We start from the raw sequence: 57,671 nt of genomic DNA, 5'->3' as shown, positions 1-57,671 counted from the left end.
GAACGGAAGCAGCGCTCGGCCCCCTTCGACGTGGGCGCCTACGAGTTCTGACACGTTGCCTTGAGGGCTGATCCCGGTCGCGCACGAGTCGCGCGATTCACTTGCCATTCATGTGGAGTTCATAAAGAATTCCTCGCAAAATTATGGCCATTCTGGTTGGCCAGAAACGTGCTTTCTGCATCTACCTCGCCTGTTTACGCTCGCATGGTTCGCATTCGTGTTCTGTGCAATCGACGAGAGGGTGTAGTCAAATGCTTTCGAAGATTTCCGCGGTTGTCGCGGCCGGAATCTCTGTCGCCGTCATCGGTATAGCGGGAACCACGAGCGCAACCGCGGCGGAGACAAAGAAGCCCACGCCGCTTCCGGGTGCGCTGTCAGCCGGTTCTACCGCGGCCATCACGACGTGGCTCGTGAACGGCAACGGAAAATGTCTCTCCGTGGCGAACGGTGGAAGCACGGCCGACGGAACAGCCATCATTCAGTGGAGCTGCAACAACGGCCCGGAGCAGCGGTGGGCCCCGTACACGGACGGGACCATCAGAAACGACAACGGAAAGTGCCTCTCGGTCGCGGCCGGCGGCAGCACCCAGGAAGGAACCGCGCTGATCCAGTACCGGTGCCTGGCGAACGCGCCCGAGCAGGTGTGGTTCGCCGGCGCCGGTAGCTCCATCTTCAACGGGAAGACCGGCTATTCGATTTCCGTGGCGAACGGTGGAAGCACCGCCAACGGAACGCCGATCATCCAGTGGAGCTACAACGGTGGCCCCGAGCAGCAGTGGAGCTTCTTCTAAGAATTTCCGGCCCGAAAAGGGTCGCGGGCTTTAGCGCATTACCGTGAGTGGGGTCTCTCCGGTGCATTTTCCGGAGAGACCCCACTCATCGCTTCTCCGTCAACCGGCTTCCGGGGAGGATTCGTTGTCGTTGGTGACGCCGTCGTTGAAGACGATGGTCAAGGGGGTCGTTCCCGCGCGGCGGGTTTTGCGGAGGTCCTCGGCCATGCGGCGGTAGAAGGCGGAGGCCATGGCCCAACTGCCGTCGAAGACACTGCCCTTCACCCGTGCTTCGCGCAGGGCGATGAGGACGCCGATGAGGGAGCGGCCCGAAAGGATGATGCGTACGCGGCCGTCGCCGTCGTCGGTGATTTCCGGGGTGGGATTGAAGTGCTCCTGGCCCGAGGCGAGTCCGGCGACGAAGTTCCAGGCGTCCCGATGGCAGACGAGCACGATGGAGGCGATCGGCGCGGCGCCCAGCAGGAGCGCGCCGTGGCTGACTTCTTCGCTCGGTTCGGTGCCGGAGTCGAGTGCTTCGCTGGACTGCTTGCGCTGGTCGGTCCCGTCGGATTCACCGTCGGGAACCAGGCCGGTCCGGCCGGTGCTCCCGGAGGCCGGCGCCTCGGTCTCCCGTGCTTGAGCGTTGGCGGCCTGACCGTTCGCGGAAGGCTCCGCGGCGGGCGCCTCGGTCTCGGCCTCGGGGGCGGGGGCAGGAGCGGTCCAGGGCACTGACGTATCGAAAACCTGGTGGCGGGCCAGCTCGTTCACCAGGCCGTGAAGATCGGCCACCGCCTGCCGGATCTCGTGCAGATCCTGGCGTAGCGCGGTGACTTGGCGGTTGACCTCTGCCGTGGCCGAGGAGCCGTTGTTCACGCGCGCGCGCGTTTCACGGATGTCGTCCCGGAGGCTCTCCACCTCCGCGGTGACGACCTGACGCAGCTCCTTTTCCACGCCCTCGACGCGGTCTCCGACCGCGCCGATGTGGTCAGTCAGCTCCCGCCGAGTGTCCAGCAAGGCCGTCATCAGGTCGTTGTTGCGTGCCACAGCTACCTCATCGCACTAAAAGTATTCGTGTAACTCCGTCTTGTAGTTTCTCCTGGTCATATGGGTGCTCGATGCCATCGGAAGGGATTCGGCCTAGATCCGGCCGAAACTGATCCGCTGTCGGTGCTGCCCCTCCCGTCGTACCTCCCGCCGCTGGTCAGAAGGGGTGCGCGCGCAGCCGTTCAAGGTTTCCGCAAGGTCGGGTGAGCACCATGGCAGCGGGCTCGGGGAACGGCCCCGAGCACGGGGGAAGGAAACGGATCATGCACAGGCCCGCAGCAGTGGCACTCGCACTCACCTGTCTGATGGCCGGAGGCACACTGACCGCAGTCCCGGCAGGTGCCGCCGCGGGGACGGTCACCGCGGGGACGGTCACGGTGTACGTGGACCCCAGCGCCCCGGCGGGCGGCAACGGGCTCCGCCGGACCAACGCGGTGCGCACTTTCGGGGAGGCGGAGAAGCTCCTCAGGAGCACCCGCGCGGTCGACGCCACCATTCTCACGCCCGGGGGCACGTACTACCCCGACAAGGAGATCAAGTGGACCTACGACCCGCCGGGCGGCCGTTTCACCTTCGCGGCGGTGCCGGGAACCGGTGAGGTCGTCATGGACGGCTCGCGGGCGAAGGCCGGCTACTACATGACCATCAGCTCGCCGAACAGCAGCTTCACCGTCTCGGGCAAGACGATCAAGAACTACACCAACGGTGGTATCCGGGTCCGGGGGATGAAGGGCCCGGGCAGGGTGACCATCAAGAACAACCTGTTCCAGCACCTGGGCAACAAGAGCAACCCCGGTGGACCCGGCTACGGAGCCGTTCACGTCACGGATTCCGCCAGGCTCACCATCACCGGCAACAGGTTCTACAACCTGGAGAACACCGAGGGCCCCGGCGAGATCCACGGGGTCTATCTCGCCACCCGCACCAGCTCCACCGTGATCCGTGGAAACCGGTTCGGATACATCACGGGCGATCCGGTCCGTACACGAAACGGCAGCAACAACAACACGGTTGACGGCAACAAGTTCTGGCGCTCCGGTTCCTACGCCGTCTTCAGTGACTGGAGGCCGCAGGACAAGGAGGTGTGCGGAAAGGGCAATGTCTTCAAGAACAACCAGGTGGGCAGGGTCACGTACTTCGGCAAGAAGTTCGGCTCGGACACCTACGGAGCGCACAAGGTCCCTGTTCGGCTTCTGCTCTGGGGTCACCACAAGCCGACCGCGGCGAATGTGGGCGGCTGCGCGACCCGTCCCATCACCAACGGCGGCGGCAACAAGTACGTGACGACCCGCCCCTGGTGACAGCCTCGGTGGAGTCGCGCCGACAGCAGGGATTGGACTTGCTGGTCCATTTTTAACGAGGTAGTTGTGGACCGAACAGTCCAGTCGGCCGGTCCGGTCCGCCCGCCCCTGGCCCGGCAGTGAGCCGGGCCGGGCCGGGCTCGCCGTGGGACCGGCCCATGAGCGGAGTGAATCCAGTGGATCTGCAATTGAACGGCAAGCGGGCGCTTGTGACCGGATCGAGCAGCGGACTCGGCGCGGAGATAGCGAAGGTCCTGGCGGCCGAGGGGGCGGCGGTCATCGTCCACGGGCGCGACGAAACACGGGCCGCGGCGGTCGCCGAGGCCATTCGGGCGGACGGCGGTGATGTCACCGTCGCGATCGGCGATCTGGCCACCGATGCCGGAGCCGACGCGGTGCAGACGGCATCCGCCGACGCGCCGGTCGACATCCTCGTCAACAACCTCGGTGTCTACAATCCGGCGGCCGCATGGCCCGCCACCTCGCCCGTCGAGTGGGCCGACATCTACAACACCAATGTGGTCTCCAGTGTGCGGACCATCCAGCGCTTCGTACCGGACATGCGAACGCGCGGCTGGGGACGGGTGATCCAGATCAGCAGCGTCCTCGGTCGCCTCCCGGCCGCGAGCCAGCCGCACTACGCCGCGACCAACGCGGCCCGGGACAATCTCGCCGCCTCCCTGGCCCGCGAACTGAAGCACTCCGGTGTCACGTCGAACGCGGTGGCGGCGGGCGGCATTCTCACCCCCTCCGCGCAGGCGTACGTCCTCGACCTGGGCAGGCGGAACGGCTGGGGCGAGACCTGGGAGGAGATCGAGCCCAAGGCCATCAGCGCGCTCTCGCCGAACGACGTCGGGCGCATCGGACGGCCGCGCCAGTACGCCGACCTCGTCGCGTTCCTGGCCAGCCCGCTGTCGGGGTACATCACCGGCGCGACACTGCGCGCGGACGGCGGATGGCACGACGCGTAGCCCCGGCTTGCCCATGTGGTCCGGTGCCCGAACAAGCGGTTGCGGCAAGGGTTGACAGTGGTCAGTCACTACAGCACTCTCTCGGGAGAGCGCTCTCCTCAAGATCGATCTGTCGTGGAGCGCCGAGTGTCGAGTTCGGAGCCACCGACAGCCACCCTTCCCGCGCCGTCACCGAGCGTGCCGCGAGGTTCTGGTGGAGAGGCATCACACCCCGTGGAGATGTACATGAGCCTCCTGTCCTCCTTACGCCGAGCCGTTCGGCGCCGCAGACCACTGGTCGCCGCCGCCGTCGCGATGTGTCTTGCGATGGGCGGTGCGGTCGGGTCGTCGGCCGGGGCCGCTCAGGCGGCCGACACCCTGCTGTCGCAGGGCAAGGCCGTCACGACCTCCTCGACCGAGAACGACGGAACGCCCGCCTCGGCGGCCGTCGACGGCGACGCCGGGACCCGCTGGTCCAGCGCCGCCGCCGATCCGCAGTGGATCCAGATCGACCTCGGCGCCACCGCGGCGATCAGCTCCGTCGTCCTCAACTGGGAGACCGCGTACGCCACTTCGTACAAGATCCAGGTGTCGGGCGACGCCCAGAACTGGACCGACATCTACTCCACGACGACCGGGCCCGGTGGCAACCAGACGCTCACCGTCAGCGGTTCCGGGCGGTACGTACGGATGTACGGCACGGCCCGGGCCACCGGATGGGGCTACTCCCTCTGGGAGTTCCAGGTGTTCGGTTCGACCGGCAGCGGCCCCGGCGAGGAGCCGTCCGGGACGGCGATCTCCGCGTTCAAGCAGGTCACGGCGTCGACCTGGGAGGGCGCCAACGCTCCGGCCGCCGCGCTGGACGGACGTACCGACACCCGGTGGTCGAGCGAGTTCGCCGACAACCAGTGGATCCAGGTGGACCTCGGCGGTGCGGCCAGGATCAGTGGCATCGTGCTGAACTGGGAGTCCGCCTACGCCACGGGCTACCGCGTCGAGGTGTCCGACAACGGCTCGGCCTGGTCCACCATCCACTCCACCACCACCGGCCGGGGCGGGACCGAAACACTCGGCATCACCGGCCAGGGGCGGTACGTCCGGCTGTACGCCACCACCCGCGCCACCGGATACGGTGTCTCGCTCTGGGAGTTCCAGGTCTTCGGGTCCGTCGACAGCTCCTCGTCCGCCCCGCCCCTGCTCTCCGGACCCACCAAGGCACCGGCGACCCTGAACCAGTTCGCGCTCAGCGCGCCCGCGGACCGAGCAATGATCACCAACACCCGCAGGCCCGCGTTCTCCTGGGCGGCCGTGCAGGGAGCCGTCCGCTACGAGCTGTGGCTCAACATCAGCCGTACCGACTACGACTTCACCGCCTCGGGCAATCTCCTCGACCTCTACACCAAGGTCGCCGAGCCCACCGGCACCGGCTACACACCGAGTTGGGACATCACCGACCGGTGGACCTACAAGTGGTTCGTCGTCGCGGTGAGCGGCTCCGGTGCGAAGACCACCTCCAACATCCGTACGTTCAGCGTCTATCTGCCCGAGATCGAGACCGTCAACGACGGTGTCGGTGTCATCAACGGCGCCCGCGACCTGAACAAGAACGGGGCCATCGAGCCGTACGAGGACTGGCGCCAGCCGGTCGAGACGCGGGTCAGCGATCTCCTCGGCAGGATGACGCTGGAGGAGAAGGCCTACCAGATGTTCTACAACGTCCAGTCGTACCCCAGGTCCGGCTGGCACTTCGGACCGGCCCAGCCGGCCGATCTGCACAACACCCTGCTCTCCACGGCGGCCACCAGGCTGGGAATCCCGCCGGTCTCCGCCGGTGACACCACCGCCGGCTACCAGACCACGTACCCGCTCCAGAGCACCCTGGCCGCCGCCAGGAACCACGGGCTCGAGTACCAACTCGCCGATATGCAGCGCAAGGAGCAGCTCGAAGTCGGCACCCGGGGAACGCTCTCGCCGCTCGCCGAGGTCGGTACGAAGGTGCTCTACCCCCGTATCCAGGAGGGCGGCGGCGAGAACGCCGATGCCGTGGGGGCCCAGCTCCGTGCGCTGGTGGCCGGTCTCCAGGGCGGTCCTGAACTCAACCCGCAGTCCGTCCTCGCGACCGTCAAGCACTGGCCCGGTGAAGGCGCCGGCGGCGAGGCGGGCATCGTCTACGACGGCGTGACCATCAAGTACCACATGATCCCGTTCCGGGCGGCCATGGAGGCCGGGGCCGTCAACATCATGCCGGGCTACGCGGGCAGTTCGTACCTCGACCCGGGCGGTCCCGGCGCGGGCGACAGCGCCAAGATCCTCGCGTATCTGCGGCAGAACCTCGGTTACACCGGTCTCATCACCACCGACTGGCTGCCCTCGGGCGCCTGGGTGAACGCGGCCAACGCCGGCTCGGATGTGATGGGCGGGGCCGACCCGGGCGCCACCGGGTTCAGCATGGCCACCTTCCAGGCGCAGGTGCCGCTCGCCCGGATCAATGACGCGGTGACCCGGATCCTCCGGCTGAAGTTCCAACTGGGCGTCTTCGACCGGCCGTACGGCGACCCGGTCAACGGACCGTACCGGTTCCACCAGCCCAGCTATGCCGCGCTGGCCAATCTCGCCGCCCGTCAGTCCAACACACTGCTCAAGAACAACGGCGTCCTCCCGGTCAGGCTCAACCGCGGCGACAACATCGTCGTCGCGGGCGCCCGGGCCACCGACGGCGCCGCGTGCTGCATCTGGTCCAGCTACTTCCATCCCAACTACGGTTCGCTGACCACCCTGGAAGCCATCAGGGCCAGGGCATCCACGGCGGGCGTCAACGTCTACCAGGACACCGGGCCTTCACCGAAACTGGCGGTCGTGGCGGTCGGCGAGCCGTCGTACACACACGCCACGGCGTGGCCGAACACCCAGCCGTATCTCCCCGCCGATCAGCTCGCCCTGATCCGGAACTTCAAGAACCAGGGGATTCCGGTGGTCGTTGTGCTGACACTGCCGCGGCCCATTGTGATCAGCGACTGGAACGGCCTGGCGGACGCCATTGTGGTCACCTACCGGGGTGGTGAGGAAGTGGGACCTGCCACGGCCTCCCTGCTCTTCGGCGACTACACGCCCAGTGGGAAGCTGCCCTGGCAACTGCCCAGGAGCCTCGACCAGGTTCTGAAGCCCGGCGGCGGTGATGTACAGGCGGACGCCAATGAGCAGTGGGACCTTCCGTACGATCTCGGCGCCACCGACGCCGAACGCGCGGAGATCCGGGCGAGGATCGACGCCGGACAGCCGGTGCCGACAACCCGTGGGAACCCGCTGTACCACTACGGCGCGGGACTCTCCGGCTGGAACTAGGCGACAGCGCTGGAACGCTCCCCGCCGGTCCTGTCCGGTGGGGAGCGTTCGCCGCGCTCAGCTCAGATGCTTGGCGATCTCCCAGCTCGCCGCCAGCTCCACATCGCCGTTGATCCGTACGTCGACGAGCACCGGGCCGTCCTCCACCGCCAGCGCCCTGTCGATCTCGCCGAAGTCGTCGGGCGTCCGTACGGAGAAGCCCTTCGCGCCGAAGCCGGCCGCCAGTTGGGCGAAGTCGGGCTCCTGGATCTCGGCGTACGACGCGTTCAGCTTCTTGTGCACCAGATCGTGCTTCTCCTGGCCCACCGCGTTGTCGTTCATGACGATGACCGTGAGCGGCAGTCTGTGGCGTACGGCGGTCCGGAAGTCGGCGACGTTCATCATGAACGAGAAATCCCCGGTCACATGCGTGACGCGTTCGCCGGGACGCGCGAAGCAGGCGCCGATCGCGACGGCCAGGCCCTGGCCGATGGAGCCGAAGTCCCAGCCGATGCCCCAGTTCCCGGCGCGTGGCACGGTGAGGATCTTCGTACAGACCATGGCCGCGTGGCCGCCGTCGACCACCAGAATGCGGTCGTTCTTCGGCAGTCTGTCCTCCAGGTACTGGGCCGCCCGGCGCGGATCCGTCGCGTCCCCGTCGGCGTACTGCGCGATCCACAGCTCCTGGTTCCGGATCCGGTCGGCGAGTCCGCTGTCGAGCGGTCGCGCCTCGGCGGTCGCGCCGAGCCGGTCGGCGAGTTGCGCCACGGCCGTCTTGGCGTCGGCCGTCATACCGACCGCGACACGGGCGAACCAGCCGAAGGCATCCGGCCGGTCATCGATCTGGATGATCTTCTTCCCGTTCTTCAGGAGCTTCCCGAAGTCGGTCGTCCATTCGTTGAGGCTCGCGCCGACGACCACCATCACGTCGCTGTCGGCGAGGGTGTTGACGGTGAGGTCCGAGCCGAGTCCGCCGCTGATTCCCAGATAGAGCGGATAATCCGCGCAGAATCCGGAGGCGAGAATGGACACCCCGATGGGCGCGCCGAGTTGCTCGGCCAGTTTCCGGACTTCCTGTTCCGCCTTGGCGTTCGCCGCGCCGAGTCCGCAGAGAATCGTCGGGCGCTGGGCGGACGCGAGAAGCCGGGCCGCCTCCTCGACATCTTCCGTACGCGGCGGCTGGAGCGCGTTGGGCTGATACATGGGACGGTACGTCCACGTGGAATCCGGCATCTCCATCTGCTGGACGTCCTGGGGCAGATTCAGAACGAACGGCCCCTTCCGCGTCTTGATCTGCCGGAATGCCTCGCCCAGGCAGTAGTCCACATTGTGGACCGAGTCCAGCCGTTCGGTCGCCCCGGTGGTGAGTTTCGCGAGCGCGGGCTGGTCCACCATTCCCTGCGGGTTGTACGGGTCGCGGAGCGAGGCGTGTCCCGCGAGCACCATCAGGGGCGTACGGTGCAGCCGCGCGGCCACCAGCGAGGTCGTGGCGTTGGTGTAGCCGGGGCCCTGGGTGACCGAGGCGAGACCGGGCTTGCCGCTGAACCGGGCGTACCCGTCGGCCATACCGACCGCGCCGGACTCATGGTGGGCGTGCACGAATGTCATGCCGTGGCGCTCGCCCAGATCCACGATGAGATCCTGGTTCGCGTCCCCCATCACGGCGAACAAGTGGTCGAAGCCCTCGGCGGCGATCGCGTCGGTAATGGCGTGGAACGCCTTCATCGGAGTTTTCCTTTCGGTTCGCGTCGGTTCGTTTTGTTTCGGAAAAATTCCACCTCTCAATACGCTGCACTCGTTCGGTGATTTCTGCTTCCCGGCGCATCTGAATGGCCCGCCCCAACGGCCCGTACCCAGACGCCGCACGCGGATGCCCGAACGCGGAAATGACACCGCCCCGGCCGACGGGAATGTCGGCCGGGGCGGTGCCGGTAATACGGAGGATCAGCCCAGGGTCGCGATCGCCTGGTTGAAGGTGGCCGACGGACGCATGACCGCCGCGGCCTTCGCCTCGTCCGGCCGGTAGTAGCCGCCGATGTCGGCCGGCGAGCCCTGCACCGCGATCAGCTCGTCGACAATCGTCCGCTCCTGCTCGGTCAGCGTCTTGGCGAGGTCCGAGAACGCCTCCGCGAGCTCCGTGTCGTCCGTCTGCTTCGCCAGCTCCTGCGCCCAGTACAGCGCCAGATAGAAGTGGCTGCCCCGGTTGTCGATACCGCCGACGCGGCGGCTCGGCGACTTGTCCTCGTTCAGGAAGGTGGCCGTCGCGCGGTCGAGCGTGTCGGCGAGAACCTGGGCGCGCGCGTTGCCCGTGGTCTGCGCGAGGTGCTCGAAGCTGACCGCCAGCGCCAGGAACTCGCCCAGGCTGTCCCAGCGCAGATAGTTCTCCTTGACGAGCTGCTGCACATGCTTGGGCGCGGAGCCGCCCGCTCCCGTCTCGAACAGCCCGCCGCCGTTCATCAGCGGAACGACCGAGAGCATCTTCGCGCTCGTGCCGAGTTCGAGGATCGGGAAGAGGTCGGTCAGATAGTCACGCAGGACATTGCCGGTGACCGAGATGGTGTCCTCGCCCCGGCGGACACGCTCCAGGGAGAACGCGATCGCGTCCGCCGGCGCCTTGATCTCGATCCGCAGGCCCTCGGTGTCGTGGTCGGCGAGATACGTCCTGACCTTGGCGATCAGGCTCGCGTCGTGCGCGCGCCCCTCGTCGAGCCAGAACACCGCCGGATCGCCGGTCGCCCGGGCGCGGGTCACGGCCAGCTTGACCCAGTCCCTGATGGGCAGGTCCTTGGTCTGGCACATGCGCCAGATGTCGCCCGCGCTCACCACATGCTCCAGCACGGCATTGCCGGAGCCGTCGACGACCCGGACCGTACCCGTGACCGGGATCTCGAAGGTCTTGTCGTGGCTGCCGTACTCCTCGGCCTTCTGCGCCATGAGGCCGACGTTCGGCACCGAGCCCATCGTCGACGGGTCGAACGCGCCGTTCGCCCGGCAGTCGTCGAGGACGACCTGGTAGATGCCCGCGTAGCTGCTGTCCGGGATGACCGCGAGGGTGTCGGCCTCCTTGCCGTCCGGGCCCCACATGTGCCCGGAGGTGCGGATCATGGCCGGCATGGAGGCGTCGACGATGACATCGCTCGGAACGTGCAGATTGGTGATGCCGCGGTCCGAGTCGACCATCGCCAGCGCGGGGCCCTCGGCCAGCTCGGCCTCGAACGACGCCTTGATCTCCGCGCCCCCGGGCAGCGACTCCAGGCCCTTGAGGATGCCGCCGAGCCCGTCGTTCGGGGTCAGACCGGCCGCGGCCAGCGCGTCGCCGTGCTCGGCGAACGTCTTCGGGAAGAAGGCCCGTACGACATGACCGAAGATGATCGGGTCGGAGACCTTCATCATCGTGGCCTTCAGGTGCACCGAGAACAGCACGCCCTCGGCCTTGGCACGCGCGACCTGCGCCGCGAGGAACTCGCGCAGCACCGCCACCCGCATCACCGACGCGTCCACGACCTCGCCCGCCAGGACCGGCACGGACTCACGCAGGACGGTGGTGCTCCCGTCGTCCCCCGTCAGCTCGATACGGAGCGAGCCGGCCTCGGCGATGACCGCGGACTTCTCGGTGGAGCGGAAGTCGTCGGCGTCCATGTGCGCGACATTCGTCTTCGAACCGGCCGTCCACGCGCCCATCCGGTGCGGGTGCGCCTTGGCGTAGTTCTTCACGGAGGCGGGGGCGCGGCGGTCGGAGTTGCCCTCGCGCAGCACCGGGTTGACGGCACTGCCCTTGACCTTGTCGTACCGCGCGCGGACGTCCTTCTCCTCGTCCGTCTTCGGGTCGTCCGGGTACTCCGGCAGCGCGTACCCCTGCTCCTGGAGCTCCGCGATCGCGGCCTTGAGCTGCGGGATCGACGCCGAGATGTTCGGCAGCTTGACGATGTTCGCCCCGGGGGTCCCGGCCAGCGCCCCCAGCTCGGCGAGCGCGTCATCGATCCGCTGCCCCTCCTCAAGACGCTCCGGGAAGCCGGCGATGATCCGCCCCGCCAGGGAGATGTCACGGCTCTCGACGGTGACCCCGGCCGTCGACGCATACGCCTCGATCACGGGCAAGAACGAATACGTCGCGAGGGCCGGGGCCTCGTCGGTGTGCGTATAGATGATGGTCGAGTCAGTCACCGGTCGCTCCGCTCCACGTCTGCAACTCCACATCTGCAACATTGCTCGACATCAAGATATCTCGTGACCGGTCCCCGCTCGACAGGACCCTGCCCCCATCGGCGACCGCAGGTTGTACGGCCGGGCGGGCCGGCGGCCGGAGCTTCTCCTGGGACGGTAAGCGCGGGTACGGACATGCCGGGCCGGGCCGCTCGGGGGTATGCGGAGGGTGTACGGGTCAGCGCGGTCCGCGAGGGGTGTCCGTCGGCGTGCCCTCGTCCGGGGTGTCATTGCGCATACGGCCGTCCGTCGTGAGCGGCGGATCGTCCAGCCTCGGCAGATAGCAGCGCTGGAACAGCTCGCCGGAGAACTCACGGCGGCTGCGTACCCCCGCCTTGTCGAACACCTTCCGCAGATGATCCTGGACGGTGTACTCGCCGATCCGCAGCGAGTCCGCGACCTCGGCGGTCGAGCGGCCCAGCAGAACGTGCTGGGCGACCTCGCGCTCACGCGGAGTGAGACCGTACGCGTCGAGGACGATGGCCGTCAGTTCGCCGGGGCGGCTCGGAGCCAGCGACACATACGTCAGGGCCTCCGGCTCCTCGGCACCGTCGGCCCCTCTGCCGTCCGCCTTCTCACGCCAGGCGCTGAGGGTGACCCAGTGGCCGGTACGGCTGATCGCGCGGGACTGCACCTGGACGCCCATGCCGACGGAGCGCACCTTGTTGGCGAGGGCGTCGAGCGTGAAGGGGAACCGGTGTCCGGGGGCCGGGTGGGCCTCCTGGATGAGACCGAGCCAGCGCTCGGCGGTGGACGTGCACAGGCGTACCTCCTGATCGTCGTCGAGGATCAGCAGGCCGGCGGCGTCCGGCACGTCGTTGCGGTCGATGCCCGCGAGGAGGAGGGAGCGGCGTAACGCGGTCGTGACCGGGGCGCTCACGGTGCCGGCGAGGGCGACCTCGGCCGGGGTGAACGGCGGCGAGCCCTCCGCGCGGCAGAGCACGAACAGCCCCCAGGTACGGGAGCCGTCCCGCAGGAGCACGCGTAACTCGTCCGCCAGACCTACGGGTCGGAGTACGTCACGGTAGTAGACGCTCTCCGCCATCCGGCCGGTCATGGAGTCGCTCAGCAGACTGGCGGAAGCGGAGCGGCGGGCGAGGGCGCGGATGTTGTCGACACCGGTCTGGGCGGCGTGCTCGATCTCGAACAGCCGGGGCATCACACTGCGCGGAAATCCGTACTCGTGCAGGCCTCCGGTATCGAGGAGCGTCGCGGGATCGAGCATGACGGAGCACCAGATGTCGGCGGGGACGGCGCTGAGCAGGGCGTCCGCGCCGGCCTGGAGGACATCGAGCGCGCCCAGCGATTCGGCCCCGCGCAGCCGGCGGTCGAGGGCGGCGGCCAGCGCGTCACGGGCGGCGGGGGTGACGGCGGTGCTCCGTGCACCGGATCTGCCCGTTCTGCCGGTTTTGCTGGATATAGCTGGTGTGCCGGGCTTGTTGGGGTCTTGAGGTCCGGCGGAACGGCCGGAGCGAGCGGATCCGGCGGGGTCCTGCTCGGGATGAGGACGGGAAGCGGAAGTCACGCGAGCAGGCTAGGGCGAACCCCCAGACATCTGGGATGGGAATGGCACAAAAGCCCGTCTACTTTGGTACCCCCAACCGGGCGGCGCACGGGGGCAGTTGACGTAGCGCCTTCCGCGCGGGCGCGCACGCGGGGGGCGTGCGCGGGACGGCCCTCGCCGGACGGGGGGAGGGCGCGGGGTACGGGGGACTCGTCGTACTGGCGTCCCGTGATCGTGATACGGGGCGTCGGTGCGGCGGCCTCCGCCGCGACGGCCGACGGGCCGGCACCGCAACGGTACGGCAACAGGGGAGAGGTCGGGGGATGGACAGCAGGGGGGACACGATGACGGTTCGAGGAGCGCGGCGGAGTGTGCGGTACGGGAAGCGGGGACCGGGGCCGAGCCGGGGGCGGGTCCGGCAGCGGAGGCTGCTCGCGGCGGTGTGCCTCGGGGGTCTGATGGCGCTGACCGCGTGCGGGGGCGGCGGGAGCGGGTCCGACGAGCCGTCGGACAGCGGATTCACGGCGACGGCGGAGCCGACGCCGACGGAAACGACGGCGGAGCCCACGCCGTCCGATACGGAGACGTCGGAGCCGGCCGAGGAGCCCACGGAGACACCCACCGAGGACACCAGTTCCGAGGACGACTCAAGCTCGGACGACTCCTCGTCGGACGACTCCGGGTCCGATTCGGGGTCGGGGTCCGGGGACGACGTCTCGTCGGGCGTGCCGCGGGGCCAGTGGTCGGGCACGGCCCAGATCAGTGTCGACTTCTCGGATCCCGGCTGCGGGGAGACGTCCGAGTCGTACGAACTGCCCGCGACGCTGATCATCAGCGATCCGGTCGGCGGGGAGGAGAACAGCTTCAATCTCTCCTGGGCCAGCGACAGCCAGACACCGGCGGGGGCGTTCGGGGTCTCCTCCGCGCTCGACGCGACCGACACGATGGACGGCGAGGCGGTGTCCGTCAACTACTGGACCCTCTCCGAGGACGGTTCGGGCGGTATCTCGGGGGACCTCACCGACCCCGGCGCCTCCGAGGCGCTCGCGCTGAACCTGCTGTTCGTGCCCAAGCCGATCCTGCCGTGCAGCCAGTACATGGTCTTCCCGTACGGCATGGCGACGGGCACGACCCTGGAGGGAACGGTGAGCGAGGACTCGGCGTCACTGACCCTCAGCGGTACGTCGCTCGACGGGACGAGGAGCTTCCGTGTCGAATGGTCATGAAAATGGTCATGAGGGACGGTGGCCGGGGGCGACCAGGGGCGCGGCGGGCGCGGAAGCGGCTGCGGGGCGTACGGAACTGCTCGACACCTGGTCGGGGCGGATCGCCGAGGCCGTGGCGCCGGACGAGATCTCCTTCGCGGGCCTCACGGCCCGGGTGTACGCGGACGGCGGCCGGGGCCGCCGCGCCCTGCTCCACTCCGCACCCCCGGCCCCCGGCGGCGCCGGCGGCGAACTCGCCACACTCCTCCCCACCCTCTGGGACGCGCTCGCGTCGTCGTACCACTTCCTGATGGCAGCCCTGGCCTCCCCGGCCACGGCCAACGCGATCTCGGGCGCCGCGCTGCTGCTGGCCCTGGAGGAGCGCGGGGAACGGAGGGCGGGGGCGGTTGATCCGGGCGCCGCGGGCACCGGGCCCGCAGTGGGCGCCGCTCCGGCCGGTCCGGCGCCAGTCGCTGGCGGTGCATCCGCCGCTGCCCCCGGCTCGGCCGGTGCACCGGGTTCTGCCCGTACGGCCGACTCGGCGGCCCGGGCAACGGGCGCCGGCTCGGACGCCGGTGCCGACGCCCCCGACCTGGGTGCTGCGCCGCCCTCTGGCGGCACGGCCGGTCCGGCCGCCCCGGCGGCGGGCGCGGTCTCGGACGTGGGCGCCGATTCCGGCGCTCCCACGCGCGCGGGCGCCGACGCCGTCGGCCCGGGCGCCGGGGCCGCTATGGGCGGCCTGCCGCCGAGCGTGGCCGGTCCGGCACCAGGCGGTGGCGCGGCCGGTCCGGATGCCCTTGACTCGCCCGGTGCGCCCGGTTCTGCCCGTACGGTCGGCTCGGCGCCCCTGGCGGGTCAGGCTCCGCCCGCCGCGTCTGTCGGCAGCGGCGTGCCCGTCTCCGATCTTGCCGTGATCGCTCGCGCCGTCGTGCATGTTTCCTCGTGTCTTCAGGACGGGGGGATGGAGCGGCGCGTCGCTGATCGGGTGGCTGCTGAGGCCGTTGCCGCGCTGTATGCCGGGCGTCGGGAGGGGGCCGGGGACTTTCTCGGTGTCCTCGTGGGCGATCAGCCGCCGGGCGCGGCCGGCCGTACACGCGGGTCTGCCGTTCGGCGGCTGCGGCGGCGGTTGGCCGCTCGGCTTGCGGGCCGCGGGTCCGGCGAGTGAGCCGCAACGGCAACGCGGCCTCCGGCGGGGGCGTCCCGCAAGCTGTACCGCCGCCGCCCTGGCTCTGGCTGGCCCTGGCGACGTACGTCTACGACGCACCCGCCGCGGTCACCTGGTGGCGCGAGCAGATCCAGAACCTGTGGACGGACCGGGAGTACCCCGCCTTCGTCGTGTCCGGCGACGCGTTCGCCGCGCTGCGCGTCATGCTCATCAGCCAGGCGCTCCCCACCCTCTTCGTGGCGGCCGGGGCGGCCGCCGTCCTGCTGCCGCACATCCGCGGCCGGTACACCGAATGGCGGTACCACCTCGTCCCGCCCGCCAACAGCCCGGCGAGCCCCGCACTCCAGGAGATTCAGCGGCTGCTCGACGCGCACGCGCCCGGGACGGTCCTCACCGTCTCGATGCGGGTCCGCGGCCCGTCGATCAGGGTGTACACGCGGAGCTGGCGCGGCCGGAGGGTCGCCGTGTCGCTCGGCTTCCTCTCGCTGTGGGAGCGCCACCCGGACCGGGCGCGCGCCCTACTGCTCCACGAGGTGGCGCACCTCGCCAATGGCGAGCATCTGATCACCGGCCTCGGCAGCCCCTTCACCGGACTGGTCGGCGCCTGGCCCGTGGTGTTCCTGGTCTGCGCCGTGACCCCGCTGGTCTGGCTGATCCAGTTGCAGACGTTCGCCGAGCCGTCGCTGCTGACCGCGGAGGTGCTCGCGGTCGTCGCACGGCTGCCGCAGTTGCTGATCGTGCCGGTCATCGCCCTGTGGTGCGCCGAGCTGGCGGCGGACCGGTACGCGGTGGCCGCCGCCGGGCCGCGTACCGTGCTGGAGGCCCTCGACGCCACCAAGGCGTCCGGGCTGCGCCGGGTGACCGGCAAGCTGTACCACCCGCCGCGCGCCCTGCGCCGCTGGTTCGTCGAGCGCGCGGACCGGCCGGTGGCACCGCTGTTGCTGCTGCTCGCGGGGCCTATCGCCCTGCTGGTGCACGTGGTGGCCGTCACGGCCATCGCCATCCCCAGCTTCATCCTCAACGACTACGCCCCGCTCACCGCGGTCGCCACCAGTTTCGACCTCGCGCACATCAATCTGCTGCGGTGGCCGCGGTGGGCGGGTGTCCTGGCCGTTGTGCTGCTCTGGCCGCTGCTGGCGAAGCCATGGCTGCGGCTGTGGGGCAAGCCGACAAGTGCCCCAACAGCCGTACCGGGCACGCCGACCGGGCCGGGCCGGCCGGCCAGGGCCGACGGCATCGTGCCGTACCCCCGCCGGGCGCATCTGCTCGCCGCGCTGCTGCCCGCCGCCGTCCTTGTCGTCACACTGCTGCCGTCCACCGGCGTGGTCGCGCGCGATCCCCTTCTGCGCCCCGACACCGCCACAGCACAGACGGAGGACTGAGCCGCACCGCCCCCGAGCACTGAGCCGCACCGCCCGCCCCCTCGGCACCTCGCAAGCGGGGGCGGCGGTTCCGGCCATTCATGGGTTCTTCCCCCAGCCATTGCCGTACCGGCCCCCAAGTGCCCGCCGCCCCCGCGTAGTTTGCCCTCGGTCAATCGGACAAACTTCGCGGAGACGTACATGTGCAGTCCGCTTCACCGGCCCGACGGCGCCCTCCCGGCCGCCGCCGCCAGCCGTCGTCACTTCCTCAGAGCCACCGGAATCGTCGGCGCCGCCACGGCCGCCGGGCTCGCCGCCGCTCCCGCCGCCGCCGCGCGGACCCCGCTCACCACGGGCCATGACGAGTCCCGGAGCGCGGCGCCCTGGCAGCCCGACCCCGACAGCCCGCGGTTCACGCTCGTTGTGATGCCCGACACCCAGTACCTCTTCGACGGTGACAGCATCCACCCCGCGCCCGTCGAGGCGTCGCTCCGCTACATCCTCGACCACGGCCGTGACGAGAACATCGTCTTCCTGTCCCATCTCGGCGATCTCACCGAGAACGGCCGCGCCGAGGAATTCGGGCCGCTGAGCGATACGTTCACCCTCCTCGACAAGCGGCGCGTCGGCTACAGCGTGGTCGCGGGCAACCACGACATCCCGTCCTCCACCGACGACCAGCGCGGCCGCACCCCGTATCTGGACGCCTTCGGCCCGCAGCGCATGCGCCGGCTGCCGACCTTCGGCGGAGCCACGCCCGACGGCTACAACTCGTACCACCTCTTCCGCGCCGCCGGCCGCGAGTGGCTGGTGCTCGCGCTCGACTGGCGCCCCTCGGCGGCCGGTCTCGCCTGGGCGAAGAAGGTCATCGCGGACCATCCGGGAACGCCGGTCGTCCTCACCACCCATGAGCTGGTGTACGCCGACGAGTCAGGTGACGAAGCCGAGTTCTCCGACCACGGCAAGCACCTGTGGGACGAACTGATCGCCGGGAACGACCAGATCTTCCTGACCCTCAACGGCCACTTCTGGCCGGCCGCCCGCACCGTACGCCGCAACGACGCGGGCCACGACGTCCATCTGCACATCACCAACTACCAGAACCGCTACTACGGCGGAAGCGCGATGATCCGCCTCTACCGCTTCGACCTCTCCAGGAACACCATCGACGTGGAGACCATCTCCCCCTGGATCCTGGGCCGGGCGGGCGAGCACCTCAATGAGCTGGAACGGCAGGAGATCGAGCTGACCGGACCGCAGGACCGGTTCTCCGTACCGCTCGACTTCGAGAGCCGGTTCGCCGGTTTCGCGCCCGTTCCCGCGCGCGGTCCGCGCCCCGCCGCTCGGATGCTGGTGCCGGGGACCGTCGCGTACTGGCGCTTCGACAGCCCGTACCAGGACGGCCCGCGCCAGGACGGTTCGCCCGCCGACGAGGCCCTGCGCATCCGGGATCTGTCCGGTCACCGCAACGATCTGACCAGGGTGCCCGTCCCCGGCAGCGGGCCCGACGCGCTCCGCTGGTCCGACAGCCACCACCCCGACCAGCCGGGCCACGGCAGCCTGTTCTTCGACGGCGGCAAGCCCCCGCTGCGCGGCGCGTATCTCCGTACGGCCGACGGCGCGCCGCTCAACTCGCACACCTTCCGCGCCGGTTACACCATCGAGGTCTTCTGCAAGGTCCCCGCCGACTGGGCCGCCGGGCACAACGCCTGGTCCTCGCTGCTGAGCCGCCGGGGCACGGCCGGCGCGGCGGGCAAGACCGAAGGCGACCCCAACGAGCCGGTGGCGACGCTCTCCCTCTCCGACGGGCCGGGAGCGCAGTGGGCGGCGGCGCCGCTCAACCAGCCGTCCCTGGTCACCAATTGGGGCCATGAGCTGGAGCGCGAGAAGTGGTGGCACCTCGCCGTCGTCAACGACGGGAAGCACACCACGATGTACGTCGACGGCTGCCCGGTCGCCCGCAACCCCGCCACACGCACCACGGGACTCGCGACGCTCGGTCTGCCCTGGCTGCTCGGCGGCTACGAGTACGGCGGGACGCTCGACCAGCTCCTCTACGGCTGGGTCGGCGATGTCCGCGTCGTGGAACGAGCCCTGTCCGTACGCGAGTTCATGAACGCCTGAGTCGCCGAGCCCCAAGGAGACCCCTCACCCATGCACGACCCCACGCACGACTCCCTCCCCGATGCCCAGCAGTTGCCCCGCTGGGCCGACCCCGCCGTACCCGCCGACTCGCTGGACCCCCAGGGCGTCTCGCGGCGCGGACTCCTGCGTACGGCGGGCCTGTTCGGCGCCGCGTTCGCCGGCGGCGCGGCGGCGCTCGCGCCCTCCCCGGCCGGGGCGACGACCGGACGCGATCGGGGGCACGGCAACCAGAGCGACCCCGAACTCGCCTATCTCGTCGGCGATCACCACGTCCACTCCATCTACAGCCATGACGCCAAGTACACCTTCTCCCAGCTCTCCCGGGCCGCGTCCACCTACGGTCTGGACTGGCTGGTCCTGACCGAGCACAGCAATATCGGCCACTCCCTGCCCGGCGGCGCCGCGGCCGAGCACCGCGAGATACTCCAGGCCAGGGCCGAGAACCGGCGCATGCTGATCTTCCAGGGCCTGGAGTGGTACGTCCCGGGCGCCGAGCACTGTACGGTCTTCTCCCCGCCCGGACGCCACGAGGTCGACCTGCTCACCAGCTTCGAGCAGGCCTACGACGGCAAACTGCTGGGCTATACGGCCGGCGCCCCCGGACACCCCGACACCCCGCGCAACGAGGCGCACGCCGTCAAGGCGCTCCAGTGGCTCGACCGGCAGCGCCGTACCGGATACGTCGACGACGTCCTCGTCCTCGCCAACCACCCCCTGCGCCTCGGCATCGACTCCCCGCACGAGATACGCGCCTGGCGGGACGCCGCCCCGGACATCATGATCGGCATGGAGGGCGCACCGGGCGCCCAGGCCGGCGCCTTCCCCGGCTGGGCCGGGCCGAACAGCATCCGCGGCGAGTACGTCAACTCCCCGTCGGCGGACTCCTGGCCGGGGTATCCGACGGCGGCGTATGTGACGTACGGCGGCTTCGACTGGGCGACCGCGACGGTCGGCGGGCTGTGGGACTCGATGCTCGCGGAGGGCAGGCTGTTCTCCATCACCTCCAACTCCGATGTGCACCGCGTCGCGTTCGACACCTGGAAGAACGGGGACTGGCTGCCCGGCCAGAACTTCGACAACGTCGGCCATCTTCCCGACCCCGTCAACACCACCGAGCCGCAGCCGGGCGGGGACTTCTGGCCGGGCCAGTTCAGCCGGACGCATGTCGGTGTGACGCGGTACGGCTACCGGCAGGTCATGGAGGGCCTCCGGGCCGGCCGCGTGTGGGTCGACCACGGTCAGCTCCTGGACGGTATCGACGTACGGGTGAACACCGAGCACGGCGCCGGGCGCGGAGTCACGCTCGGCGGGCGGCTGCGCGTACGGCGCGGCGAGCGGGTCGTCCTGAACGTCACCGTGACCACGGCGTCCCGGCCCAACCACCACGGAGAGGTGCCGCGGCTGGCGCACCTCGATGTGATCCGGGGCGCGGTACGGGGCCCGGTCCAGGACCGTGACACCTGGCGGGCGCCCGACACCCGGGTGGTGCACATCACGGACGTGCACGGCCGCCGGGGCCGCTACACGCTCCGTATCCCGGTGGGCAGGGCCGAGGAGTCCTTCTACCTGCGACTGCGGGGCAGCGACGGCAAGCGCAACGGGGCCGGATACCTGGGCGCGGCGGTCGACCCGCACGGGCCGGTTCCGCACGAGCCGGGCAACGGCGATCCGTGGGCGGACACCTGGATGTACACCAACCCGGTGTTCGTGGACGTGGTCCGCTGACGGACGCATGGTCCGCCGGCCGCCGCGGGACCGCCTGTTGCGCGTCCGTGTCGCACGCCCGCCGTGTGCTGCGCTGCCGTGCGCGCGACGGGCGGTCCCGTACGGCGGTCGGCTCCGGTGTCACCGGGGGCCGGGCCGCCGGACGCCTCCGTCCGGCCCGGAGCCACCCGTCTCGAAGAGCCAGGTGTACGCGGCTTGCGCCGTGAACTCGCGCTGTCCGCCCGGGAACAGCAGCCCGGCCGTGGCGAACTCCGGGTCGTGGGCCGTGGCCTGGACATAGGGGACCGCGATACAGCGCATCCCGGCGGCGTTCGCCGCGACCACTCCGGGGCCCGCGTCCTCCAGGACCACACATCCGGCGGGCGCGGCGCCCAGCCGGCGCGCCGCCTCAAGGAAGACGTCCGGTGCGGGCTTTCCATGGGCGACCTCCTCGGCGGAGACGGTCGCGGTGAAGTACGCGTCCAGCCCGGTGGCCGACAGGGCCATGTCGATGGCCGCGCGCGAGGAGCCGGACGCCACGGCCATCGGCACGCCCTCGGTGTGCAGCCGCTCCACGAACTTCCGCATCTGCGGGAACACCTCGGTCGAGGCACGGACCCGCTCCAGATAGAGCCGGTTCTTCTCGGCCAGCAGATCGTCGACCGGCGCGTCGATCCCGTACTCCGCGCGCAGCGTCTCCAGGGTCTCCCTGGTGCCGATACCGATGAAGCGGGTGTGGTGCTCCCAGCCGAAGCCGGTCACCCCGTACTGGGCGAGGAGCCGACGTCCGGCTTCGTAATAGTTGGGCTCGCTGTCCACAAGTGTTCCGTCGAGATCGAAGATGACTGTCGGAAGCTGCGAAGTGCTCATACGCCCCAGCATGCCCAGCGAAGCCGGGGCTCCGCTCGTCGGCCGGAGCACCGCTCCCCGGGGATTGGTCCAGACCGCCTGCTACCGTCTGCCGGGCATGTCACGGATCGGGCGTTGAGGTTCAGAGGTTCAGCCGAAGAGGGGACAGGGACTGTGAGCGGCAGGGACAACGGACGGGCCTTCATCGGGTCGTTCACTTCGGCGGGAGGCCGCGGCATCATCCACGCGGCCGTGGACGCGGGCACCGGCGCACTGACGGAGCGGGGAGTGACCGACACCGTGGCCGATCCGTCCTTCCTCGCGCTCGCGCCGGACGGATCCGTGCTGTACGCGGTCTCCGAGACGGACGAGGGCGCGGCGGCGGCCTTCAGCGTGCCGGTCGCGGGCACCGAGGGCGGGAGGCCCCGGCTGATCGGCGACCCCGTACCGGTGTGCGGGAGCAGCCCCACCCATCTCACGCTCACCCGGGGGCATCTGCTGACCGCCAACTACGGTTCCGGTAGCGTCACGGTCCTGCCGGTCGGCGCAGACGGCGGGCTGCTGGCCGCCGCCGGGGTGCTCCAGCACCAGGGCGCGGGCCCCAACCCGGACCGGCAGCGCGGCCCGCACGCGCACCAGGTGGTGACCGACCCGACCGGGCGCTGGGTCCTGGCCACCGACCTCGGCTCCGACTCCGTACGGATCTCCGCCCTGGACACCGCCTCCGGTGAGTTGGCACCGCACGGCGAGACGGCCCTGCGCCCCGGCTCCGGGCCGCGCCATCTCGCCTTCCACCCGGCCGGCGGCCACGCGTACGTGCTCAACGAACTGACCCCCACCCTCACCGTCTGCCGCTGGGACGCGGAGCAGGGCGTGCTCGAACCGCTCGGTGAGACACCCGTCCTGCCCGACAGCGTGGACACCGAGAGCTATGCCTCGGAAGTGGTGGTGTCCCTGGACGGGCGGTTCGTCTGGGCGGCCAACCGTGGCCACGACAGCATCGCCGTCCTCGCGCTCGACGAGACGTACGAGAAGCCGGAACTGGTCACGACTGTGCCGTGCGGAGGGCGCTGGCCGCGCGATCTGACGCTCGATCCGGCGGGCCGTCGGCTGTACGCGGCGAATGAGCACTCCGGTGATGTGACCTGGTTCGACATCGACCCGGAGACGGGCATCCCGGTCCGCGCGGGCTCTCTTCAGGCCCCGGCCGCCTCCTGCGTGATCTTCGGCTGACAGCTCCGGCCGGCTCCGGCCGAAGCCGCGCTCGGCAGGACGCGGAAGGGCCCGCCCCGGGGTGTTCCGGTGCGGGCCCTTTCCATGAGTACGGGGGACGCTGCCGTCCCGTAGCCGTACCCAGGGGCATCCGTCGGCGCGGCGGCTCAGGGAGCAGGTGTCCCCTGCGGCTGCGCGGGGATGCCCAGCGCCGTCGTGTACTTCGACAGCACCAGCTTGCCGATCGCCGGGTAGGCGCCCAGCGGCTCGGCGGCGGCGCAGTCGGCCTCCTTGAGAGCCGCGTCGAGCAGCCCCTCGGGCAGCTCGGGACCCACCAGATACGGCGCGAGCGCGAGCTGCGTCGAACCGGACTCGCGCAGCTGCTCCGCGATCGCGGTGACCGAGCCCTCCTGGTCGAGTGCGGCGGCCATCACCGGTACGGCGAGGCGCGCGGCGAGCAGCATCCCGGTGATCCCCGCTGTCTGGACCGCCTCCTCGCCGCCCACCGTGGCCAGGATGATGCCGTCGGCGGCCGTGGCGACCGTGAACAGCCTGGCGCGGTCGGCGCGGGCCAGACCGGCCTCCGACAGCCGTACGTGCAGGGCCTCGGCGAGCAGCGGATGCGGACCGAGGACATCGGTCAGCTCCGCGACGGCGCCGCTGTCCGCGACCTCCTGGCGTATCCGGGCGATCAGTCCGCTGTCCGGACCGGCGAGCAGCGGTACGACAACGGCGGCGGGGCCCTCGGGCTCGGCGGCCTCCCGGCCCGCGGCCTTGGCCAGTTCATAACGTTCGGTACGGAGGGCGGCGGTTCCCGTCAGGGCGGCCGCCAGCGTGGGGTACTCGTCGTTGTCACCCTCCAGGAAGCCGATGACGGCGTCGAGGCCGGGCAGCTCGGAGCGGGCGATGCTGACAATCTCCTCGGCCAGTCCGCGGACGGCGCTGGAGGGGGTGCCGGGAACGGCGAGAACAAGCGCGGGCGCACCTTCGGGAGCCGCCACCGGTTCGGGGCGGCGGTGGCGCCCCGACTGTCGGGGTCGCGGCATTCGTACAGGCAGGCCGGATGCGGGCCCAGTGGGGGTGCTCATGCCGTCGAATGCTACTGGTTTTGTGGGCGCGGCTGTTCGGGGAGGGGCCGCCCGCGAACCATCTGCCCTTATTTATCCGTTAGGTATTTTTCCCCTTATCTGTCCTGATGTGTCGGGACGTAGAGGAGTCGTCCGTCGGGCGGCAGCCGCAGCGAGTCCGTCGCAAGCTCCGCCGCGATACGCAGCGCTCCGCTCAGCGGATCGGCCGCGGCCGAGACGGTGGTGGCGTGCGGGAGTTGCTCGGCCAGCTCCGCCCTCACCGGTACGAGCAGCGGGTCGCCCAGCTTGAACAGGCCCCCGGTGAGGGCGACTTCGGGATTTCCGGAAGCCGGACAGACGGCCGCCGCCGACTCCGCGATGTGCCGCGCGGCCTGCGCCAGGATGTCCGCCGCGACCGGATCGCCGGGCGCGCAGCGGGCCACCTCCGGTGCGAACGAGGCGAGCACGGCGGGCCGGTCCGTACGCGGATAGATCAGCCCCGGCAGCTCGCCCGCCGGTCCGAAAACCGCTTCCACTCTGGACAGCAGTGCGGGCGAACCACCGCGCCGTCCGTCGTGCGCGCGCATGGCCGCCTCCAGCCCCGCCCGGCCGATCCAGGCACCGCCGCCGCAGTCGCCCAGTAGATGGCCCCAGCCGTCGGCGCGGTGCCAGCCCTTCAGATCCGTGCCGAGCGCGATCATCCCCGTACCCGCGGCGACGACCGCTCCGGGGCGCTGCCCGAGCGCCCCCGCGTACGCGGTGACCGCGTCCGCGGCGAGCGCCAGCCGCCGTACCCCCAGCGAACGCTCCAGCGCGCCGGGCAGCTCGGCCCTGAGCCCGCCGCCGAGCGTCGCCATGCCTGCCGCGCCGATCGCGGCCGCGGCCAGAGTGTCCGTACCGGCCCGGGCCAGCAGGGTCTCCACCGCGGGCAGGAGCTGGGCGAGCAGATGCCCGGCGTCGATCCCCGTGGGCCCGGTGCGCACCGGCTCGGCCGAGGCGGTGGTGCCGACCGTCCTGACCCCGGCCGGCTGGCCCCCGGCCGTGGAGCCGAGCGCGATCCGCAGGCCGGAACCGCCCGAGTCCACGCCCAGCACCCAGCTCATTGCGGTACCTCGCTCATCGCCGGACCCGGCCGCTCATGGCAGCTGCCAGTCCACCGGCTGTGCGCCCTGGCGGACCAGGAGGTCATTGGCCTGGCTGAACGGACGCGAGCCGAAGAAACCCCGGTCCGCCGACATGGGGGAGGGGTGGGCCGATTCGATCGCGGGGAAGTCGCCGAGGAGCGGCCGCAGATTGCGGGCGTCACGGCCCCACAGGATGGACACCAGCGGCTTGCCGCGGGCGACCAGGGCCTTGATGGCCTGCTCGGTCACCTCTTCCCACCCCTTGCCCCGGTGCGCGGCGGGCTTGCGGGGCGCGGTGGTGAGCGCCCTGTTGAGCAGCAGGACCCCCTGGCGCGTCCAGGGCGTCAGATCACCGTTGGAGGGCCGGGGCAGGCCCAGATCCGTGTGCAGCTCCCGGAAGATGTTCTCCAGGCTGCCGGGCAGGGGACGGACCTCGGGGGCCACCGAGAAGCTCAGCCCCACCGCGTGCCCGGGCGTCGGATAGGGATCCTGGCCGACGATCAGGACCCGCACCTCGTCGAAGGGCTGCTGGAAGGCTCTCAGCACATTCGGTCCGGCCGGCAGATAGGTGCGCCCGGCGGCGATCTCCGCCCGCAGAAAATCACCCATCCCGGTGATACGCCCTGCCGCGGGGCCCAGCGCGTCCGCCCATCCGGGCTCGACGATCTCATTCAACGGTCTTGCTGTCACGGAGCGCCACTCTACTGGTGCGCAGGGCACCGCTCCGCCCGCACCCGTCAACACACCTTCATCGCATGGCATTTGACCGGCCGCCCAGCATTCCAGTCGCGCCGCTCCCGGCTATCCGGCGAGCGTGGTCGCACGAACACAGAGTACGTCCGGAAGGTGCGAGGCGAGCTGCTGCCAGGTGTCGCCGTCGTCCGCGCTCGCGAACACTTCGCCATTGCGGTTGCCGAAATAGACGCCCGCCGGATCGGAGCCGTCCGTGCACATCGCGTCACGCAGCACCGTGCCGAAATGATCGCCGTCGGGCAGTCCGGCCGACAGCGGCTCCCAGCTCGCGCCCGCGTCCTGCGTACGGAACACCCGGCACCGGCGCCCGGCCGGGACCCGGTCCGCGTCGGCGTTGATCGGGAAGACATAGGCCACATCCGCGCGGTGCGGATGCGCGGCGACCGTGAAGCCGAAGTCGGACGGCAGGCCGGAGCCGATGTCGGTCCACCGGTCGCCCGCGTCGTCGCTGCGGAACACCCCCCAGTGGTTCTGGAGATACAGCCGGTCCGGATCGCCCGCGTCCTGCGCGATCTTGTGGACGCACTGGCCGAACTCCGGATTCGGATCGGGCAGGAAGACCGCCGACACCCCCTGGTTCGAGGGCGCCCAGCTCTCGCCGCCGTCCCGGGAGCGGAACACCCCGGCCGTGGAGACCGCGACGGTCACCGAGGCCGGATCCCGCCGGTCGGTCACCACCGTGTGCACCGCCTCACCGCCGCCGCCCGGCACCCACTTCGACCGGGTGGGGTGCTCCCAGAGCGGCCTGACCAGCTCGAAGGTCTCCCCGCCGTCCTCGGAGCGGAACAGCGCGGCGGGCTCCGTCCCCGCGTACACCACACCCGGAGCCGCGGGCCCCGCGGGATGGAGCTGCCAGACGCGCTCCAGGGACGCTCCCGTGTCCTTCGGGAACTTCACCGCGGGACGGCTCGGCTCCGTCCAGCTCGCGCCCAGATCGTCCGAGCGGAACACGGACGGACCCCAGTGCAGACTGTCGCCGCCGACCAGCAGCCGCGGTGCTCCTTCACGTCCCCGTGTGTCGATTCCGATCGAGTAGACCGCCTGCGCGTTGAAGTGCGGTCCGTCGAACTCCCACCGGCCGCCGCGCCTGCGGCCGATGAAGAGCCCCTTGCGGGTGCCTACGGTCAGAAGTACCTCTGTCATCGCCTGTCCCTCCAGGACGCCTTTGTCACGGATACGGGCCAGTCTGCACCCGACCACTGACAATGGCGCCTGAAGTGAATGTCCGCGCAGGTCAGAAGGCCCGGTGGTACTGCGGCGGAGTGTGTACGGAGGCACCCAGCACCCCGGCGGCGCGGCGGGCCCAGGACGGGTCGCGCAGCAGCTCCCTTCCCAGCAGCACGGCATCGGCCTCGCCGTTGGCGACGATCTTCTCCGCCTGCTCGGCGTCGGTGATCAGACCCACGGCCGCCACCGGAAGCCGGGTCTCCTTCCTGACCCGGGCCGCGAACGGCACCTGGTAGCCGGGGCCGAGCGGGATCCGTACCCCCGCCGCGTTGCCACCGCTGGACACATCCAGCAGGTCCACGCCGTGCGCCACCAGCTCGTCCGCGAGCCGCACGGTGTCGTCGGCCGTCCAGCCGCCCTCGTCGAGCCAGTCGGTGGCCGAGATCCGGAAGAACACCGGCAGCTCGTCCGGCCACTCGGCCCGTACGGCGTCCACGACCTCCAGGGCGAACCGTGCGCGGTTCTCGAAGGAGCCGCCGTACGCGTCCGTACGCCGGTTGCTGTGCGGGGAGAGGAACTCACCGATCAGATAGCCGTGCGCGCCGTGCACCTCGACGACCTGGAAGCCCGCCTCCCGCGCCCGCCGCGCCGCCGCCGCGAACTGTCCGACGATCTCCTCGATCTGCGCCACGGTCAGCTCCGCCGGCACCGGGTGCCCGTCCGCGAAGGGCACCGGGCTCGGCGCCAGCGGCTGCCAGCCGTTGGCCTCGGCACCGACGGGAGCGCCGCCCTTCCAGGGCCGGTCGGTCGAGGCCTTCCGCCCGGCGTGAGCGAGCTGGATTCCGGCGATGGTGCCCTGCGAGGCGAGGAAGCGGGTGATCCGGCGGAACGCCTCGACCTGGGTGTCGTTCCAGATGCCCAGGTCGGCGGGGCTGATCCGGCCCTCAGGGCTGACGGCCGTGGCTTCCGTGAGGATCAGCCCGGTGCCGCCCGCCGCGCGCGCCGCGAGATGGGCGAAGTGCCAGTCGTTCGGGACGCCCGCGTCCGGGCCGGCCTCGTCCGCGGAGTACTGGCACATGGGCGCCATCCAGACCCGGTTGGGGATGGTCAGCGACCGCAGGGTGTACGGCTCGAACAGCGCGCTCACAGGGAACTCCATTCAGGCGGGACAGGGCAGAGGGAACAGGGCGGAGCGGAGCGGCGCGGCCGGTCCGGCGATCCGGGCGTCGGCCTTCTCCGCGTCGTACGGTACCCATCGTAGTACGGTGAATGTCAAACTACGATGATCCTCGAACGACCGTACAATGGAAGCCCCCGAGGAGTGGAGCCGCTGTGACCGCCGCGACCAGTACGCGCGAACTCGCACACCCCCCGCGCACGGACATCCGCCTGGAGGGGGTGCTGCACGCGCTCTCCGACCCCATGCGCCTGCGTATCGTGCGGGAGCTCGCCGCCGCGGACAGCGAGCTGACCTGCTCGCACTTCGGCCTCCCCGTCGCCAAGTCCACCACCACGCATCACTTCCGGGTGCTGCGCGAGAGCGGGTTGATCCGGCAGATCTACCGGGGTACGGCCAAAATGAGCGGACTGCGCAAGGACGATCTGGACGCGCTCTTCCCCGGCCTGCTCGACAGCGTCCTGGGCGCCGCCGACGCACAGGCCCGGCGGCTCGGCGACGGCTGACCCGCGCGCCACGCCCGGCTGCGGGTCCCACGCCCGGCCCCGGGGCGATGCGCCGACAGGGTGCCGTGCGGGCCCGGTCCGTGCGCGCCATGACAATAAGGGCGGATTGCCTGATTAAGTGGCGAATGTGTCGGAACATAAATGGATTTCCGCCCAGGAACCCCATGAGCGCGCCGCGTACGAATGGCCCGTGTGGGAGGTGCAGGGACACGGCACCGTCACCGGCGCCGGTGACCCGCGCGACGGTGCCACGCGGCGCGAGGTCCTGCCGCCCTGGGTCGATATCCGGCTGACCTTCGCGGACGGCGCCCGGATCGATGTGCTCGCGGTGGTGCAGGACGGCCGTATCGCCATCGAGGACGCGCAGGCCGACCCGCCGCTGGCGCTGGAGGGCTTCGCCGCGCTCGCCGGGGCGATCGAGGCCCCGCTCCAGAACGCCTGCCAGGTGGTCTCCGGCCGGCACCGGCCGCCGGTGCCGGGGACCGTGGTCGTCAGCGAGCCGGTCACATCCGGCACCACCCCCGGACCCACCCCCGGGCCCGCTCCTGTCACCACCCCCGGACCCGCTCCCGAGCCCACTGCCGCGCCCGCCGCTGATGGCACCGCCGCCCAGGAGTACGCGCCCGACCTGCCTGCGGAGGCCGACCCGGCCCCGGGCGGGCCCGCCGCCGACGCCCCGGCCGCGAGCGATCCCGTACCCGAGGCACCGGCCCTGGACGACGCTCCCACCGCCGACACCCCGGCCGTATCAGCCGAGCCCCGCGAAGAACCGGCGCCCGAGCCCGAGCGGGGACCGGAGCCCGAGGCCGAGCCGGAGCGTGAGCGGGACTCGTCGGGACGCCACCGGGCCCGGCCCTCCCTGCCGCGCGGCAGCGCCGCCCGGCGCAGTGTCGCCGAGATCTACCGCGCGGCCCAGCAGGCCGGCCAGGACCCGGTGCTCGCGGTGATGTCCGCCACCGGGTTCAGCCGCCGCAAGTCGCTCAAGCTGATCGCGGGCGCCCGTGACGAGGGCCACCTGACACCACGTCACCACCGCCGCTGATCCACCGGGGCCCTGAGCCCGCCGGCCCTACCGTGCACACCCCGGCACTCACATCGAGCGCATACGGTTCATCTCGACCGTCTGCTGGGCGATGACCTCGTTCGCCATCTCCTCGACCAGGACGTTCTTCCCGTCCGTGAGCACCTCGGTGGCCATGGTGATCGCCCCCTGGTGGTGAACGGTCATCAGCTTCAGGAACAGTTCGTCGAACGCCTTGCCCTTCGCGGCCCGCAACTGGGCCAGTTGGGCCTCCGTCGCCATCCCGGGCATCGTGGCGTGGTCATGGCCGTGCTGCTGCTTCGCCCCGCCCTGGGCCTTCAACCAGCCCTTCATCGACTCGATTTCGGGCTTCTGCGAGGCGGCTATCCGCTCCCCGAGCCGCTTCACCGCCTCGGAACCGGCACGCGCCTCCACGAGTTCGGTCATCTTCAGCGCCTGGCCATGGTGGACGATCATCATCTGCGCGTAGTTGAAATCAGCCGAGTTGGGGGTGTTGTCCGGCGCCGCCTTCACGGCCTCCTCGGCCGAGAGCGTCTTCGCCGGCTCGCCCGGCTTGCCCGGCGCGACCACCACCGGCTCGTCCTTCTTCGCCTTCGCCGCCCCGTCGTCCCCCGAGTCACAGGCCCCCAGGGCGAGTACGGCGACGGCGGCCACCGCCGCCAGGGCGGCCCGGCGGGCACGCTGGCTCCTGTGGTGGATCAACACGGCGACCTCCTGCGACACATGATGTGGTGAAACTTTCCTAGCACGCTTCGGTGTGCGGCTGATCAAAAACTTTTATTACGTCTCTGTTGCCATCTGTTGAGATGTACATGAGAAGGACGATACTGCCCAGGTCCGTGACCCGTTCACCCTGAACGGATACATAGGGAGGACGCAGTGACCTCGTTGCACACCACCCGCGTGCGGCGCAGACGTCTGGGCGTGGCGGCAGCCGCGGCCGGGCTCTTCGCCACGCTGTTGACCGCCGGACCGGCGGTCGCCACACCCGACCCCGGTACCCCGGCCGCGGAGAAGATCTCCTCGGGCCAGGCCGCCGAGGTGCGAGCAGCCATCCAGGACGGCGAAGTGCCCGGTGTGGACGAGATCGTCCACAGCGACAACATCAAGCATCTCGTCAACATCCCCAAGGACCTGATCGCGGGGACCAACTCCGACCTGGCGTTCCAGGGGAAGTACGCCTTCTCCGGCAACTACGACGGCTTCCGGATCTTCGACATCAGCAACCCGAAGGCCCCCAAGACCGTCGCCCAGGTGCTCTGCCCGGGATCGCAGAACGACATATCCGTCTCCGGCGATCTCCTGTTCCTCTCCACCGACTCCTCGCGCAGCGACAACTCCTGCTCGAGCGTCACGCAGTCCGCGACGGTCAAAGAGTCGTGGGAGGGCATGAAGATCTTCGACATCAGCGACAAGCGCAACCCGAAGTACGTCGCCGCTGTCGAGACCGCGTGCGGTTCGCACACCCACACGCTGGTGCCGGAGCGCAAGGACGTCTACATCTACGTCTCGTCGTACTCGCCGAGCACCACCTTCCCGGACTGCCAGCCGCCGCACGACGGAATCTCCGTCATCAAGGTGCCGCGCAAGTCTCCGGAGAAGGCGGCGATCGTCAACTTCCCGAACCTCTTCCCGGACGGCGGGAACCCGGGCGCGCCCACCAACCCGGGCGTCTCGGCGACCACCGGCTGCCATGACATCACCGCGCTGCCGTCGAAGGACCTGGCCGCCGGTGCGTGCATGGGTGACGGGATCATCTTCGACATCAAGAACCCCGAGCGCCCCAGGGTGATCGACCGGGTCCAGGACAACGTCAACTTCGCGTTCTGGCACTCCGCCACCTTCAACCAGAAGGCCAACAAGGTCGTCTTCACCGACGAGCTGGGCGGCGGTGGCGCGGCCACCTGCAACGACGAGATCGGTCCCAACAAGGGTGCCGACGGCATCTACGACATCGTCGGCAAGGGCGACCGGCGCAAGCTGGTCTTCCGCAGCTACTACAAGATCGACCGTCCGCAGGCGGCGACCGAGGTCTGTGTCGCGCACAACGGTTCGCTGATCCCGGTCAAGGGCCGCGACATCATGGTCCAGGCCTGGTACCAGGGCGGTGTCTCCGTGTGGGACTTCACCGACTCCTCGAAGCCCAAGGAGATCGCGTACTTCGAGCGCGGTCCGATCACCACCGCTCAGGTCACCACCGCCGGCCCCTGGTCGGCGTACTACTACAACGGCTACATCTACTCGAACGACATCGCCAAGGGCTTTGACGTGCTCCAGCTCAACGACCGCAGGACGGACGAGGCCAAGCGCGTCCGGCTGCCCGAGCTGAACGTACAGACGCAGCCCGACTACTTCTCCGGCTCCGGCCACTGAGGAGTGATGTCCTGACCCGTTCCGCCGGGCGGCTCGCCGCCCGGCGGAACGCCGAGTTCCCAGTCGAGCCCGTAGCGCTGGAACAGCTCGGCGCGCAGCCGGGGCAGCGGCATCGGGGCGCCCGGGATCAGGACCGCGAAGACCGCGCCCATCAGCAGGGCGCGCAGCATCGGATAGTCGCTGTCCGGGTCCGCCGCTCCGTACCGCGTCACCGTGTCACGCAGCAGGGCCGCCAGCCGCTGCTGCTCGGGGCACTGCACGAAGCCCTGGGCCTGAAGGATGCCGGCCATATGAGTCCGCATCAGTACGGGGCTGTCCGCGGCGAGTCCCAGAATGGCGTCGATCGCCCGCGCCAGCAGCTCCCGCCCGTCGTCCGTGGCCGGCTCGCGCTCCAGGGCCGCGGCCAGGGTGAGATGCATCAGCCGGTGCACCGCGGACTGGAGGAGCTGGCGCTTCCCCGGGAAGTAGTACGAGACGAGACCGCGCGCCGAACCGGCGCGGTCGGCGATGTCGGCGAGTGTCGTGGCCTCGTAGCCACGCTCGGCGACCAGCTCCACCGTGGCTTGCAGTAGCCGCTCCCGGGAACGCCGACGCAACTCTTCATTGACCGATGGGCTCCGCGGGGACATGCTTGACTCCTGCGTTGACTGGCTCTCAGCCAATATACTCAGTGCGTCCCGTCGCAGACCTCTTCAGGCCTGGTCAGCGGGGCTGCCGCCTGCCTTGGGCGACGCGGGGGATCGTCCAAGGCGGGCGGCTTCGGCATGCTCGGGGAGCGCCGGGGTGCCCGTTTCGGACTGCCGGGGGCGCCGTTTCGCGGTCCGGAGCCGCCCGTTCACAGGGTGCCGGATGCCCGCTTTCCGGGCCGCGCCCCGTTTTCCGTACGAGAGGGAGCGCTTTTCCGTACGTCCGTACGGGAGGGAGCGCCCGGCGCCGGAAGCGCCGGGCGCCCGCCGGGGGTTACGGGAGCGGGCCCTGGCCCGCGAGGGCGACGACCGGGCGCAGTCCCGCCGGGCGTTCCTCCACCGGGAGATGGTCCACGAAGTGCACCGAGCAGCCGAGCTGTGCCGCCCCGCCGTCGGCGTTCCGGTCGTCCCCGACCATCAGCACATCGTGCGGGTCCTGCCCCAGCGCCTCGCACGCCACCCGGAAGAGCCGGGCGTCGGGCTTCTGGATGCCGTGCTCGTACGACAGCACATACGCGTCGACGAGGGCGTCCAGGCCGTGCGCGCGGAAGACGGGCCGCAGATCCCAGCCGATGTTGCTGACGACCGCGATCCCGATGCCCCCGTGCCGCAGTGTGGCGAGGACCTCGGCGGCGTCGGCGTAGGGACGCCAGGCGTGCGGGGTCATATGGCGCTCGTACAGCGCGTCGTACAGGGCCGGGCTGGGAAGCTTCACCTGGCGGGCGAGTCCGGTGTACGCGGCGCGGTGGCTCTCTGCGCTCTCGTCGCGGGTGGCCCAGAGCGCGGCCAGGTCCTGCGGCACCCGCTGCGGCTCCGAGCCGCCGGGCAGCGCGCCCGCCACGGCCAGCTTCATCGCGTAGCGCCGTACCTCGTCGGGCGGCAGGGCCACGCCCGCCTCGTCGAGCACGGCTCGTAGCCAGGATCCGGCGGATTCGATGCGGAAGAGGGTTCCGGAGAAATCGAAGAGCACACCTTTGAAGGTCATGCCTCTGATCCTCGCGGGGTCAGCGCTCCCGGGACAAGGCCAGGCGGCCGTACGACGCGATGGCGAAGGCGACCATACTGCCCCCGAGCAGCCAGCCGCCCAGGACGTCGGCGCTCCAGTGGACGCCCAGCCAGAGCCGGGTCAGACCCGCTCCGGCCACCGAGACGGCCGCCAGGACCAGTGCCGTACGCCACACCCTGCGGCCCACCCCGAGATGCTGCGCCAGCCACAGCAGCAGCCCGCAGGAGACCGCCGCAGTCATCGCGTGGCCCGAGGGGAAGGCGGCGAAGTGGGCGGAGTCGACCGGGTCGGGCCACTGCGGGCGCTCGCGTCCCACGGCGGACTTCAGCACATGGGACAGGGCCGCGCCCAGCGCGCTCGTCCCCGCGACCCAGAGTGCCAGCAGGCGTTTGCCGCGCAGCCACGCCACGGCCACCGCCACCGCGATCAGCAGCCGCATCGTCCAGGGGTCCCAGGCCCAGTCGGTGAGCACCCGGTTGATCCAGGTGACACCCGGCTCCGCCACCGCCCGCCGGTGCAGCGCCTGCGCGGCGGCCCGGTCGAAGGAGAGCAACGGCCCCCACTCCGCCACGACCAGAGCCACCAGCAGGCCCAGCAGAAAGGCGAGGAGAGTGCCCGTACGGGCCGGGGTGAGCAGCGAAGGACCGGCGGAGGGCGGCGGTGGTGTCTGCGAATCCGACGAGGCAGCGGAAGAGAGCGACTGCGGGCGCATGGGACGATCTTCGCCGACGACCGGCGCGCCGAGCCAGTCGTACGGGCGTACGGGTTACCGGGGCCGGGGGATGGATCCGGCCTATCCCAGCGCCCGCAGCGCCGGTACGAAGGCGATCAGGAGCGGCACCACGGGGACGGCGGCAGCGGCGGCGGTGAGCCGGAGCCTGCGGGCCGCGGGGAGCCGCGGTACGGGCGACAGGAGGCGGTTCACCCGCTGCGGAAGCTGCGAGTCCGGGGCGGTGCCGGGGCCGAACACCCCACGCTCCTCGTTCAGTTCGACCAGCGCGAGCGCGGTCGTCATCCGGCCGAACCGGCGCGAGGCGACATCGTCGGCGGCCAGCTCCACCAGCCGGTGCATCTCGTCACGGAACGCCGCGAACACCGGCACCTGCGGAAAACCGTTCGCCAGCGCCGCCGAGCAGTGCAGCAGCCAGTCGTGCCTGGCCCGCGCGTGGCCCTCCTCATGCGCGAGTACAGCGTCGAGCCTGCTGCCCTTCAGCTTGCGCAGCGCGGCCGTGGTGATCACCAACTGGGGCGCGGCCCCCGGCAGCCACCAGGCACCGGGGCGCACGCCCTCCAGGACGACCAGCGGCCCGTTCCCGGGCTTCTCGCCGGGCAGCAGAGGGGAGCGTACGAGCAGCTCCGCGCGGCGCCGGCGGCGTCGGCTGCGGGCCCGGTGGATCTCCCGGGTGAGCATCGCCGCCGTCCACACACCGCCGCCCGCCAGGGCCACGGCGAGCAGCGCCGACCAGGGGCGGTGCGAACCGAGGGCGTAGGCCTCCACCACCCCGCTCGGGGCGGGCGCGAAGACATGCCCCCGTACGGCCAGCCAGGCGGCCGCGGCGCTGAAGGTCATCGAGAGCGCGAAACTCAGCAGGACGGCCGCCACGACGCACTGCCACACCCACAGCGCCACCACGGGCTCGCGCTCCGGCCAGTCGGCGCGCGCCAGCAGACGCGGGGCGACGACGGCGGCCAGTGCGCCGAGCAGCAGCAGCGCCAGGGAGACCATCATGGTCATCAGACTATGAGGACGGGAGTACACAGCGGTATGTCCTGGCCGGGCAAGTGACCCAGGACACGTTTTGAGGCGCCCCATGGAGCCCGTGACGCCCCATGCCTCCCGCGCCCGCCCGGTGTCCGCCCCGGTGTGCGCGCCGGTGTCCGCGGGGTCACAGCGCCAGCAGCATCGCCAGCGTCGCGATCCCCATCGACAGCCGGCAGACCAGCGCCAGCTCCGTCATGTCGCCCCAGGGCACCGCCGCCGTGACCGTGCCCGCACCGCCAGGACCCGCCGCCGCGGGCAGCGGCAGCAGACGCCCGCCCTCCCACAGCACATAGCCCGCGTAGTAGAGCAGCAGCGCCCCGGTGACCAGCGGCGCCCCGCCCGCGCCGTGTGAGCCGTGAGCCCCGGCGGGCGCGGCGGCCATCGCCCCGGCCATATAGACCATCACCAGCATCCCCAGCAGATGATGTGTCCGGTGCGCCCGGTAGGCCGCGCCCCGGGACCGTACGGCCGTATACAGCGCCACCGCGCCGAACAGCGCCGCGTACCCCGGCCAGACCCACCGGGGCGGTGACAGTACGGCCGCCGGCACGGCCATCGCCGCCATCCCGAACCCCATCAGCGCCTCGGTACCGGCCCATCGGCGCTGTTCGTCCACACCGCTGCGCATCCGCAGCAGACAGTAACTCCCGTTCGCCGCACAGAGCGCGACGAGCAGCCAGCCGGCCAGTGCCGGTCCGTGCACCGCGCACCTCCCCCCGTCCCCCGTTCGACTTCAACGGTGTCGGGGAGGTGATGCCCGCCAGCGCGGAGGCGCATACGAGCGCAGAGAGACACGGGGGGAGCGCACCGCGCGACAGGGGCGCGCCCGCCGCCAACCGCCGTACCTTCATTCGCATTTCGCTGGAAACGGAAAGCGTAAAGAAAATCGGCTGACAAGCCGGGGGAATTGCGGACGAATTCCTGGCGCACGCGGCTTGTGGTCGGCACGGCGCCCGACTACTTTGCAGATGCGTGCCCTTGGGGTCCTGGCGGGCTGCCACCGTCCGAAAATCCCCCCACCCCCGGGGACTTTACGCATTTCTGGCAGATATCTAGTGGGAGGAAATCCTCCATGAATGTGTCACGACGGTCGGTCCTCGCGTCCGCGCTGGCCGCGTCGGCCGCGCTCGGCGGCGTCGGCGCTGCCCAGCAGGGTGCCGCGGCGGCCGAACCCAGGCGCCGCGCCCAGTTCGGACCCGCCGCCAGCCCGCCCGGCGATGTGGTCGGCAAAATCACCGTGGGCTATCAGGGCTGGTTCGCCTGCACCGGCGACGGCGCCCCCATCAATGGCTGGTGGCACTGGAGCCAGAACATGAGCCAGCCGCCCTCGCCCAGCAATACCACCATCAAGTCGTGGCCGGACATGCGGGAATACACCCGCGGTTACCGGACGGCATATGCGAATCTCAACGGCGGCCAGCCCGCGACGCTGTTCTCCTCCTGGGATCAGCAGACCGTCGACACCCACTTCCGCTGGATGCGTGAGAACAACTGCGACACCGCGGCGCTCCAGCGCTTCAACCCGTACAGCCCCGAGGGCCCCACACGGGACGCCATGGCGCAGAAGGTACGGCAGTCCGCCGAGGCCAACGGCCGCAAGTTCTACATCATGTACGACGTCACCGGCTGGACCTCGATGCAGTCCCAGATCAAGGAGGACTGGACGACGAAGATGCGGGCGCACACCGCGTCCAGCGCCTACGCCAGGCAGAACGGCAAGCCGGTGGTGTGCATCTGGGGCTTCGGCTTCAACGACCCCGGCCGGCCCTTCGCGCCCGCGCCGTGCAAGGACGTCGTCGACTGGTTCAAGGCCCAGGGCTGTTACGTGATCGGCGGAGTGCCGACGCACTGGCGCAACAGCACCGACGACTCACGGCCCGGATTCGGGGACGTGTACCGCTCGTTCAACATGATCTCGCCCTGGATGGTCGGGCGGATCTCCAATGTCGCCGACACCGACCGCTTCTTCCGCGACGTCAACACCCCGGACCAGGCGGAGTGCAACGCCCGTGGCATCGACTACCAGCCGTGTGTGCTGCCGGGCGATCTCCAGGAACGGCACCGCGCGCACGGTGACTTCATGTGGCGGCAGTTCTACAACATGGTCCGGCTCGGCGCGCAGGGCATCTACATCTCGATGTTCGACGAGTTCAACGAGGGCAACCAGATCGCCAAGACCGCGGAGAACGCCGCGCAGGTGCCGTCAGGTTCCGGCATCTGGGCGCTGGACGAGGACGGGACCTCCTGCTCCTCGGACTACTATCTGCGGCTGACCGGCGACGGCGGCCGGATGCTCAAGGGCCAGATCGGGCTGACGGCGACCAGGCCCACGCAGCCCAGGGTCTGACGGGCACGGGACACAGAACAACTGGGCCGCCGGGATCTCACCCCGGCGGTCCGTCATTTCGCCCTCTTCGTACGGGAGTTCGGTTCAGCCCACCGGCAGATGCCGGGCCCGGCCCTCCCGCCCCCGCAGCCGTGGGGTGAACGTCGCGTGGAAGATGGTCGACGCGGCCCCCACCGCCGCCGCCTCCGCGCTGAGCACGGACGGCTCGACCTCAACCCGGCGCAGTCTTCTGGCCGTTGGGAACTCATTGACCGTACGGGTGATCTCGTCGAGGTAGAAGCCCGCGACATCCTCGGTGAAGAAGGGCCCGCCGAGCACGATCAGATCGATGTCCAGCAGATCGACCAGCCCCAGCGCCCCGCGCCCCACCGCCTGCGCCACCTCCCGTACGGCACCCACCGCCGCCGGGTCGCCCGCGGCGGCGGCCCCGCCCACCGCCAGATAGGCCGCCGTACTTCCTGAAGTCGTACTCCCCGAAGCGGTGCTCCCCGAGGCCGTCGTGCCCGACGCCGTCGGTGCGAGCGGTAGGGGCGGTACGGGCCGCATTCCGCCCCGTACCGCCAGATCCGGCACCGACACCGGCGGATTGCACTCGGGCAGGATCTCCGGCCGGCCGTCCTTGCCCACCCGTCCCAGCGCGATCGCGCAGAGCTGCCCGAACTCCCCGGCGTTGGAGCTGATCCCGCGGTAGATGTCACCGTTGAGATAGAGCCCGGTGCCCACGCCCGTACCGAGATACAGATACGCGAAGTCCCTGGCCCTGCGGTCCCGGCCGATCCAGCGCTCCCCGGCGGCGGCCGCGGTGGAGTCCTTCTCCATCAGGACGGGACACGGGAAGTGGTCCTTCAGCAGATACAGCAGCGGCAGATCGCCCCACGCCGACATCAGCGGCGGCCCCAGCACCGTGCCCGAGGCGATGTCGACCGGCCCCGGTACGGCCACCCCGATGCCCAGGAAGCCGTCCTCCCGTACCGCCCCACGCGCCTCGGCGAGCGTCTCGCGGCCCAGCGCGGCCACCCGCTCCACGAACTCCGCGGGATCGGTGTCGGGGGTGACCGGCCGGGTACGGGTGCACACGATCGCCCCGTCCAGGTCGATGACCACGGCGGTCAGCACCTCCGGGTCGATATGGATGCCGAGCGCGTGCGCCGCCGTACCGCAGAGCCGTACCGGCGTCCGGGGCTTGCCGGAGGTGGCGCGCCGCTGGGCGTCCTCGATCAGGATGCCCCGGTCCAGCAGCGAGCGCGCGATCCGGGAGACCGACTGCTGGGTCAGCCCGGTGCGGTGTGCGATCTCGCCCCGCGTGATGGTGCCCGAGAGCCGTACCGTCTCGATGACCACGCACTCGTTGAACGAACCGAGATCGATCTGGTTGACCCCGCTCCACGACTGGCTCCGCGCCGGGCCGCCGGGCCGTCCTGCCGGGTGGCGGGCGGCGAGATGCCCGGCCACGTTCTCGCGCAGCCAGCGCACCGCCGTGCACGGCCGGTCGGAGCGCGCGGTCGCGTACCGCTCCAGCTCGGCCGCGAGATCGAGATAGACCCGGCGCGAGGATTCGGGATGGCTGGTGCTGTCGAGCGCGATCATGGCCCGCAGGAAGGTACGCCAGCTCGACCGCGCCGGGATCTGATGGCACGTCACCTCTCCTTCGTACAGAGGCGGTACGGGCCCGGCACCGGCGTCCCAGAGCGTGATCGCGTGCAGGTCCAGGTCCGGATGGCTGCGGCCGGCCTCGGCCAGATACTCCGCCAGACCGTCCGCCCCGCCTGGCCCGGGCCCGCCGTCCCGGCTGTCCTGGCGCGCCTTCGCCGCCGACAGAGCGGCCTCCAGCGCCCGGTCGAGACCGGCCAGCACCTCCGTGCCGATCACCGTTCCGGCGACGGCCGACCGGTCGGCGCCCCGCCGGGTCCCCACGAGCAGCACCGCGCGCAGCGGGTCCACATACAGGCCCATCACCCACACCGCGGCGGCGGGCAGCGGCGGTCTGGTCGGTACGGACGGAGCCCGCGCCTCGTCGTGGCCGAGCCGCCAGCGCCGCCGGATCCCCGCGACCGTGGCGTGCGAGAGCCCCAGCTCCCTGGCGATCGCGCGGGACGCGCCGCTGCCGCCGGGCGCCAGCAGCGTACGGGTCACCACCTCCGCCTCGTCGACCGTGGCCGGTCTGCCGGTGCGCGGCCGGTGTTCGAGCCCGTCGAGGCCCGCGCTCGTCCAGCGCTGCCGCCAGCTCCCCACGGTCTGCCGGGACACCCCGAGCCGACGGGAGATCTCGGCGTCGCGGAGCCCGTCCGCGGCGAGCAGGACGACGCTCGCGCGGGTCGCGAGCGCGCCGCCCTCCTCGGCCCAGCGGCGCAGTACGGCCCGGTGCTCGGGAGCCAGCGAGCCGTGCTGGGCGGTCGGCGAGCCGTCCGGACCCTCGCCACGCGGGGCATCAGGCACGGGCACCCCCGGCCCGGCCGTCCCCGCGCACCAGCCGCAGGGTGAGGATCTGGAACGGCCGCAGCGTCAGCGCCACCGAGCCGTTCTCGCACGGGCGCTCCGCGAGCGTCTCCTCCAGCAGATCCGTCTCCCGCGCTGCCACCACCGGGAAGGCCGCGGTGAGCGCCGTACGGACCCGGCCGCCGCGCGACTCGTAGAGCCGTACGATCACATCCCCCGAGCGGTCGTCGGCGAGCTTCACCGCCTCCACCACCACATCCGGGTGGTCCACGGACACCAGCGGCGCCCCGGCGGGCCCGGCGGCCCCCGGGCGCAGCGGCAGGGCGAGGGCGTACCCCTCGGCGATCGCGTCGCCGACACCGGCCCCCGGCCGCAGGGTGTGGCGGAAGACCTGGGGTCCGCGGTCGGCGTGCGGATCGGGGGAGTGCGGGGCACGGAGCAGGGAGAGCCCCACGGTCGTGGTGGTCCCGGAGTCCTCACGGGTGTGGCGTGAGACGTCGTATCCGTACGTCGAGTCACCGGCCAGCGCAACACCCCAGCCGTGCTCGCCGACATGGATCCAGCGGTGTGCCCAGAGTTCCGGACGGGCCGCGTCCGGGCCGGAGTTCTCGTGCGTCGGGCGCTTGACATGGCCGAACTGGATCTCGCCCGTGCTGTGTTCGGCGTGCACGTCCAGCGGCCAGACGGCCTTGAGGAGGGTGTCCCGCTCCCGCCAGTCGACCTCCGTGGCGACGCTCAGCACACGGCTGCCCGCCGTCAGGGACAGCTCCTGCCCGATGGTGGATCTGCCGGTGCTCCGTACCACCCGTACCGACGCCAGCAGTGGGCCGCGCGCGGTCACTTCGACCTCGCAGGCGCGGTCCAGGTCCCGGGCGGTGCGGTGGTAGTGGGGGTCCAGGTGCCAGGCGCTGCCGCGCGGCACGTCGTCGCGGTACAGGCGCAGCAGATTGCCGGCGGCGCCGGGCGCGATGGCGTCCCGGCCGGTGGCCAGGTCCAGTACGGAGCGTACGAGCCCCTCGGCGTCGAGACGGACCCGCAGCAGCCCGTTGTCGAGCAGCACCCCGCCGCCCTCGGCGGGCCGGGCGCTCACCGGCGCGACATCTGCGAACTCCCCGGCGCCCACCGGACCACGGCCCAGCGCGGGTGCCTCGGCGAGGACCGCGATCCGGCCGTCGGCGAGCCGCTGGCCGCCCTGCGCGGGCCGGTCCCCGTCCAGGACGACCACTTCGCGGCGGGCGTACGGCCCGGCGTTGAAGACGGCCGTCTCCGCGTCGGGCGCGCCGACGGCACGGCGGATGAGCTGCTCAAGACCCCGGTGGATCTCGCGGTGACCGCGCTCGGCCTCCTGATGCGCCCAGGCGATCGAGGTGCCCGGCAGGATGTCATGGCTCTGGAGCAGCAGAACCTTCTTCCAGAGCGCCTCAAGCTCCTTGTACGGGTACGGGATGCCGTCCCTTACCGCGGCCGTCGCCGACCACAACTCGGCCTCGCGCAGCAGGGATTCGGCGCGCCGGTTGCCGCGCTTGGTGCGCGCCTGGCTGGTGTACGTACCGCTCCTGACCGGATCGGACAGCTCGCCGCGCCACACCGGGGCGTCGTCCGTCTGCTCGTCGAGGGCGTCGCGGAAGAAGTGCGAGGGGTGCTGGATCCCGACCCGGGGCGAGCCTTCGAGGTCGGCGAGGCGGCGGGCGCGCTCCAGGGTCTCCCGGGTGGGCCCGCCGCCGTCCGCGTGCCCGAAGGGCAGCAGGGAGCGGTTGCCCACGCCCCGACCGGTCGTGTCGGCGAGGGAGGTGGGGGAGGTGTACGAGGCGACCGCGCCGGCCAGTTCACCGCCGGTGAGGCCGAAGTCCTGGGCGGCGGGCGGGAGATGGCTGAACAGGCGGGTGCCGTCCAGCCCCTCCCACCAGAAGGCCCGCCGCGGCACATCGCTCGCCGCGGCCCGCCCGCCGAGGAACCAGCGGGCCCCCGCGAGCGCGGCCACCTGCGGAAAAGCTGCGCTCATCGTGGCGGAGCCGGGCAGCCAGACCCCGTCGGTGTCGCCGCCCAGCTCCTCACGGTGGAAGCGCCGCCCGTACACGAACTGCCGTACCAGCGCCTCGCCGCCCGGCAGCGCGCCGTCGGCCTCCGCCCACATCCCGCCCACCGGCGCCCAGTTGCCGTCCGCGACGGCCTTGCGTACCCGCTCGAAGACATGCGGGTGGTGGTCCTTCATCCACGCGTACCGCTGGGCCGAGGCCGCGGCGAAGATCAGCTCCGGATACTCGTCGGCCAGCGCGGTCATCGTGCTGAAGGCGCGGGCGGTTCTCCGTACCGCCTCGCGCGCGGGCCACAGCCGGGCCGGGGCCTCGGGGAGATGGCCGACGGCGGCGACGGTGTGCGCCGACTCATGGGCACGGCGGGCCAGTACGGGAGCGAGGACCGCGCGGGCGGCCCCGGCCGTGCCGGCCACATCGCGCGGGTCGACGGCGTCCACGGCCAGTTCCAGGGCGCGCAGGATCTCGTACCGGCGGGGGAGTTCGACGGGGAGCGCGCGCATCAGCCCGTCGAGGACATCGATGTCATGGATGAGCTGCCAGATGTCCTCGTCGCGGACGGCGAGATCGGCGCGGAGCAGCCGGTGCAGCGGCTCGTCGCCCGCGGTGACCGGGTCGCCGTACGCCGTACCGGCGCCGGATTCCGTATCGATCGGGGGATTGGCGGCGGCCTCGACGAGCAGCCGGACCTGCTCGCCGCCGCTCGCCGCCGTGGAGACGGTCAGGGACCGGTTGAGGGGGTGCAGGCCCTGGAGGGGCGTGCCGTGCGCGTCGTGGACGAGTCCCTCGGCACGGCTGTCGAAGCCGAGGTCGAAGACCGCCTCCACACGCCGGCCGGCCCAGCGCTCCGGGACGGTGGCACGGACCTGGAACCAGGTGGTGGACCAGGGGCGGCCCCACGCGTCGCCGACCACGAAGGGCGTGTAGTCGGCGCGCAGGGCCACATCGACGGGGACCGGCTCGCCGGGAATGTGCCAGGCGCCGACCTCCATCGGAAGCCGTTCGGTGTAGAGCGCGGGGCGCATACGGGCGGTGAGGAAATGGGCTATCCGCTCTTCTCCGGACTTCCTGCGGTCATGCATGGGCGGCCCTTCCTGTCCAGCCAGTAACCGCCATGTAAAACCAAGAGTGTTATCAAGTCAACGCCTTTCCCCATTCCTTCTTGTGCCAGGTGATAAGGGCCTGATGGGCGGCTGTCAGGCCAATTAATGGCCGAATAGTGAAGGCCCCGGAAAATAATTGAATTGACTATCCGCTCACCGGTTCCGGCCTGGCGCAGGTGCTCTCCACCGGCAGCGCCCGGCCCTCCCGCGCCGAGGCGAGCAGGGTCAGCATGATGTCGAGGACATGGCGCGACAGTTCGGCCGACGCCCGGTGCGGACGGCCCGTGGCGAGCGCCTCGGCCAGATCGGCGAGACCGGTGCCGCGCCCTGCTCCGGCGTATCCGGCGGACACGGGAAGGGTTTCCCAGTCGCCGCCGTCGCGATGGAGTGCGACGGGTCCGTCGAAACCGTTCGGGTCGGGCACCGAAAGGGATCCCCCGGTGCCGTGCACCTCGATATTGGGCAGCCGGGCCCCATGGATGTCGAAGCTCATCACCAGGGTGGTGAGTGCCCCGTTCGTATGGTGCAGTACGCCGGTGACATGCGTGTCCACCTCGACTGCGAACCGTTCGCCCGCCCGGGGGCCGCTGCCGATCTCCCGCTCGGCGCGGGGCCGGGAGGCCGCGCCGGTCACCCGGGCGACCGGGCCCAGGAGATGGACGAGTGCGGAGAGGTAGTAAGGGCCCATGTCGAGCAGCGGTCCGCCGCCGGGCCGGTAGTAGAACTCCGGGTCCGGGTGCCAGCGTTCATGTCCCGGGGTGGTCATGAAGGCCGTCGCGGCGACCGGCGTGCCGATCAGCCCGTCGTCGACCGCCCTGCGGGCCGTCTGGATCCCCGTACCGAGAACGGTGTCGGGCGCGCAGCCGATCCGCAGCCCCATGGCCCCGGCGGCGGCCAGCATGGCGTCCGCCTCGGTGAGGGTGGCGGCGAGCGGCTTCTCCCCGTACACATGCCGTCCCGCGGCCAGCGCGGTCAGGGCCACCTCGGCATGGACCGCGGGGATCGTCAGATTCAGTACGGCGTCGACATCGGGGCGCGCCGCCAGCTCGGCCACCGAGCCGCTGACCGCGATCCCGGGGACCCGGTCGGCGACCGCTTGAGCCCGGGCGGGATCGAGATCCGTGACGGCCGTCAGGACCACGTTGTCCAGCCGTTCCAGGGTGTCCAGATAGGCGCCGCTGATCTTGCCGGCGCCCACCATCCCGATCCTCAGCGGCTCGCCCACAGCAGTCCCCTCTCGGTGAGTGTCCGTACCTCCGGCACATCGAAGTCGTCCGGCTTGTGGCCGATCGCGGAGACGAAGACCCGGCCCGCGCCCCACGTCCTGGTCCAGACGGCGGGCATGGTGACCGGCCGCGCCCGGTCCTCGTCGGCCGCGAACTCCGTGGTCGCGAGGACATCGATCAGCGGGTCGGTGAGCATCCAGTACTTCTCGGTGTGGACCTCGAAGGGCCCGAGTCCGGCGATCACCGGATGGTCCGACTGCTCCTCCGTGGGTGTGACGGTGTGGTCGGAGAAGCCGGGCGGGTGCATCAGGAACTGCCCGCCGGTCAGCAGCTGATAGCCGACATCGCCCCGGAAGGAGTCGACGATTCCGCCGTGCCAGCCGGCCAGTCCGGTGCCCGCGCGGACGGCCGCGGCGAGCCCGGCGCTCTGCTCCTCGGTGATCTCGCCCATGGACCAGCACTGCACCACCAGATCGGTGGCGGCGAGGAGTCCGGCGTCGGCGTAGACATCGAGGGTTCCGGAGGTACGGACGGTGAAGCCGCGTGCGCGCAGGAAGGGCAGGAACAGTTCCGTGATCACCACGGGCTGATGGCCCTCCCAGCCGCCACGGACGACAAGTGCCTTGCGGTCTCCGGAGGTTTCGGACGTCACGGTCGTTGCACGCTCCCATCGGTGCTGCGCAGCAGGGCCCAGCGGTCGTGTTCCAGCGGCTCGGGTACGGGATGGCGGCGGGCGGCGGCCTCGTCGAAGTCGACCCCGTGCCCGGGGGTCTCATGAGGGGCGAGGCCCCCGTCCCGGGCGGTGATGGTGCCGGGGAAGACCTCGGCGACCGCCGGTTTGAAGACCGCCGCCTCCTGGACCCCGAAGGCATGGCTGCTGATGTCCAGCGCGAGGGTGGCGGCCTGGGCGACAGGGCTGACATCGGCGGGGCCGTGCGGGGCGAGCCGTACCCCGCGCAGCTCGCAGTAGGCGGCCAGTTTACGGACCGGGGTCAGCCCGCCCAGGGTCGGGATCCGCACCCGGGCGAAGTCGATGACCGGCACGGGCCCGTCGAGCAGCGCCAGGAACTGGCCGGTGTCGCTGAAGAGTTCACCGACGGCGAGCGGTACGGAGGAACCCGCGCGCACCCCCGCGAAGTGCGCCGAGTCCTCCGGGGCGAGCAGGTCCTCGACGAAGTACAGCCCGGCCCCCTCGACCCGGCGCAGGAAGTCGCGGGCCTGCCGGGGGTCGAGCCGTTCGTGCACATCGTGCAGCAGTTCCGTACCGTCGCCGACGCGCGCCCGTACCTCGGTCAGGACGGCCGGTACGGTCCGTACGTACGCGGCGGAGTCCCAGGGCACCGCGCGGTGGCGCAGCGCCCGGGCGTCGGCCGTGCCGCCCGCGCCGGTGCCGTAGGTGTCCGAGCCGGGGACCGCCGCCTGGACGCGGACATGCCGGTAGCCCCGCTCGCGCGCGGCGGTCACCTTGTCGGCGATCTCGGCGGCGTCCGCGCCGTCGACATGGGTGTACGCGTCGGCGCGGGTACGGACCCGGCCGCCGAACAGCGAGTACAGCGGGGCGCCGAGCCGCTTCGCCTTGAGGTCCCACAGGGCGACGTCGACACCGCCGAGCGCGTTCCCGGTGACCGAACCGCCGCGCCAGTAGGCGCTGTTGAGCATCAGCCGGTGCAGGTCCTCGATGTCGTCGGGATCGCGCCCGACGAGCAGCGGGGCCAGATAGTCGTCGAGCACGGACCGTACGGCGAGGGTGCGCTGTGGATCGCTGGCACACCCCAGGCCGTACAGCCCCGGGTCATTGGTCTCCACCCGGACGATGAGATGGGGACAGCCGTGCGGGGCTGTCAGAAAGGTGCGTACGGCCGTGATGCGGACCTTGGCGCCGCGTTCCTCGACCCAGGGCGCGGGCGCGAGAAGAGGCGCGGGGGCGGGAGGATCGGAGCGGGCACCGGGCTGAGCCATGCGAACTCCAGCGTACGGATGGCGGAATGATGTACTGCCATCTGAACGTAGGGAGGTCGGCTTTCATTTGTCAATGACTCTACCAAATATGGTCCCCGAAGGGCTCAGTGCTGTCCCAGCCGCTTGAGCAGAGTGCCCAGCGAGTGGGCCGCCTCGGTGACCGCGCGGGCCACCTCCTCGGCGCGCGCGTCGTCCATCCGGCTCTTGGGTGCCGAGCAGCTGATCGCGTCGCCGCCGCCATGGCCGGTGCCGAGCGCCACGGCCACACACCGGATGTCCGGCGAGTTCTCGCCGTCGTCCATCGCCCACCCCCGCAGCCGGGCCTTCGAGAGCTGGCTCAGCAGCGCCTCGGGATCGGTCACGGTGTCCGGAGTGAGCCGTTCCAGCGGCCAGTTGAGACGCATCCGCACCTCCGCCGCGTCGTACTGGGAGAGCATCGCCTTGCCCAGCGCGGTGGCGTGCGCGGGCAGTCTGCGGCCCACCGCCGAGTACATCCGCAGCGCATGCCGCGACTCACGTTTGGCCAGGTAGACCACGTCCGTACCGTCCAGCCTGCCCAGGTGCACCGACTCGCCGGTCTCCTCCGCGAGTGCGTCGAGCACCGGTCCCGCGAGGCTCGCGACATCGTCTCCCTCCAGATACGCGGTCCCTGTCAACAGGGCTTTCAGGCCAAGGCTGTAGCGGGTCCCCGACGGGTCGAGGTCCACCCAGCGCCGTGCCTCCATCGTGCGCAGGATCGCGTGCAGACTGCTCTTGGGCACGGCCATCGCGCCGGCCATCTCGGCGAGCGAGAGCCGGGCGCCCTCCGCGCCGAGCAGTTCGAGCACCTCCAGTACCCGAGCGGCGGACTTGACCTCTTCGGGCCTGCGCCCGCGCGCTGCTGCTGCCACCGATTCCACGGAACCTCCGCTTCCCGCACCGGCGCCCCTCGGCGATCCGGTCAGCACGAAATCTCGACGTGCGTCTTGACGCTATATCACCCCGACCATAAGTTCAGTCACTCCAACGTCATTCGGTCTTCTGAACGGTTAATCCTTAGGCAGGGGCCATGCGTATACCTTTTTCGCGGAATGTCCGGCTCGCGGTGGTCGCAGCGGCCACCGCCCTCTCACTGACCACCCTCGCCGCCTGCGGCGGTTCGTCCGACTCCGGCGGGGACTCCTCCTCGCTGGAGATGTGGACGTTCAAGCAGTCGCATGTCGGCGCGCTGCGCGCCGCGGCGGCCGAGTTCAAGAAACAGACCGGTATCTCGGTCAAGATCGATGCATACACCCCCGACGAGGCCTACACCACCAAGGTGCAGAGCGCGGCCAAGACCGGTGACCTGCCGGATGTGCTGGAAGTGCACTCCGACGGCGAGGACCGGGTCTTCGGCGCCGCCGGGATCGCCGCCGACATCAGCGGCGACTTCAAGGGCGAGTGGGCCGCCCGTATCCAGCAGCCCGTACAGCAGTCCGGGCTCGTCACCGAACAGCGCTTCAAGGACGCCCAGTCCGAGGCCGCCAAGGACCACGGCATCGAGAAGGGCGCCCGCTACAGCGTGCCGCTGACCGTGGGCACCTTCGGCATCGTCTACGCCAACAAGAAGATGCTGGCCGAGGCGGGCATCACCGAAGCCCCCGCCGACTGGCAGGGATTCCTCGACGCGCTCAAGGCCACCACCGCCAAGAACCCCACCACCGGCGGTCTCGCCCTCGGCCTCAAGGTCCAGGCCACCGGACTGACCTGGGTCCTCCAGCCGCTCGCCTTCAGCCAGCTCGGACAGCAGGGGTACGAGGCGCTCTTCGGCAAGGACCGGAGCGCCGACTTCGGCTCGCCCAACGGGATCAAGGTGCTGAGCCTGTACGACCAGTTGACCCCGTACTGGATGCCGGGCGCCCAGAGCCTCACCATCGACGAGGCCGACCAGGCCTTCGCCCAGGGCAAGGCGGCCTTCGACGTCGGCGGCACCTTCACCCTCGCGTTCCTCAAGCAGAACGGCATGAGCCCGGACGACGTGCTCACCTTCGCCCTGCCCTCCGTGAAGGACGGCGCCGTACCGGACCGGGCGCTCGGCCCGCTCGCGCTGACCGGCCTCAGCGTCACCTCCACCAGTGACCAGCCCGACAATGCCAAGAAGTGGATGGAGTTCCTCTCCACCCCGAAGGTCGCCGCCCAGTTCGCCAAGGACGCCTCCGACGTGCCCGCCACCGAACTCGGCGCGGACTCCGCCACCGTCCTCGGCCCGGCGCTCGCCGCCATGGTCGAGAGCTTCAAGGGCACCCCGCAGAACACCTATGACCCCAACCGCGGCAACGAGTTCCGCGCGCCGGGCTACGAGCAGGACGACGCCGGCGCGATCCTCGCCGACCTCAGCCCGCTCAAGCAGCGGTCCGTCGAGCAGACCGCCGAGAAGCTCCGCGAGCTGAACGCCTCCTTCTGGGCGGCGGCGCAGTGACCATGGCTCCTGGCGCGGTGACGGAGGCGCCGGCGGCAGGTGGGACATCCCGCCGGCGCCCGCGTTCGTACGAGGCGCTCACCGGGTACCTGTTCGTCGGCCCCGCCGTGGTCCTGTTCTGCGTCATCGGCCTCTACTCCGTCGGATACGGCTTCGCGCTCAGCTTCGCCACCTGGAACGGCTTCACCCCGAACTGGAAGTGGGTCGGTCTCGACAACTACGCCGACCTGCTGTGGCGCAGCCCCGTCTACGCGCCCCGGGTCCGGAACGCCGCGCTCAACACCCTCTGGGTCATGATCGCGGCCCCGGCCCTGACCGTCGCGGTCTCCTTTCCGCTGGCCGTCCTGCTCAACCGCGTCCGGCGCTTCCAGTCCGTGCTGCGCTCGGTGTACTTCCTGCCGTACGTGACCAGCGGTGTCGCGGTCTTCTTCGCCTGGCAGTACATCCTCCAGCCGGACGGCGCCGTCAACACCCTGCTCGGCAGCGTGGGCCTCGGCTCCCTCCAGCAGCCGCAGGGCTGGCTCGGCAACCCGTCCACCGCCCTGCCCACCATGATCGTGGTGACCGTCTGGGGCCTGGTCCCGGTCGCGATGCTCCTCTATCTCACCGGACTCCAGAGCGTCGACCGCAGCGTGCTGGAGGCCGCGGAGCTGGACGGCGCCGGCTGGTGGCGTACCAACGCCTCGGTCATCTGGCCGCTCGTACGGCCCATCACCGCCGTGGTGACCCTGCTCAATCTGCGGGAGTCCCTCCAGGGCTTCCAGACCTTCCTGGTGATGACCAACGGCGGCCCCGGCGACCACACCAATGTGCTGGGCCTGGAGGCGTACCGCCTCGCCTTCCTCAAGCAACTCGCGCCCACCCTGGGGCTCGCCAGCGCGCTCGGCTGGATCCTGTTCGCCGCGGCCCTGGTCCTCGCCCTGATCAATCTGCGCGCGCTGCGGAGCAGGACATGACGCCCCGGAGCGGAACATGACATCGCGGAGCACCACATGACATCGACAACCCTCGCGGCGCGCCCCGGCCCGCCGGACGAGCGCGCCGCCCGTACCCGCCGGCTGGTCGCCCGTACCGTCGTCGGCGTACTCCTCGCCGGGTACGGACTCGTCAGCGTCTACCCGTTCCTGTGGATGGTGTCGGCGGCCTTCAAGAACCAGATCGAGGTCGTACGCGGCGGACATCTCATCCCCGACGACCCGACGCTCTCCACCCTCGTGGACACCTGGAACAAGCTGCACTTCTTTGACTTCTTCCTGAACAGCCTGCTGGTCACCGGCTATACGGTGGTGCTCACCCTGGTGATCTACGCGGCGGCCGGCTACGCCTTCGCCGTGCTGCGCTTCCCCGGCCGGGGCCTTCTCCAGAAGCTCTTCGTCTCGCTGCTGTTCGTGCCCGGCATCACGGTGATGCTGCCGATCGTGCTGCTGGAGAACACCCTGGGCATCCTCGGCACCCACTTCGGCCTGGTGCTGCCCTTCGTCAACGGCGGAGCCCCGCTGTCCATCCTCCTGATGACCGGCGCCTTCGCGGCCGTACCGGCCGAACTGCGCGACTCGGCGCGCGTCGACGGCGCGGGCGAACTGCGGATCTTCGCCAGCGTCTATCTGCCGCTGGCCAGGCCCGCGCTGATCACGGTGGCGCTGCTGACGGCCATTCCGACCTGGAACGAGTTCCTGCTCACCCGGGTCTCGCTCAACGACCCGTCCACCTACACCCTGCCGCTGGGCCTCCAGACGCTCTCCGCCGAGAACGTGCCGCACTACAACAATCTGATGGCGGGCGCGCTGATCGTGGTCATCCCGGTGATCCTGCTCTTCCTGAGCCTCCAGCGGTACTTCGTCAACGGCCTGGTCGGGGCGGTGAAGGGCTGATGCGGGTGCTGGTCACCGGAGCCGCCGGCCATATCGGACAGTTCGTACGGGACGATCTCCTGGCCCGCGGCCACCGGGTCGTCGCCACCGATCTCGTCCCCGTCGACGACCCCCGGGCCGAGGCCGTCCACACCGGTGATCTGCGCGACCCCTGCCTGGTGCGCAAGGCCATGGACGGGGCGGACGCGGTCGTCCATCTCGGCGCGATCCCGCACCCCAAGTCGGACGACGACAGCGACCTCTTCGCCACCAACTGCCTGACCGCGCACCGGGTGCTGGACGAGGCGGGCCGCTGCGGGGTCCGCCGGGTGGTGGCCGCCTCCAGCATGGCCGCCGTCGGCCTCGCCTGGTCGCCCGTGCCCCAGTCGCCGCGGTACGTCCCCCTGGACGAGGAGCATCCGACGCTCGTCCAGGACCCCTACGGACTGTCGAAGATCGTCCTGGAGGAGACCGCCCGCGCCACCCACCGCCGCTACGGCACGGACATCGTCTGTCTGCGGTTCCCCTTCACCGGCACCGGGGAGCGGCTGCGCCTCCAGCTCGACGCCGTACGGGCCGATCCCGCGGCGCACCGGATGGACCTGTGGGGATGGCTGGACACCAGGGACGCTGCCGAGGCCGTCCGCCGGGCGCTGGAGACGGAGCTGTCCGGCTGCCATGTGCTCCAGGTGACCGCGCGCGACACCAGCTCGCCGGTGCCGACCGCCGAGCTGATGCAGCGCTACCACCCGGGGGTGCCCGCCTTCGCCGAACTGGCCGGCCACGGCTCGCTGTTCGACACCGGGGCCTGTGCCCGGCTGCTCGGATTCGTACCGCGGTACGACTGTCCGGGTTAGGCTGCGGAAGGTCCGGGCCCCTGCCGCAGGACCGGGACCCGCCCCGAACCACCCGATACGGAGAACACGCACCATGGACACCGCCCCGCGCCCCACCGGCGAACTCACCTACCGGGACGCCACGGCGGCCGACACCGAGGCGCTGGTCGCCCTCATCGAGTCGGCCTACCGCGGGGACAGCAGCCGCCAGGGCTGGACCACCGAGGCGAACATCCTGGAGGGCCAGCGGACCGACCCGCGCGGAGTGCTGGAGGTCATCGAGTCGCCCGGCAGCCGGCTGCTGGCCGTGGAGCGCGACGGCGAGCTGATCGCCTGCTGCCAGCTCGAACACCGCGGCGAGGCCGCCTACTTCGGCATGTTCGCGGTGCTGCCCGGCGCGCAGGGCGCGGGTCTCGGCCGGCGGATCATCACCGAGGCGGAGCGTGTCGCACGGCGGGACTGGGGGGTCCGCGAGATGCATATGACCGTGATCACGGTCCGTGAGGAACTGATCGCCTGGTACGAGCGGCGCGGCTACCGCCGTACGGGAAAGCTCCAGCCCTTCCCGTACGGCGACGAGCGGTTCGGCATCCCGCTCCGCGCCGACCTGGCCTTCGAGCTGCTGGTCAAGCCGCTGGTGTGATACGGAGCCGGGCCCGCGCGGCAGGAATCGCGCGGCCGGGGACCACGCCCGCGGTCTGCGGCAGCGCGCGGCCCGGGACCAAGCGGTTCGGGACCAAGCGGTTCGGGACCACGCGGTTCGGGACCACGCGGCCCGGCTTTCCCGCTCAGGCAGTGAAGCGGCCGGTGCGGCGGATCTCCGGGAAGTCGGTGGTCACCGCGTCCAGCTCGAAGGCGCGCGCGAGCCGTAGCTGACTCTGGCTGTTCACCACCCAGCCGATCACCCGCAGCCCCTCGGCGTGCGCGCGCTCGACGACCTCCAGGGTCAGCCTGCGGATGTTCAGGGCCAGCGAGGCGGCGCCCACCGCCCTGGCCCGTTCCACCACGTCCGCGCCCCAGCGGCTCGCGATCAGCACCGTCCGTACCCCGGGCACCAGCGCCGCGATCTCGGCGACCGCCCCGTCGTGGAACGACGACACCTCCACCCGCTCGGCCAGACCGCGTCGCCGTATCACCTCGGCCAGCGCCCGGGCCGCGGCGACATCCTTGATCTCCGCCTGGAGCGGTGACCGTACGGTGTCCAGGACCTCCTCGAAGACCGGGACCCGCTGGCCGTCACCCGCGTCGAGCTCCCGCAGCTCGGCGAGGGTCCGGTCGGCGATCGCGCCGGTGCCGTCGGTCGTACGGTCCACTTCGGTGTCGTGCATGACGACGAGCGCGCCGTCCTTGCTCAGATGCAGGTCCAGCTCGATGGCGTCCATGCCGGCGCGCTCGGCCCGGACGAAGGACCGCAGGGTGTTCTCCGGCTCGACACCCATCACTCCGCGATGCCCGATGGTCTGGAAAGTCAAGATTCTTCTCGCTTCCGTCGACAGCGGCTCCAGCGGGGCAGCCTAGGCCCTGCCGGGCGGATGGGACCCTGTCGCGCGCCGGGGAGCTGTGTGCCGCACGATGGAACTGTGTGTCGGGTCTCCGTAGTGCAGGAAAAATCGCGGTGACCATGCGGGTCGGCAGGATAATTTCTCACAGTCATTCTTGTACGGCGGAACAAGAGACCTATACGGTGTCTTTACGCCAAGATCTCGCGTGGAGGAAGTGACATGACGGAAATTCTTGCGCAGGACGCCGCATCCGGCACAAGCCGTGCTGCCGGTGCTGTCGGTGCTTCCCGAGTGGTCGAGCACCCGGCCTGGCCGCGGCTCAAGAATGCCGTCGAGGAGATCCGGCCCTGGCAGTCCAAGGACGGCTCGATCGACTTCGACGCCGAGGGCGCGCCGTCGCGCGGTGCCGCCGAGGCGGCGCTCGACCGGGTGATCACCGCGGTCGAGCAGCTCTCCCCGCTGCTGCCGCACGATGCCGCGTACCACACCGCGCTCGTCGCGGACCTGCGCAAATGGGCGGACAGCGCCTTCGACGTACCCGACTTCCTGGACTCGCTGCTCGCGTTCCAGCCCGCGGCCGACCGGCGTGACGGCCTCCAGCATCTCGCCGTCTTCCCCATGTACACACAGAACGGCAACCCGGACCGCAATCTGGAAGCCGTCGTGCTGCGCATGGTCTGGCCCGAGTGGCTGGCCGAACTGGAGCGCACCCGCTACGACAACCCGCTCTTCTGCGGCATCACCTTCGAGGCCTTCACGGCCGGATACGACACCAACTCCGCGGTGTTCTTCCCGGAGACCATCGCCATGCGCGAGGTGCCTGAACGATTCACCTGGGGCGGGATCTTCTGCGACCGCGAGGCCGCCCGCTTCCGCCGGGTCACCGAGGCCGCGGTCCGCACCCTCGGGGTCCGGCTGCCCGACGACATCGCGGAGATGATCGCCGACCAGGACCGCTGCCAGCAGGCCTTTGTGCTCTGGGACATGATCCACGACCGTACCCACAGCCATGGCGACCTGCCCTTCGACCCGTTCATGATCAAGCAGCGCCAGCCGTTCTGGATGTACGGACTGGAAGAGCTGCGCTGCGACCTGACCGCGTTCCGCGAGGCGGTACGGCTGGAGGCGGACGGCGTTGCGCAGGGGCGCGATGTGCAGTACGCGGTGCTGTTCGACCGGATGTTCCGCTTCCCGGTCACCGGCGCGCGGGTGCGCAACTACGACGGTCTGGGCGGGCAGTTGCTCTTCGCGTATCTCCACCGGAACGATGTGCTGCGCTGGACCGACAACACCCTGCGCATCGACTGGGAGCGCGCCCCGGAGGTCACCAACCAGCTCTGCGCGCGGATCGAGGACCTCTACCGGGCCGGGATCGACCGCCCCAAACTGGTCCACTGGTTCGCCGCGTACGACCTCGTCGCGGAGTACCTCTCCCCGCACCCGGGCTCCCGCTGGGCCAAGGGTCCCGAGGCCCTCGACCTCACCCAGCCGCCCCGTAAGCTGGTCGACGACGTGCTGCCGGACGAGTTTCCGCTGAGCATGTTCTACGAGGCGCTTGCCAAGAAGCTGAAGAACGTGATCGCCTCGACCAAGGGGATCACCGCCACGAGCACCGAGCGAGCGGCCGCGTGAGCCCTCACCGGCGGGAGGCGGTGCGCATGAACGAGAGCGGTGGGAACGGCGGTACGGGCGTGAGCGCCGGTACGGGTACGGGCAGGGCCGGCGGCGCGGGCGGGAACGGCGGCGCGCTGGACGGCGCGGTCGTCGCGGTCGCGGGAGCCGCGGGCCCGGCCGGACAGGCGGCCCTGCTGCGGCTGGCCGAGGCGGGCGCCACCGTCGTCGCCGCCGACGCGGATCCGGCGCGGCTGGCGAAGGCCGTCGACGCGGCGCGGTACGCGCACGGCGGAGCCACCGTCACCGGCGACACCGTCGATCTCCTCGACCTCGCGGCCACCCGTGCCTGGGCGGACCGGACAGAGAAGGAGTTCGGCCGGATCGACGGACTGGTCCATCTCGTCGGCGGCTGGCGCGGCAGCGCCACCTTCGCCGCGACCGACCTCGCCGACTGGGACCTGCTGGAGAAGCTGCTGATCCGTACGGTCCAGCACACCTCGCTCGCCTTCCACGACGGGCTGCTGCGCAGCGACCGCGGACGGTTCCTGCTGGTCAGCGCGGCGGGCGCGACAAAGCCCACCGCGGGCAACGCCGCCTACGCCGCCGCCAAGGCCGCGGCGGAGGCCTGGACCCTGGCGCTGGCCGACGACTTCCGTAAGGCGGGGGGCGCGGAAGGGCCCCGGGCGGCGGCTGCCATCCTGGTGATCAAGGCGCTGGTGCACGACGCGCTGCGCGCCGAGCGCCCGAACGCCACGTTCGCGGGCTTCACGGACGCCACGGAGCTGGCCGAGGCCATCGCCGGGGTCTGGGAGCGGCCCGCCAGGGAAGTGAATGGAAAGCGCCTGTGGCTGACCCCCGAGCCGTGAGCCGTACGACCGACGCGCGCCGGCACCACGATCCCGAGGTGCGCGGCTTCGCCAGCGACAACTACGCCGGAGCCCACCCCGAGATCCTCGCCGCGCTCGCCGTCGCCAACGGAGGCCACCAGGTCTCGTACGGCGACGACGCGTACACGGAGCATCTCCAGCGGATCATGCACAGCCACTTCGGGCAGCACGCCGAGTGCTTCCCGGTCTTCAACGGCACCGGCGCCAATGTGGTGGCGCTCCAGGCGCTCACCGACCGCTGGGGCGCGGTGATCTGCGCCGAGTCCTCGCACATCAACGTCGACGAGTGCGGTGCGCCGGAGCGGGTCGGCGGGCTCAAGCTGCTGACCGTACCGACCCCGGACGGCAAGCTCACGCCCGAGCTGATCGACCGGCAGGCGTACGGCTGGGAGGACGAGCACCGGGCCATGCCGCAGGTCGTGTCGATCACCCAGAACACCGAGCTGGGCACGGTCTACACGCCCGCCGAGATCCGGGCGATCTGCGAACACGCCCACGAGCGGGGCATGAAGGTCCATCTGGACGGGGCGCGCATCGCCAACGCGGCGGCCTCGCTGGACGTCCCGATGCGGGCGTTCACCAACGTGGTGGGGGTGGACGTCCTCTCGTACGGCGGCACCAAGAACGGCATGCTCTTCGGCGAGGCCGTGGTCGTCCTCAACCCGGACGCGGTACGGGCGATGAAGCACATCCGCAAGCTGTCGATGCAACTGGCGTCCAAGATGCGCTTCGTCTCGGTGCAGTTGGAGGCCCTGCTCGCGGGCGACCTCTGGCTCCGCAACGCCCGTCACAGCAACGCGATGGCGCAGCGTCTCGCGGAAGGCGTCCGCGCGGTGGACGGCGTCCGGATCCTCCACCCCGTCCAGGCGAACGCGGTCTTCGCCCGCCTCCCCCACGAGGTGAGCCGCCGCCTCCAGCGCCGCTTCCGCTTCTACTTCTGGGACGAGAAGGCGGGCGACGTCCGCTGGATGTGCGCGTTCGACACCACGGAGGACGACGTCGACGCGTTCGTCCAGGCCCTCAAGGAAGAGATGGCGGCGTAGCCCGCACCGCCGGCCTGGGTTCTCAGGATCCGGTGCAATGGGGTGGACTGTGCGGTGCTGTACGATGCACCGCACAGTCCACTCACAGCCGCACCCGAAAGTCCTGAGGCAGCACAGACCATGACCCTGACGCTCACCGTGTCCGACGAGGTGCGTGACCTCGCGCCCGGATTCACCCATCTCGCCGTCGAGGCGCACGGCCTGGTCAACGGGCCCAGCAATGAGGACAGTTCGGCGCTGCTGGACGACGCGGTGCGGCGGCTCGCCGACCGGCTGGGCGGCCGGGCGCCGCACGAGGATCCGCATCTGGCCGCCTGGCGCGCGGTGTACAGCGCCTTCGGCGCCAAGCCGTCCCGTACCCGCAACTCCGCCGAGGCCCTCGCCAAGCGCGCTCTGTCCGACGGAGGGCTGCCGCGGATCAATCTGCTCGTCGATCTCTACAACGCCGTGAGCGTCGCGCATCTCATCCCGGTCGGCGGCGAGGACACGGACCGTATCGCCGGCGGGATGCGGCTCGTACGGGCCACCGGCGACGAGCCGTTCGCGACCGCCGCCGGAGGCGAGCCGGTGGTGGAGCACCCCGAGCCCGGCGAGGTGGTCTGGCGCGACGACGAAGGCGTCACCTGCCGGCGCTGGAACTGGCGCCAGGGCGTCCGCACCCGGCTGACCGAGGAGTCCGTGAACGCGGTCTTCCTGCTGGAGCGCCTCGCGCCCATGACATCCGCCGAACTCGACGCCGCGGGCGCCGAACTGGCCGAATCCCTGGAGAAGCTGAGCCCCGGAGCGCGGATCACGGTCCACCCGGCCCGCTGACACCCGGCGCCGGCCTCGAAGCTCCTGTCAGCACCCGCCGGTGGAGAGACGTTTCGGCCGCAGCGGTCCCAGCGGGTCTAGCGGGTCTCCAGCTCGCGGGCCTCGGCCGGCGTCGGCGCCGTACCGCCCAGATGCGTCGGCACCCACCAGGTGTCGTGCGCGTCCCTGGGCCGTACCGGATACGCCCG

Annotated in this window: 48 protein-coding genes (2 of these 48 running past the window's edge); 24 read left to right on the top strand and 24 right to left on the bottom strand. The window is 70.8% G+C overall.

Going from position 1 to position 57,671, the window contains the following annotated elements; translation table 11 throughout:
• Positions 1 to 51, top strand: the end of a protein-coding gene (locus ACFU9P_RS23200) for a choice-of-anchor Q domain-containing protein (protein ID WP_384083882.1). The gene continues 1,347 nt to the left of window position 1, outside the view; only the last 51 of its 1,398 coding nucleotides appear in the window; its start codon lies off the left edge, out of view; the stop codon is at positions 49 to 51.
• 92 nt (positions 52 to 143) lie between these two features.
• Positions 144 to 791, top strand: a complete 648-nt coding sequence (locus ACFU9P_RS23195) for an RICIN domain-containing protein (protein ID WP_384083880.1) — start codon at positions 144 to 146, stop codon at positions 789 to 791.
• A gap of 99 nt (positions 792 to 890) precedes the next feature.
• Here ACFU9P_RS23195 and ACFU9P_RS23190 read toward each other — a convergent pair whose 3' ends face one another.
• Positions 891 to 1,814 carry a hypothetical protein gene (locus ACFU9P_RS23190; protein ID WP_384083877.1) on the bottom strand — a complete coding sequence of 308 codons (924 nt, stop codon included), beginning with the start codon at positions 1,812 to 1,814 and terminating at the stop codon, positions 891 to 893.
• Positions 1,815 to 2,077: 263 nt separating this feature from the next.
• Between ACFU9P_RS23190 and ACFU9P_RS23185 the strand changes: the two genes are divergently transcribed.
• The 3 genes from ACFU9P_RS23185 (at position 2,078) to ACFU9P_RS23175 (ending at position 7,407) form a co-directional block, all read left to right on the top strand.
• Positions 2,078 to 3,115 (top strand): right-handed parallel beta-helix repeat-containing protein, encoded by a 1,038-nt coding sequence (locus ACFU9P_RS23185; protein WP_384083874.1) that lies wholly within the window; start codon positions 2,078 to 2,080, stop codon positions 3,113 to 3,115.
• A 158-nt stretch (positions 3,116 to 3,273) separates the two neighbouring features.
• On the top strand, positions 3,274 to 4,086 hold the full coding sequence (locus ACFU9P_RS23180; protein WP_384083871.1) for an SDR family NAD(P)-dependent oxidoreductase: 813 nt from the start codon (positions 3,274 to 3,276) through the stop codon (positions 4,084 to 4,086).
• 225 nt (positions 4,087 to 4,311) lie between these two features.
• Positions 4,312 to 7,407, top strand: a complete 3,096-nt coding sequence (locus tag ACFU9P_RS23175; RefSeq protein ID WP_384083868.1) for a discoidin domain-containing protein — start codon at positions 4,312 to 4,314, stop codon at positions 7,405 to 7,407.
• Positions 7,408 to 7,464: 57 nt separating this feature from the next.
• Here ACFU9P_RS23175 and ACFU9P_RS23170 read toward each other — a convergent pair whose 3' ends face one another.
• The 3 genes from ACFU9P_RS23170 to ACFU9P_RS23160 all read right to left on the bottom strand — a co-directional run bounded on the left by ACFU9P_RS23170 (position 7,465) and on the right by ACFU9P_RS23160 (position 13,114).
• Complete coding sequence (locus ACFU9P_RS23170; RefSeq protein WP_384083865.1) at positions 7,465 to 9,111, bottom strand: thiamine pyrophosphate-binding protein; 1,647 nt, start codon at positions 9,109 to 9,111, stop codon at positions 7,465 to 7,467.
• A 219-nt stretch (positions 9,112 to 9,330) separates the two neighbouring features.
• Positions 9,331 to 11,550, bottom strand: coding sequence for an NADP-dependent isocitrate dehydrogenase (locus ACFU9P_RS23165; RefSeq protein ID WP_384083862.1), 2,220 nt, complete (start codon positions 11,548 to 11,550; stop codon positions 9,331 to 9,333).
• A 217-nt stretch (positions 11,551 to 11,767) separates the two neighbouring features.
• A complete protein-coding gene (locus tag ACFU9P_RS23160; RefSeq protein ID WP_384083860.1) occupies positions 11,768 to 13,114 on the bottom strand; it encodes a LuxR C-terminal-related transcriptional regulator in 1,347 nt (448 codons plus the stop codon).
• A gap of 350 nt (positions 13,115 to 13,464) precedes the next feature.
• Here ACFU9P_RS23160 and ACFU9P_RS23155 point away from each other — a divergent pair, with 350 nt between their 5' ends.
• From ACFU9P_RS23155 to ACFU9P_RS23135, 5 genes are all read left to right on the top strand, one after another.
• Entirely contained in the window at positions 13,465 to 14,319 is an 855-nt protein-coding gene (locus ACFU9P_RS23155) for a hypothetical protein (RefSeq protein WP_384083857.1), read from the top strand.
• Entirely contained in the window at positions 14,303 to 15,463 is a 1,161-nt protein-coding gene (locus ACFU9P_RS23150) for a hypothetical protein (protein WP_384083854.1), read from the top strand. Before ACFU9P_RS23155 ends, ACFU9P_RS23150 begins: the two co-directional genes overlap by 17 nt.
• Positions 15,460 to 16,845, top strand: coding sequence for a hypothetical protein (locus tag ACFU9P_RS23145; protein WP_384083851.1), 1,386 nt, complete (start codon positions 15,460 to 15,462; stop codon positions 16,843 to 16,845). The genes ACFU9P_RS23150 and ACFU9P_RS23145 overlap by 4 nt, the downstream gene beginning before the upstream one ends.
• Positions 16,846 to 17,025: 180 nt before the next feature.
• Positions 17,026 to 18,948 carry a LamG-like jellyroll fold domain-containing protein gene (locus ACFU9P_RS23140; RefSeq protein WP_384083848.1) on the top strand — a complete coding sequence of 641 codons (1,923 nt, stop codon included), beginning with the start codon at positions 17,026 to 17,028 and terminating at the stop codon, positions 18,946 to 18,948.
• Between the two features lie 30 nt (positions 18,949 to 18,978).
• Positions 18,979 to 20,694, top strand: coding sequence for a PHP domain-containing protein (locus ACFU9P_RS23135; RefSeq protein WP_384083845.1), 1,716 nt, complete (start codon positions 18,979 to 18,981; stop codon positions 20,692 to 20,694).
• Positions 20,695 to 20,814: 120 nt separating this feature from the next.
• On the opposite strand, the gene ACFU9P_RS23130 is transcribed toward ACFU9P_RS23135, so the two are convergent.
• Entirely contained in the window at positions 20,815 to 21,543 is a 729-nt protein-coding gene (locus ACFU9P_RS23130) for an HAD family hydrolase (protein WP_384083842.1), read from the bottom strand.
• Between the two features lie 153 nt (positions 21,544 to 21,696).
• On the opposite strand from ACFU9P_RS23130, the gene ACFU9P_RS23125 reads away from it, so the two are divergent.
• Positions 21,697 to 22,755, top strand: a complete 1,059-nt coding sequence (locus ACFU9P_RS23125) for a lactonase family protein (protein ID WP_384083839.1) — start codon at positions 21,697 to 21,699, stop codon at positions 22,753 to 22,755.
• Positions 22,756 to 22,901: 146 nt separating this feature from the next.
• On the opposite strand, the gene ACFU9P_RS23120 is transcribed toward ACFU9P_RS23125, so the two are convergent.
• From ACFU9P_RS23120 to ACFU9P_RS23100, 5 genes are all read right to left on the bottom strand, one after another.
• Complete coding sequence (locus ACFU9P_RS23120; RefSeq protein WP_376372763.1) at positions 22,902 to 23,822, bottom strand: sirohydrochlorin chelatase; 921 nt, start codon at positions 23,820 to 23,822, stop codon at positions 22,902 to 22,904.
• Positions 23,823 to 23,917: 95 nt separating this feature from the next.
• A complete protein-coding gene (locus tag ACFU9P_RS23115) occupies positions 23,918 to 24,904 on the bottom strand; it encodes an N-acetylglucosamine kinase (RefSeq protein ID WP_384083834.1) in 987 nt (328 codons plus the stop codon).
• A 33-nt stretch (positions 24,905 to 24,937) separates the two neighbouring features.
• The gene (locus tag ACFU9P_RS23110) at positions 24,938 to 25,615 is read right to left on the bottom strand and encodes a uracil-DNA glycosylase (protein ID WP_384083831.1); all 678 of its coding nucleotides are present in this window, start codon (positions 25,613 to 25,615) and stop codon (positions 24,938 to 24,940) included.
• A 111-nt stretch (positions 25,616 to 25,726) separates the two neighbouring features.
• A complete protein-coding gene (locus tag ACFU9P_RS23105) occupies positions 25,727 to 26,821 on the bottom strand; it encodes a WD40/YVTN/BNR-like repeat-containing protein (RefSeq protein ID WP_376372755.1) in 1,095 nt (364 codons plus the stop codon).
• 91 nt (positions 26,822 to 26,912) lie between these two features.
• The gene (locus ACFU9P_RS23100) at positions 26,913 to 27,992 is read right to left on the bottom strand and encodes an NADH:flavin oxidoreductase/NADH oxidase (RefSeq protein ID WP_384083829.1); all 1,080 of its coding nucleotides are present in this window, start codon (positions 27,990 to 27,992) and stop codon (positions 26,913 to 26,915) included.
• Between the two features lie 185 nt (positions 27,993 to 28,177).
• On the opposite strand from ACFU9P_RS23100, the gene ACFU9P_RS23095 reads away from it, so the two are divergent.
• Positions 28,178 to 28,528, top strand: coding sequence for an ArsR/SmtB family transcription factor (locus ACFU9P_RS23095; protein ID WP_384083826.1), 351 nt, complete (start codon positions 28,178 to 28,180; stop codon positions 28,526 to 28,528).
• Between the two features lie 118 nt (positions 28,529 to 28,646).
• Positions 28,647 to 29,570, top strand: coding sequence for a DUF6214 family protein (locus ACFU9P_RS23090; protein WP_384083823.1), 924 nt, complete (start codon positions 28,647 to 28,649; stop codon positions 29,568 to 29,570).
• A 48-nt stretch (positions 29,571 to 29,618) separates the two neighbouring features.
• Here the strand turns inward: ACFU9P_RS23090 and ACFU9P_RS23085 are convergent, their stop codons facing one another.
• A complete protein-coding gene (locus tag ACFU9P_RS23085; protein WP_384083820.1) occupies positions 29,619 to 30,293 on the bottom strand; it encodes a DUF305 domain-containing protein in 675 nt (224 codons plus the stop codon).
• 156 nt (positions 30,294 to 30,449) lie between these two features.
• Here ACFU9P_RS23085 and ACFU9P_RS23080 point away from each other — a divergent pair, with 156 nt between their 5' ends.
• Positions 30,450 to 31,943 (top strand): LVIVD repeat-containing protein, encoded by a 1,494-nt coding sequence (locus ACFU9P_RS23080; protein WP_376372741.1) that lies wholly within the window; start codon positions 30,450 to 30,452, stop codon positions 31,941 to 31,943.
• Here the strand turns inward: ACFU9P_RS23080 and ACFU9P_RS23075 are convergent.
• From ACFU9P_RS23075 to ACFU9P_RS23055, 5 genes are all read right to left on the bottom strand, one after another.
• Entirely contained in the window at positions 31,919 to 32,572 is a 654-nt protein-coding gene (locus tag ACFU9P_RS23075) for a TetR/AcrR family transcriptional regulator (protein WP_384083816.1), read from the bottom strand. The two genes, ACFU9P_RS23080 and ACFU9P_RS23075, sit on opposite strands and share 25 nt — an antisense overlap.
• 331 nt (positions 32,573 to 32,903) lie before the next feature.
• Complete coding sequence (locus ACFU9P_RS23070) at positions 32,904 to 33,614, bottom strand: HAD family hydrolase (protein WP_376372735.1); 711 nt, start codon at positions 33,612 to 33,614, stop codon at positions 32,904 to 32,906.
• A 19-nt stretch (positions 33,615 to 33,633) separates the two neighbouring features.
• Positions 33,634 to 34,347 (bottom strand): phosphatase PAP2 family protein, encoded by a 714-nt coding sequence (locus ACFU9P_RS23065; RefSeq protein WP_384083812.1) that lies wholly within the window; start codon positions 34,345 to 34,347, stop codon positions 33,634 to 33,636.
• 81 nt (positions 34,348 to 34,428) lie between these two features.
• Positions 34,429 to 35,364 (bottom strand): M56 family metallopeptidase, encoded by a 936-nt coding sequence (locus tag ACFU9P_RS23060; protein WP_384083809.1) that lies wholly within the window; start codon positions 35,362 to 35,364, stop codon positions 34,429 to 34,431.
• Between the two features lie 157 nt (positions 35,365 to 35,521).
• A complete protein-coding gene (locus ACFU9P_RS23055; protein ID WP_384083806.1) occupies positions 35,522 to 36,100 on the bottom strand; it encodes a DUF5134 domain-containing protein in 579 nt (192 codons plus the stop codon).
• Positions 36,101 to 36,469: 369 nt separating this feature from the next.
• On the opposite strand from ACFU9P_RS23055, the gene ACFU9P_RS23050 reads away from it, so the two are divergent.
• Positions 36,470 to 37,744: a glycoside hydrolase family 71/99-like protein gene (locus ACFU9P_RS23050; RefSeq protein WP_384083803.1), complete on the top strand. Its 1,275-nt coding sequence runs from the start codon at positions 36,470 to 36,472 to the stop codon at positions 37,742 to 37,744.
• Positions 37,745 to 37,828: 84 nt separating this feature from the next.
• Here the strand turns inward: ACFU9P_RS23050 and ACFU9P_RS23045 are convergent, their stop codons facing one another.
• The 6 genes from ACFU9P_RS23045 to ACFU9P_RS23020 form a co-directional block, all read right to left on the bottom strand.
• The gene (locus ACFU9P_RS23045) at positions 37,829 to 40,180 is read right to left on the bottom strand and encodes an ROK family protein (protein WP_384083800.1); all 2,352 of its coding nucleotides are present in this window, start codon (positions 40,178 to 40,180) and stop codon (positions 37,829 to 37,831) included.
• The gene (locus tag ACFU9P_RS23040) at positions 40,173 to 43,295 is read right to left on the bottom strand and encodes an alpha-mannosidase (RefSeq protein ID WP_384083797.1); all 3,123 of its coding nucleotides are present in this window, start codon (positions 43,293 to 43,295) and stop codon (positions 40,173 to 40,175) included. Before ACFU9P_RS23040 ends, ACFU9P_RS23045 begins: the two co-directional genes overlap by 8 nt.
• 166 nt (positions 43,296 to 43,461) lie before the next feature.
• Positions 43,462 to 44,541, bottom strand: a complete 1,080-nt coding sequence (locus ACFU9P_RS23035) for a Gfo/Idh/MocA family protein (protein WP_384083794.1) — start codon at positions 44,539 to 44,541, stop codon at positions 43,462 to 43,464.
• Positions 44,526 to 45,194 (bottom strand): ThuA domain-containing protein, encoded by a 669-nt coding sequence (locus ACFU9P_RS23030; protein ID WP_384083791.1) that lies wholly within the window; start codon positions 45,192 to 45,194, stop codon positions 44,526 to 44,528. Before ACFU9P_RS23030 ends, ACFU9P_RS23035 begins: the two co-directional genes overlap by 16 nt.
• Complete coding sequence (locus ACFU9P_RS23025; protein ID WP_384083789.1) at positions 45,191 to 46,501, bottom strand: enolase C-terminal domain-like protein; 1,311 nt, start codon at positions 46,499 to 46,501, stop codon at positions 45,191 to 45,193. Before ACFU9P_RS23025 ends, ACFU9P_RS23030 begins: the two co-directional genes overlap by 4 nt.
• Positions 46,502 to 46,605: 104 nt before the next feature.
• Positions 46,606 to 47,391 carry an IclR family transcriptional regulator gene (locus tag ACFU9P_RS23020; protein WP_384083786.1) on the bottom strand — a complete coding sequence of 262 codons (786 nt, stop codon included), beginning with the start codon at positions 47,389 to 47,391 and terminating at the stop codon, positions 46,606 to 46,608.
• 158 nt (positions 47,392 to 47,549) lie between these two features.
• Between ACFU9P_RS23020 and ACFU9P_RS23015 the strand changes: the two genes are divergently transcribed.
• The 5 genes from ACFU9P_RS23015 (at position 47,550) to ACFU9P_RS22995 (ending at position 52,267) form a co-directional block, all read left to right on the top strand.
• Positions 47,550 to 48,938, top strand: coding sequence for an ABC transporter substrate-binding protein (locus ACFU9P_RS23015; RefSeq protein WP_384083783.1), 1,389 nt, complete (start codon positions 47,550 to 47,552; stop codon positions 48,936 to 48,938).
• A 17-nt stretch (positions 48,939 to 48,955) separates the two neighbouring features.
• Positions 48,956 to 49,894 carry a carbohydrate ABC transporter permease gene (locus tag ACFU9P_RS23010; RefSeq protein WP_384083780.1) on the top strand — a complete coding sequence of 313 codons (939 nt, stop codon included), beginning with the start codon at positions 48,956 to 48,958 and terminating at the stop codon, positions 49,892 to 49,894.
• A 36-nt stretch (positions 49,895 to 49,930) separates the two neighbouring features.
• Entirely contained in the window at positions 49,931 to 50,809 is an 879-nt protein-coding gene (locus ACFU9P_RS23005) for a carbohydrate ABC transporter permease (RefSeq protein WP_376372702.1), read from the top strand.
• Positions 50,809 to 51,645: an NAD-dependent epimerase/dehydratase family protein gene (locus ACFU9P_RS23000; protein ID WP_384083777.1), complete on the top strand. Its 837-nt coding sequence runs from the start codon at positions 50,809 to 50,811 to the stop codon at positions 51,643 to 51,645. The genes ACFU9P_RS23005 and ACFU9P_RS23000 overlap by 1 nt, the downstream gene beginning before the upstream one ends.
• A 73-nt stretch (positions 51,646 to 51,718) precedes the next feature.
• Positions 51,719 to 52,267 carry a GNAT family N-acetyltransferase gene (locus tag ACFU9P_RS22995; protein ID WP_376372697.1) on the top strand — a complete coding sequence of 183 codons (549 nt, stop codon included), beginning with the start codon at positions 51,719 to 51,721 and terminating at the stop codon, positions 52,265 to 52,267.
• Positions 52,268 to 52,412: 145 nt separating this feature from the next.
• Here the strand turns inward: ACFU9P_RS22995 and ACFU9P_RS22990 are convergent, their stop codons facing one another.
• Positions 52,413 to 53,096: a glycerophosphodiester phosphodiesterase gene (locus ACFU9P_RS22990; protein WP_376372694.1), complete on the bottom strand. Its 684-nt coding sequence runs from the start codon at positions 53,094 to 53,096 to the stop codon at positions 52,413 to 52,415.
• A 249-nt stretch (positions 53,097 to 53,345) separates the two neighbouring features.
• Between ACFU9P_RS22990 and ACFU9P_RS22985 the strand changes: the two genes are divergently transcribed.
• The 4 genes from ACFU9P_RS22985 to ACFU9P_RS22970 all read left to right on the top strand — a co-directional run bounded on the left by ACFU9P_RS22985 (position 53,346) and on the right by ACFU9P_RS22970 (position 57,483).
• Entirely contained in the window at positions 53,346 to 54,758 is a 1,413-nt protein-coding gene (locus ACFU9P_RS22985; protein ID WP_384083773.1) for a DUF6421 family protein, read from the top strand.
• A gap of 26 nt (positions 54,759 to 54,784) precedes the next feature.
• Positions 54,785 to 55,606, top strand: a complete 822-nt coding sequence (locus ACFU9P_RS22980) for an SDR family NAD(P)-dependent oxidoreductase (protein ID WP_376372688.1) — start codon at positions 54,785 to 54,787, stop codon at positions 55,604 to 55,606.
• On the top strand, positions 55,585 to 56,670 hold the full coding sequence (locus ACFU9P_RS22975; protein WP_384083770.1) for a threonine aldolase family protein: 1,086 nt from the start codon (positions 55,585 to 55,587) through the stop codon (positions 56,668 to 56,670). Before ACFU9P_RS22980 ends, ACFU9P_RS22975 begins: the two co-directional genes overlap by 22 nt.
• A 120-nt stretch (positions 56,671 to 56,790) precedes the next feature.
• Positions 56,791 to 57,483: a B3/4 domain-containing protein gene (locus tag ACFU9P_RS22970; protein WP_384083767.1), complete on the top strand. Its 693-nt coding sequence runs from the start codon at positions 56,791 to 56,793 to the stop codon at positions 57,481 to 57,483.
• A gap of 77 nt (positions 57,484 to 57,560) precedes the next feature.
• Here the strand turns inward: ACFU9P_RS22970 and ACFU9P_RS22965 are convergent, their stop codons facing one another.
• A protein-coding gene (locus ACFU9P_RS22965; RefSeq protein ID WP_376372680.1) for a lysophospholipid acyltransferase family protein crosses the window boundary here: on the bottom strand, positions 57,561 to 57,671 show its final stretch. Its footprint extends 618 nt past the window's final position; only the last 111 of its 729 coding nucleotides appear in the window; its start codon lies beyond the right edge, outside the window; the stop codon is at positions 57,561 to 57,563.

Source organism: Streptomyces sp. NPDC057617 (assembly GCF_042800555.1).
Lineage (GTDB): Bacteria > Actinomycetota > Actinomycetes > Streptomycetales > Streptomycetaceae > Streptomyces.
The sequence above is the reverse complement of the archived record's forward strand: the minus strand, read 5'-3'. Positions and strand labels throughout refer to the sequence as shown.

Excerpts from the sequence above, each read along its gene's own strand:
- ACFU9P_RS23195 (WP_384083880.1), top strand. The coding sequence starts at position 144 with ATGGCCATTCTGGTTGGCCAGAAACGTGCTTTCTGCATCTACCTCGCC.
- ACFU9P_RS23185 (WP_384083874.1), top strand. The coding sequence starts at position 2,078 with ATGCACAGGCCCGCAGCAGTGGCACTCGCACTCACCTGTCTGATGGCC.
- ACFU9P_RS23180 (WP_384083871.1), top strand. The coding sequence starts at position 3,274 with ATGAGCGGAGTGAATCCAGTGGATCTGCAATTGAACGGCAAGCGGGCG.
- ACFU9P_RS23175 (WP_384083868.1), top strand. The coding sequence starts at position 4,312 with ATGAGCCTCCTGTCCTCCTTACGCCGAGCCGTTCGGCGCCGCAGACCA.
- ACFU9P_RS23170 (WP_384083865.1), bottom strand. The coding sequence starts at position 9,111 with ATGAAGGCGTTCCACGCCATTACCGACGCGATCGCCGCCGAGGGCTTC.
- ACFU9P_RS23140 (WP_384083848.1), top strand. The coding sequence starts at position 17,026 with ATGTGCAGTCCGCTTCACCGGCCCGACGGCGCCCTCCCGGCCGCCGCC.
- ACFU9P_RS23135 (WP_384083845.1), top strand. The coding sequence starts at position 18,979 with ATGCACGACCCCACGCACGACTCCCTCCCCGATGCCCAGCAGTTGCCC.
- ACFU9P_RS23130 (WP_384083842.1), bottom strand. The coding sequence starts at position 21,543 with ATGAGCACTTCGCAGCTTCCGACAGTCATCTTCGATCTCGACGGAACA.
- ACFU9P_RS23120 (WP_376372763.1), bottom strand. The coding sequence starts at position 23,822 with ATGAGCACCCCCACTGGGCCCGCATCCGGCCTGCCTGTACGAATGCCG.
- ACFU9P_RS23115 (WP_384083834.1), bottom strand. The coding sequence starts at position 24,904 with ATGAGCTGGGTGCTGGGCGTGGACTCGGGCGGTTCCGGCCTGCGGATC.
- ACFU9P_RS23105 (WP_376372755.1), bottom strand. The coding sequence starts at position 26,821 with ATGACAGAGGTACTTCTGACCGTAGGCACCCGCAAGGGGCTCTTCATC.
- ACFU9P_RS23075 (WP_384083816.1), bottom strand. The coding sequence starts at position 32,572 with ATGTCCCCGCGGAGCCCATCGGTCAATGAAGAGTTGCGTCGGCGTTCC.
- ACFU9P_RS23070 (WP_376372735.1), bottom strand. The coding sequence starts at position 33,614 with ATGACCTTCAAAGGTGTGCTCTTCGATTTCTCCGGAACCCTCTTCCGC.
- ACFU9P_RS23065 (WP_384083812.1), bottom strand. The coding sequence starts at position 34,347 with ATGCGCCCGCAGTCGCTCTCTTCCGCTGCCTCGTCGGATTCGCAGACA.
- ACFU9P_RS23060 (WP_384083809.1), bottom strand. The coding sequence starts at position 35,364 with ATGATGGTCTCCCTGGCGCTGCTGCTGCTCGGCGCACTGGCCGCCGTC.
- ACFU9P_RS23050 (WP_384083803.1), top strand. The coding sequence starts at position 36,470 with ATGAATGTGTCACGACGGTCGGTCCTCGCGTCCGCGCTGGCCGCGTCG.
- ACFU9P_RS23040 (WP_384083797.1), bottom strand. The coding sequence starts at position 43,295 with ATGCATGACCGCAGGAAGTCCGGAGAAGAGCGGATAGCCCATTTCCTC.
- ACFU9P_RS23025 (WP_384083789.1), bottom strand. The coding sequence starts at position 46,501 with ATGGCTCAGCCCGGTGCCCGCTCCGATCCTCCCGCCCCCGCGCCTCTT.
- ACFU9P_RS23015 (WP_384083783.1), top strand. The coding sequence starts at position 47,550 with ATGCGTATACCTTTTTCGCGGAATGTCCGGCTCGCGGTGGTCGCAGCG.
- ACFU9P_RS23005 (WP_376372702.1), top strand. The coding sequence starts at position 49,931 with ATGACATCGACAACCCTCGCGGCGCGCCCCGGCCCGCCGGACGAGCGC.
- ACFU9P_RS23000 (WP_384083777.1), top strand. The coding sequence starts at position 50,809 with ATGCGGGTGCTGGTCACCGGAGCCGCCGGCCATATCGGACAGTTCGTA.
- ACFU9P_RS22995 (WP_376372697.1), top strand. The coding sequence starts at position 51,719 with ATGGACACCGCCCCGCGCCCCACCGGCGAACTCACCTACCGGGACGCC.
- ACFU9P_RS22985 (WP_384083773.1), top strand. The coding sequence starts at position 53,346 with ATGACGGAAATTCTTGCGCAGGACGCCGCATCCGGCACAAGCCGTGCT.
- ACFU9P_RS22980 (WP_376372688.1), top strand. The coding sequence starts at position 54,785 with ATGAACGAGAGCGGTGGGAACGGCGGTACGGGCGTGAGCGCCGGTACG.
- ACFU9P_RS22970 (WP_384083767.1), top strand. The coding sequence starts at position 56,791 with ATGACCCTGACGCTCACCGTGTCCGACGAGGTGCGTGACCTCGCGCCC.